The organism is Tatumella sp. JGM118 (assembly GCF_018257515.1).
Classification (GTDB): domain Bacteria; phylum Pseudomonadota; class Gammaproteobacteria; order Enterobacterales; family Enterobacteriaceae; genus Tatumella; species Tatumella terrea.
The window spans coordinates 57,370-115,040 of record NZ_JAERJR010000009.1 but is presented as its reverse complement, the minus strand read 5'-3'; the positions used below and the strand labels follow the sequence as shown (position 1 = coordinate 115,040).

Here is a 57,671-nt window from a genome sequence, read left to right as displayed (position 1 = left end):
GATCTGCTGGATGATGCTGCGCGGGCCTTTGTGGACGAACAAATGGATATCTACCGCAGGATCGGCTATCCGGTATTAATGGTATCAAGCCACGAACGTCAGGGGCTGGCCCCTCTGGAGCAGGCACTGACTGACAGGATCAGTATTTTTGCCGGCCAGTCAGGGGTGGGTAAATCCAGCCTGCTTAACCGGCTGTTAGGGCTGGATGCGGCCAGTGAAGAGGAAATTCTGACCAACGATGTGTCAGATAACTCCGGTCTGGGCCAGCACACCACCACCGCCGCCCGGTTGTATCACTTCCCGCATGGCGGAGATGTGATCGACTCCCCGGGGGTCAGGGAGTTTGGTCTCTGGCATCTGGAACCGGAACAAATTACCCGCGGATTTGTCGAATTTGCGGACTATCTTGGTCACTGTAAATTCCGCGACTGCAAACATGATAACGATCCGGGGTGTGCAATACGTCAGGCCGTAGAAGACGGCAGGATTGACGAAGTACGTTTCGAAAGTTACCACCGTATTCTGGAAAGCATGGCACAGGTCAAAGTCCGGAAAAACTTTTCTGTCAGTGAGGACTAACTGACATACTGGCGGGATCGCCAATTTACCAGGGTCGCCTGAGTTGCGCCCGTTTTTTATCTCTATCTCGTGATAATGCCAGGAGGCAACATGCTCGAAAAATTCAAACTTGGCATCAATGCAGTTTTACCGAAAAAAGCGTTAACAGAACTGGCGGGCTGGGCTGCCAGCCGTCGCGGGGGCTGGCTGACCCGCTCGGTGATAGATCTGTTTGTCTGGTACTACAAAGTGGATATGTCTGAAGCGGTGAAGAAAGAAACGTCGGCCTACCCGACTTTTAACGACTTCTTCGTTCGTCCGTTAAAAGAGGGTGCCCGCCCGATAGATAATGATCCTAATCTGCTGATTCAGCCCGCAGACGGGGCCGTGAGTCAGGCCGGACGTATCGAAGAAAATCAGATCTTTCAGGCCAAAGGTCACCAGTACACCCTGGAGGCGTTACTCGCCGGGGATGAGCGCCGTGCCGCAGACTTTTACAACGGACAGTTTGTAACCACTTACCTGGCTCCGCGTGATTATCACCGTGTGCATATGCCGTGTAATGGTATCCTGCGCGAAATGGTCTACGTGCCGGGAGACCTGTACTCAGTGAATCCGCTGACTGCGCGTAATATCCCCAACCTGTTTGCCCGTAACGAACGCGTAATCTGCTACTTTGATACCGATTTCGGACCGATGGTCCAGATACTGGTCGGAGCGACCATTGTCGGCAGTATCGAAACGGTCTGGGCCGGCACCATTACGCCACCTCGCGAAGGGGTGATCAAGCGCTGGCACTACCCTGCCGCTGAGACGGATGGTGCAGTGGTACTGCTGAAAGGTGACGAAATGGGCCGTTTCAAACTCGGTTCCACGGTCATAAACCTGTTTGCAAAAAATAAAGTCATGCTGAGTGAATCTCTGGAAGCTGAAGCAAAAACCCGTCTGGGTCAGCCTCTGGCCAGTATCTTCTCTGACACTCCGTCAGTCAGTCCTGTCACTGAGTAAGCCCGGAGAACGATGACGTGCGCGTGATTGTGGCTTTACTGCTGAGCCTCGGGCTCAGCTTCTCACTGTATGCGGCCACGCCTCCGGATGCCGCACAGATAAAACAGGCGCTGGAAACGGCTAAGAGCAGTAAAGCCAGCCCGGCGCAGGCAGAACTGGTTCAGACGTTACAGACTGCCCTGGATTTTATCGATCAGCGTAACGCATCGATCGAACAGGCACGTCAGTATCAGTCTGTTATCGATAATTTCCCGAAATTATCCCGGGAATTACAGCAGCAAATTGTGTCGGTGGCGGATACCCCGAAAACGGTCAATCCGTCACTGAGCAGCAATGAGCTGGAGCAGGAGATTTTACGGGTCAGCAGTCAGTTACTGGAAGAAGGCCGTCAGGCCCAGCAGGAACAGGACAGGGTCCGTGAAATCAGTGATTCCATCACGCAATTACCCCAGCAGCAAACCGAGGCCAGACGGGCACTGACTGACAGCGATCGCCGTCTGCAAAGTCTTTCCGCCTCCGCCACCGCCCGTGGACAGGCCAGTGCCTGGGCACGGGAAACCGGCAACGCCGCCAGCAAGGCCCGCGTCAATGAACTGGAACTGGCTCAGCTGTCCGCGAGCAACCGCCAGGAACTGGCGCGCTTACGGGCTGAGTTACACCAGAAGACCATGACTCAGCTGGACAATTATCTGCAGGCACTGAGAAACCAGCTCAACACCCTGCGTCAGCAGGAAGCGCAACAGGCTCTGGAGCGTACCGAGCAACTGGCTGAAAACAGTGGCGAACTCCCGCCCGGTATCAGTGAACAGTTCCGTATCAACCGCGATCTTTCCAACGATTTGAATCAGCAGGCTCAGCGGATGGATCTGGTGGCTTCCCAGCAACGGCTTGCCGCCGGACAGACCTTGCAGGTCAGACAGGCGCTCAGCACACTGCGTGAGCAATCCCAATGGCTTGGTGAATCTAATCTGCTGGGAGAAGCACTACGTGCTCAGGTTGCCCGCCTGCCGGAAGTGCCGAAACAGCAGCAGATTGACAGTGAAATGGGTGAACTGCGGGTGCAGCGACTGCATTATGAAGATCTGCTGAGCAGACAAGGCAGTTTGCACTCACTGACTCAGGAGGATGGCACTCCCCTGACCGCCAGTCAGATACGTATTCTGGATGCGCAGCTACGTACTCAGCGTGAATTACTCGGTTCGCTGATCTCCGGCTGTGATTCGCTGATTCTGGAGATCACCAAACTTAAAGTGGCTAATACCCAGCTGCAGGATGCGCTGGATGACGTAAAAGATGCCACCCACCGCTATCTGTTCTGGACGGCGGATGTTGGCCCAATCACCTTCCATTACCCGCTACAGGTCGTCCAGGATCTGTCACGCCTGATTTCTCTGGATACCTTCGGACAGCTGGGTAAAGCCAGTATTATGATGTTTACCAGCAGAGAGACGATTATCCCGATCCTGGGGGCATTCTTCCTGGTCGTCATCAGTATCAGTTCACGCCGTCACTACCAGGCTTTCCTCGAGCGTTCGGCCGGCAAGGTCGGCAAAGTGACCCTGGATAAGTTCAGCCTTACCGTGCGCACCGTCTTCTGGTCGATTCTGGTGGCCCTTCCTCTGCCGGTGTTATGGGCGGCCCTCGGCTATGGGTTGCAGAATGCCTGGCCCTATCCTATCGCCGTGGCGATTGGCGACGGAGTCACCGCGACCCTGCCGGTATTATGGGCATTTATGATCAGTGCCGCCTTTGCCAGACCGCATGGGCTGTTTATTACGCACTTCCGCTGGCCGCAGGCCAGTGTCGCCAAAGCGATGCGCTACTACTCCCTGACGGTGGGAGTCATTGTGCCGCTTATTATGGTATTGATTACCTTTGATAACCTTGAAGACCGACAGTTTTCTGCATCGCTGGGCAGACTGTGCTTCATTCTTATCTGTATCTCTCTGACCGTCGTGACAAATGCCCTGAAACGGGCCGGCCTGCCGTTATATTTCGATCGTCAGGGCAACAGTAACAACATGACCAATACCATTCTCTGGGATGTGATGATGGCAATCCCTCTGATTGCTGCGCTTGCGTCCTGTATCGGCTATCTGGCGACGGCGCAGGCCCTGCTGGCACGCCTGGAGAGCTCGCTGGCCATCTGGTTTGTGCTGTTAGTGATTTATCATATTATACGTCGCTGGATGCTTATCCAGCGACGCAGAATTGAGTTTGACCGCGCACGTCAGAAACGCGCAGATATGCTTGCCAGCCGGGCCCGTAGCGGTGAAGAGGAAAAAGAACATAGCGGCTTCAGTACCGAGTCTTATGAAGTTGAAGAGCCCGTCATCGACCTCGATACCATCAGTGCCCAGTCTCTGCGGCTGGTGCGCTCCTTACTGACGCTGGTTGCTTTGGTATCACTGATCTTACTGTGGTCAGAGCTGCATTCTGCCTTCGCATTTCTGGAAAATATTCCGTTATGGGATGCCTCTTCGACGAGCGGGGAAAATATCCAGCCGGTAACTCTCGGCGCGGTGCTGATCGCTATTCTGGTACTGATTATCACCCTGCAACTGGTCAGAAATATGCCTGCCCTGCTGGAACTGGCCTTATTACAGCATCTGAGTCTGGCACCAGGCACAGGATATGCGATAACCACCTTAACCAAATATGTCCTGATGATTATCGGGGTAATGACGGCCTTCTCAATGCTGGGCATTGACTGGGCTAAACTGCAATGGCTGGTCGCCGCACTGGGCGTCGGATTGGGCTTCGGGTTACAGGAGATCTTCGCAAACTTTATTTCCGGCCTGATCATTCTGTTCGAAAAACCGATACGTATCGGGGATACGGTGACTATTCGTGAGCTGACCGGCACGATTTCAAAAATCAATACCCGCGCCACCACCATTACAGACTGGGACCGTAAAGAAATTATTGTGCCAAATAAGGCGTTTATCACCGAACAGTTTGTTAACTGGTCACTTTCTGATGCTGTCACCCGTGTCGTACTGACCATCCCGGCCCCGGCACATATCAACAGTGAACTGGTCACCGGGGTCCTGAAGCAAGCGGCAGATCGCTGCAGCTACGTGCTGAAAACCCCGCTGCCTGAAGCTTTCCTGGTGGATCTGCAGCAAGGTATTCAGCTCTTCGAATTACGGATTTACGCCGCAGAAATGGGCCATCGGATGCCGCTACGTCATGAGCTCCATCAGCTGATACTGAAAGGCTTCAAAGATAATAATATCGAAATGCCTTTCCCGCCTTTCCAGGTCCGTATGGAGAAAGTCAGCACGCCATTACCGGGCGCGCAGGGTACGCCGCAGGCGAAAGTTTATAAGTCCGGAGGGCTGTAAGAAAGGTGGCTCTGTGCGGCCCTGTACCGCACAGGGCCGGGCAGGATCAGCAGCGTTCGACAGGGAAAGCAATCACATCACTCAGAGAGTCGGCTTTTAACGCCAGCATAATCAGACGATCGATGCCTAACGCGACCCCGGAGCAATCAGGCAGACCATGCTCCAGTGCTGCCAGCAGTAACTGATCGATAGGCTGTTCAGGTAATCCTTTTTCTGCACGACGACGATTATCCTGTTCAAAGCGCTGACGCTGCTCTCTGGCATCGGTCAGTTCACGGAAGCCATTCGCGAGCTCAATTCCGCGGTAGTAAACCTCAAAGCGCTCCGCAACCCGATGATCTTCGGTGCTGATTTCTGCCAGCGAAGCCTGAGACGCTGGGAAGTGATAGACAAAAGCAGGTCTCTCCTGACCAATTTTAGGCTCCACACCCAGCATAAACAGCAGTTGCAGCAAAGTGTCGCGATCATCCTCGGATGCGGCTAAATCCCCCACCCCCAGTGTCGCGGCCACGGCAACCAGTGCCTCTTTTTCTGCGGTCAGGGGGTCGATATTCAGGCAACGTAAAAATGCCTGCTGATAAGATAATGTCTCCGCTTCACCACATTCCAGGATCTGTTGCAGCAGATCATCAACTTCGTTGATTAACCGGTACATATCATAATGCGGCCGGTACCATTCCAGCATGGTGAACTCAGGATTATGGTGTCGTCCTGCTTCTTCATTACGGAAACTGCGATTCATCTGGTAAATCGGACCGCTACCGGCAGCGAGCAGGCGTTTCATATGATACTCAGGGCTGGTCATTAACCATAAATCCAGCCCCTGAGACGCGCCCGGCCCGACAAACCGTGTTTTGAACGGCACAAGATGGATATCGGTGACGGTTGCCTGGCTCATCGCAGGAGTATCTACTTCAAGGACACCACGATCTGCAAAAAAACGCCGGATATCTGCCACTATCGCCGCACGTTTCAGTAGATTGGCAATCGGTGCACTCGGCTGCCAGTGTGTGGTTTCGTTCATTGTCGTACTCCCAGGATGACAAAAGTGGTGCAGTCTACATGCAACATCACCGACAAACAATGACGTCATGCAGGGACAATACTGTCCTTAAGGCAGAGGATAATTTTTGTTGTCCGTGTCGGTTACCCTGTCCGGCAGAAAAAGATACGAAGTTTCAACGGGGAAGCAGGCATGGCGGGCCAGGAGAATACAGGACAGGGAGACAGCCAACAGACTCATCCCCCTGAATAAAGGCGAGTGGCAGGTTACTGTGCTGTACGCTGAATGGCCTTCCCTCCAGCCTCAACATCTTCACCGACACCGCGGGTGGTATTACAGGCTGTCAGAACGGTAGAAAGCACAATTATCGGGATAAGAGCTAACACGCTTTTATATCGCATAGGGAGGTCCTCATCAAAGTCACGGCACCAGGGAGACAACACTGTAAGCATAGTCGTTTATTTGATAGTGCAGCAGGCCGGACAGTGAAGAAGCTCACATAATTAACTGATTAGCTTGCCACGCAGGAGAGGACATGGCCGGGGTGCGAAATATCGTCGCCAAAACCACGACAGGCATTACATCCGCCAGGAAGTGACGTGACCGCGCACGGGATAAAGACGGGGAGCAGACGGTTTTGCACCATCACACTCTTTGAGGGCACCCCCCGGGGAAGGAGGTGCCTGATATCACTTACTTCACGCGTGAAACGTATTCACCGGAACGGGTATCAACTTTGATGACTTCGCCAATCTGAACGAACAACGGAACTTTAACCACAGCGCCAGTGCTCAGAGTTGCTGGTTTACCACCGGTACCGGCGGTATCACCTTTCAGACCCGGGTCAGTTTCGGTGATTTCAGCTTCAATGAAGTTTGGAGGAGTGATCGCAATCGGGTTACCGTTCCATAAAGTGACGATACATTCCGCCTGGTCCTGCAGCCATTTCGCAGTATCACCGACCGCCTTCTCGTCAGCCGCCAGCTGTTCAAAGGTGTTGTTATTCATGAAATGCCAGAACTCACCGTCGTTGTACAGGTAAGTCAGAGTCACATCAACAACATCCGCACCTTCAGCAGAGTCGGTAGACTTGAAGGTCTTCTCGATCAGCTTGCCGGTCAGCAGGCGACGCATTTTAACGCGTGCGAATGCCTGCCCTTTTCCTGGTTTTACGAACTCACTGGCTTCAATGGCGTAAGGCTCGCCATCAATCATAATTTTAAGACCGTTACGAAAATCGTTGCTAGAATATGTTGCCATGAAGGCCCTCGACAAATATGGATACTGGACAAAGCCAAAAAAATGGCAAACATTGTAACCCTAAATACCCCCTCCAGAGAAGATTGGTTGCAACAACTTACGGAAGTTGTCACCGAACCTGATGAATTACTGAAGCTTTTAGATCTGGAGCATCTGCCGGCATTACAGGCCGGAGCCGGCGCACGCCGGTTATTTGCCCTGCGCGTCCCGCGGGCATTTATCCGTAAAATGGAAAAAGGCAATCCACAGGACCCGCTGCTGCTGCAGGTGATCACCCAACAGGAAGAGTTTATTTCCACGCCAGGCTACAGTACCGACCCGCTGGAAGAACAGCAAAGTGCTGTGCCGGGGTTGCTGCATAAGTACCGTAACCGTGCGTTATTACTGGTAAAAGGAGGCTGTGCGGTGAACTGTCGCTATTGCTTCCGCCGGCATTTCCCTTACCAGGATAATCAGGGAAATAAACGGAACTGGCAGGCCGCCCTCGACTATATTCGCCAGCATCCCGAACTGGATGAAATTATCTTTTCCGGCGGGGATCCGTTGATGGCAAAAGACCATGAACTGGACTGGCTGATCAGTGAGCTTGAGGCTATCCCTCATATTCTCCGGTTGCGTATCCATAGCCGGTTACCGGTCGTGATCCCGGACAGGATCACTCCGGGATTATGTCAGCGGTTATCCCTGTCGCGGTTACAGGTCATTATGGTAACTCACATCAACCACGCCAATGAGATTGACGCGGACTTAACGGAAGCGATGGCCAGGCTGAAACGTGCCGGGGTTCTGCTGCTCAATCAGGGGGTGCTGCTGAAAGGGATTAATGATAACGCAGCCACCCTTGCCGCCCTTAGTAATGCACTGTTTAACGCAGGGATCCTGCCCTATTATTTGCATGTGCTGGATAAAGTGCAGGGAGCGGCTCATTTCTACGTGTCTGATGAGGAAGCCCGAAAAATTATGCGCGAGCTGCTGGCGATGATCTCCGGCTATCTGGTACCGAAACTGGCCCGCGAAATTGGCGGTGAGCCCAGTAAGACCCCCCTCGATTTACAGCTCCGGCAGGACTGAGATAATCACTCGCTGATCAGGTTCAGCATGACTGGCAGTGAAAGGATTCAGGATACTGCCCGGCACGCCACATGGGGAGTGCGTGTACTGCGTGTTTCAGCAGTCCAGCCCCCCGGAGGCGTACCGGGCATTCAGGGTAGCTTTCTATGAGTCATCCGGGCACAGCCCGATCTACAAGGAGCTTTTATGAAAAGAGTCATGACCGTACTGAGCCTGTCAGTTCTCTCATTACTGACAATGAATGCGTTAGCCGCTGAAACCTGTAACGACAAACGCGTTGCGATTGAAAAAGAGATAGGATACGCGCGCCAGCACAATAATCCCGGCAAACTGGCGGGATTAGAAAAGGCATTAGATCAGGTGAATCGCCATTGCTCTCCGGAATCGGTTCGCCAGGATATCCATGCACAGATCGAAAAGCTGCAGAAAAAGCAGTCTGAAAAGCAGGATGATCTCAAACAGGCAGAACAGAAATTACAGCAGGCGATCAGCCGGGGTAATAAAGATAAGATCAGGAAATATCAGGATAAAGTGGCTGAGAAAAAACAGGATCTCCGCACCCTTAACCGCCAGCTGGACCAAAGCCGTACTGACTTATCGGCACTGAAATAAGCCTTCTCCCGCAGGCAGAGCCTGATAGCTCTGCCTGATCCTTTGGCTTCTGTCCGGAGACCTCAGGAAGGGATTAAGGGCATTTGTAGATCTGACCCGACATTTTCGTCGCCAGAGGGACAAAATTAGAGATCACTGAAAGGCCCGGTGTGCTGGCACCATAGATAACGTTACCGCCCATTGCCGCCGCTCTGTTACGGAGATCGTTCGCGGCACCCCGCATAGAACTCCCTCCTTCCGTTCCCTGATTCGATAACCAGTTACTTTGTTCACCGGTTAAGGTGCCCAGGAACTGACACTGCGCGGCAGGTTGTTCATCAACAAACCGCACATCCTGGCCGCCTGATGTCAATTGATTACCGGCAGTACTGCATCCCGTCAGTATTGCAGCCGCAAAAAAGAGTGCCGCAGAGATTTGTAAACGCATTATTCTTCCTCATTATTATTCATCATGCCAGTCACCGCTCAGGTGGCAACTATCTGTCCGAAGAGAGTGAAATATAATCTGCAAAGACATATTACACCATAGCATCGGCTAAATTAAAAAACCTGGCGGCAGATGCGCTCTGCCGGAAGTGTTTCCATCCCCAGGATTTCTCTTCGTATTTACTGTCTGCAGACTAAAAAAAAACCCGGCTCCTTAGAGCCGGGTCTGCAGACTACGAGCAAACGGCAGAGGTTAATCCTGCCGTCCGGGGGAATTACATCATTCCGCCCATTCCGCCCATGCCACCCATACCGCCGGCAGCACCTAAGTCAGCTTTTTCTTCTTTTGGCAGGTCAGTCACCATACATTCGGTGGTGATCATCAGACCAGCAACAGATGCAGCGAACTGCAGCGCTGAACGGGTGACTTTGGTTGGGTCCAGGATACCGAAGTCGATCATGTTGCCGTATTCTTCAGTCGCAGCGTTGTAACCAAAGTTACCTTCACCGTGTTTCACTTTATCAGCGATAACTGATGGCTCTTCACCGGCGTTGGCGACGATCTGACGCAGAGGAGCTTCCATCGCACGCAGTGCAACACGGATACCTACGTTCTGGTCTTCGTTCTGCCCGGTCAGGTCAGCGATCTGTGCAGCTACACGTACCAGAGCCACACCACCACCAGCAACAACGCCTTCTTCTACAGCAGCACGGGTCGCGTGCAGCGCATCTTCAACGCGTGCTTTTTTCTCTTTCATTTCAACTTCAGTCGCGGCTCCGACTTTCAGTACGGCAACACCGCCTGCCAGTTTAGCCACACGTTCCTGAAGTTTTTCTTTATCGTAGTCAGAAGTGGCTTCTTCGATCTGCTGACGGATCTGGGAAACACGACCGCCGATAGCGGTTTCTTCGCCTACACCATCGATAATGGTGGTGGTATCTTTATTGATAACAACACGCTTAGCCTGACCCATGTCTTCCAGGACAGCTTTTTCCAGTTCCATACCGATTTCTTCGGAGATAACAGTACCTCCGGTCAGGATAGCGATATCCTGCAGCATGGCTTTACGACGGTCACCAAAACCAGGGGCTTTAACCGCAGCCACTTTCACGATACCACGCATGGTGTTAACCACCAGCGTTGCCAGTGCTTCACCTTCGACATCTTCAGCGATGATCAGCAGAGGCTTACCGGCTTTAGCAACGGCTTCCAGTACCGGCAGCAGTTCACGGATGTTAGAGATTTTCTTATCAGCTAACAGGATGAACGGGCTTTCCAGTTCAACGGCACCGGTTTCCGGCTTGTTGATGAAGTAAGGAGACAGGTAACCACGGTCGAACTGCATACCTTCAACCACGTCCAGTTCGTCCTGCAGACCGGTACCTTCTTCAACGGTGATAACGCCTTCTTTACCCACTTTTTCCATCGCCTGTGCGATCAGGGTACCGACGCTTTCATCAGAGTTTGCAGAGATAGTCCCTACCTGAGCAACCGCTTTAGAATCTGAACAAGGCACAGACAGCGCTTTCAGTTTTTCGACGGCAGAGATAACTGCTTTATCGATACCGCGCTTCAGGTCCATCGGGTTCATACCCGCGGCAACAGCTTTCAGACCTTCATTAACGATAGCCTGAGCCAGAACGGTCGCAGTGGTTGTGCCATCACCGGCAGCATCGTTTGCTTTAGAGGCAACTTCTTTTACCATCTGCGCACCCATGTTCTCGAACTTATCTTCCAGTTCGATTTCGCGGGCAACAGAAACACCGTCTTTAGTGATAGTCGGTGCACCAAAAGATTTATCCAGGACCACGTTACGGCCTTTCGGGCCCAGGGTAACTTTTACTGCATCTGCCAGTACGTTAACACCGCGCAGCATTTTTACGCGCGCGTCATTACCAAATTTTACGTCTTTAGCTGCCATTTGAGATTTCCCTTAAATTTATTTAAGTTAGTGGAATGGGTTGCCCGGTTACTCAGTAACAACGGCCAGGATATCGTTTTCTGAAATGATCAGGACTTCCTGATTATCAATCTTCTCAGTTTTAGCGCCGTAGCCTTCGTTAAAAATGACAACATCACCCACTTTCACATCCAAAGGTTTCACTTCACCGCTTTCAAGGATGCGGCCATTGCCTACGGCCAGAACTTCACCACGCGTAGATTTACCCGCAGCAGAACCGGTCAGAACGATGCCGCCAGCAGATTTAGCTTCTACTTCTTTACGCTTGACGATAACGCGATCATGCAATGGACGAATAGTCATTTGATAGCTCTCCTTCGAAATGCTCAGTCACAGGTTGTTTAGGGTTGAATACCGGCCCGGGGGCATCGGCTTCGTGCATTCAGAGATAAGGCCTTAAAGGAGGGCTTTCAAGTGGTAAAAAAAAATATTTTTTATTTTGTCGGCAGTCGCCACATTCCGGGTGTACAGCAGCAGGATATCCGGATTTTCAGCCAGTTACATAAAACAAAACACTGAGCAGAGGGCGGAAAACGAAAGAAGATGTAAGGGGGTGGATACGGGGGCTATTCAGACACACAGCCCCCTGCTTTCCGGGACTTAACGGGGGTGAGAGGATGAATCGTCTTTATGTTCGATAACGTCGTACTCTTTACGCTCAAATTCCCCTTCCATGGTAAAGCCATTCGGTTCAGCAGTTCCGCCACGTCTGACCTTCAGGTAAGGCATTAGCTTCAGGGTCAGATGCTTTTGTACCGGAGGCAATAACAGCAGCAGACCGAGGAAGTCAGTAAAAAAGCCAGGCAGAACTAACAGGATACCGGCAATCAGCAACGAAACACTTTTCGTCATTTCAGCCGCCGGATTTTCCTGCCGCAACATTTTTTCCTGTAATAGTCTGAAATTCTTCATCCCCTGATGCTTCACCAGCGAAATACCGATAGCGGAAGTAAAAATCACCAGTACCATGGTCATTAACACGCCCACCACGTGAGCGACCTGAATAAATAATGAAATTTCAATCCAGGCGAGTAAGAAAAAAGCAATAAACGGTAACCAGCGCACGGCGGTCTCCTGTCAGTTGGCCTCCTGCTCCCGGGCAGGACGACGAAAATAGATAACATCACAAAGATGGAATAATGAAGATGGGTATAATAAAAAGTGATTTCAACCAGCAGGCAGAAATTCGTTATAACTAACCCCTGATTCTGCCGGAACGTCATTAACGTTAAAGTTTGCGTCTAATGCAGAACATTTTTTTGCCACCATGTAAAAAATAAGTGACCTGTGTTGCTTATTTATAACATAAACCGGATATGATCGTGCAGCACGGATCATATACGGATAAAATTCCGGGACCAGGCACTCTTAACACACACGATCACGTCACCTGTGTTCATTGCCTCCGGCAAGACAGTCACTCTAAGAAGGTTACCATGGTTAACAACATTCGTATCGAAGAAGACCTGCTCGGCATGCGTGAAGTTCCTGCGGATGCTTATTACGGAATTCATACGCTACGGGCGATAGAAAATTTTTATATCAGCAGCAGTAAAATCAGTGACATCCCCGAGTTTGTTCGCGGAATGGTGATGGTGAAAAAAGCCGCGGCCCTGGCCAACAAAGAGCTGCAAACCATTCCACGCCACATTGCCGACCACATTATCCAGGCCTGTGATGAGGTCCTGAATAACGGAACCTGTATGGATCAGTTCCCTGTCGATGTCTATCAGGGAGGGGCCGGGACCTCGGTGAATATGAATACGAATGAGGTACTGGCGAATATCGGCCTTGAGCTGATGGGGCATAATAAAGGGGAATATCAGTATCTTAACCCTAATGACCACGTCAATATGTGTCAGTCAACCAACGATGCCTATCCGACCGGATTTCGTATTGCCGTCTACAACTCTGTGCTGAAACTGGTCGATGCCATTAACGCACTGGCTGACGGCTTTCAACGTAAAGCGATTGAATTTAAAAGTATCCTGAAAATGGGGCGCACGCAGCTTCAGGATGCCGTTCCGATGACCCTCGGTCAGGAATTTAATGCCTTCAGTATTCTGCTGAAAGAAGAAACCCGCAGCATTCTGCGTACCGCTGAACTGCTGCTTGAGGTTAACCTCGGGGCGACCGCTATCGGGACCCGGCTGAATACCCCGGACGGCTATCAGCCGCTGGCAGTAAAGTATCTGGCCCAGGTCAGTCGCCTGCCGGTCGTTGCCGCTGAAGATCTGATTGAAGCGACCTCCGACTGTGGCGCTTACGTGATGGTACATTCCTCCCTTAAGCGGCTGGCGGTTAAAATGTCGAAGATCTGTAATGATCTGCGTCTGCTCTCTTCCGGCCCCCGCGCGGGATTAAACGAAATTAACCTGCCACAGCTTCAGGCCGGTTCTTCCATTATGCCCGCCAAGGTCAACCCGGTAGTCCCTGAAGTCGTCAACCAGGTCTGTTTTAAAGTCATTGGTAATGATATTACCGTCACGATGGCGGCAGAAGCCGGGCAATTGCAGCTCAACGTGATGGAACCGGTGATTGGACAGGCACTGTTTGAATCGGTCTCTATCCTCAGTAATGCCTGCTTTAATCTGCTGGAAAAATGTGTCGGCGGGATCACCGCAAACCAGCAAATTTGTGAATCCTATGTCTTTAACTCTATCGGGATCGTGACCTACCTGAACCCGTATATCGGCCACCATAATGGCGATATCGTCGGTAAAATCTGTGCTGAAACGGGTAAAAGTGTCCGGGAAGTCGTTCTGGAACGGGGACTGCTCAGCGAAGCCCAGCTGGATGATATTTTCTCGGTTGAAAACCTGATGCATCCGGTTTACAAAGCAAAACGCTATACCGAAGATAGCGAGTAATACTATCAGGGCCTGCACAGGCCCTGTCTTTTCCCTGCCCGTGCCATTCTGTGGCTACGCGGTTCTGTACTGATGAAAAATAGTGCTATCATGCCTGACCGTTTCAGGAGTGAGTCATGAAAACATCAGACGCTGTCATTGTGTTATGCACCACACCCGATAAAGCTTCCGCAACCACTCTGGCTGAATGCGCTATCCGTAGCCAGTTGGCGGCCTGCGTGAATATCCTCCCCGGGATGACATCTTATTATCTCTGGCAGGATAAGCTTGAATGCGCCGAAGAGTGCCAGCTTATCCTGAAAAGTAATACCGAACATCAACACGCCTTACTGTCACTGCTCAAACAGGCTCATCCCTATGATGTCCCTGAATTGCTGGTGATCCCTGTCCAACACGGAGAGAATGAGTACCTGTCATGGTTGCACGCATCGCTCGCCTGATTGTTCTGGCACTGACATTATTCAGTCTGCAAACTCAGGCTTCATTATTCAGTGGCCCCGCCACATCCCCCCATTTTGTGACGGTGGATCAGGCCTTCGGTTTCGACTTCAGTCAGAACGGCAATCAGTTACTGCTGAAATGGAACATCAAACCCGGGTACTATCTTTATCAGCAAAAAATCACTCTGACCGCCAGCCAGGCCGGTATCACTCATATCGCGATGCCCGCCGGTCAGCCCCACGAAGATGAATTTTTTGGTAAAAGCCAGATTTACACTCAGGATCTCCGGGTGCCGGTTTCACTGCATGATATCGGGCCTGCAGCCAGCCTGACCGTCAGTTACCAGGGATGTGCGGCGGCAGGATTCTGTTATCCTCCGGAAACCCGGAATGTCCCGCTCTCTCAGACCAGCCCTTCCGGTGCCGTCGCCACGACAGTTACGCCAGCCGTCACGGCCGGCACACTGAGTGAACCGGCCCGACAGGCAACACATCTGCCTTTTTCCCCCCTCTGGGCGCTGCTGATTGGTATCGGCGTGGCCTTTACTCCCTGTGTCCTCCCTATGTATCCGCTGATCTCGGCGATTATTCTGGGGGACCGGCGTACTATTCGCAGCTCACGTATCTTTCTGCTGGCGTTTATTTACGTCCAGGGGATGGCGCTGACCTATACGCTGATGGGCATGGTCGTGGCGGCCGCGGGTTTACGTTTTCAGGCCGCCCTGCAAAGCCCTGCAGTTTTGCTGACGCTGGCCGGGGTTTTTATCCTGCTGGCGCTCTCCATGTTCGGGGCGTTTACACTGCAATTGCCGTCCGCGTTACAAACCCGGCTCACTCTGTGGAGCAACCGGCAAAAAAGCGGCTCGCTGGCCGGGGTCTTTCTGATGGGAGCGGTGGCTGGATTAATCTGCTCCCCCTGCACCACGGCGCCGCTGAGTGCCATCCTGCTCTATATTGCCCAAAGCGGTAATCTGCTGGCCGGCGGTGGAACGCTCTATCTGTACGCTCTGGGGATGGGCCTGCCGCTTATACTGGTCACACTGTTCGGCAACCGGTTACTGCCGAAAAGTGGTCCCTGGATGCAGGCCGTCAAAGAGGGGTTCGGGTTTGTCATCCTGGCACTGCCGGTGTTTCTTATTGAACGTGTGGCTGGGGATTTATGGGGACTGCGTCTCTGGAGTCTGCTCGCTGTCGCATTTTGTGGCTGGGCCTTTAGTCTGAGCCTCAAAAGTCACAAGAAGGGTATGCGTGTCCTGCAGATAGTCTGGTTAGGGGTGGCGATAATCGCCGCACGTCCGCTTCAGGACTGGGTATTCCCTTCTGCATCGCCGGGGGCCCTGAGCGCAGACAGCCGTGAACTGCCTTTCGACGATGTCAGCACGATTGCCCGACTCGACCAGCGTCTGCAGCAGTCTCAGGGGAAGATCACTATGGTGGATCTCTATGCTGACTGGTGTGTAGCCTGTAAAGAGTTTGCCAAATATACCTTCACTGCCCCGGAGGTCGCGCAGCGCCTGACACAGTATCAACTGCTGCGGGCCAATGTGACGGCTAACAGCGCACAGGATAATGCCCTGCTCAGCCATCTGAAAGTGCTGGGGCTGCCCACATTGCTCTTTTTCGATGCCGAAGGTCAGGAAATCCCGGGCTCACGCGTCACCGGATATATGAATGGCCGGGAGTTCGCGGCGCATTTACAAAAACTTCAACCCTGATTACTCTGACGATACCGGCACAAGCCGGTATCGCTTTTTTGGAGGTTCGTGTGTCACCGGAAAACATATCTGAACAGGTATTACATTTGCTCGAACAGCAGGGCTTCGCTGCCGCAGGGACTCTGAAGCAGCAACTGAGTGAACGCGGGATAACAGTCGGGGATACCGATGAGGAGCAGCTGATGCGCGATGCCCTCGCATTCCACGGGCAGCAAATTAGCGGGTGGCGTCAGAGCATCCGCCAGGACAGTTCACTGACCACCGGCCAAAAAATACTTAAGCGTTACGATCTGTTATCAGAACACGTCCAGCGCGGTCGCTTCCCGGGATGCCTGTTTATTGCGGCTTGCAGTGCTTTTCCTGCGCCGCACCATCCTATCCATCAGGAGGCCGAAAAACAAAAACAGGCATCATGGCAGTATACGCATCAGTACCTTTTGTCCCTGGAAACCGATAACCCGACCATGGTCACCGACCAGCTGGAACTGATACTGGAGGGTTGTCTGAGCAAACTTCTGGTGAAACGAAATTTACAGGACATCGCCATCGCCCGCCGTCTGGCTGAGGATATTTTGCAGGTCGCGCTGTGCCGTAAAAACGGCGCGCTGGGATAACAGCGTAACCGGCAGAAGCTAATGGTAGCCAGCCCCTGCCCCGGCTGACGTTGATGAGATGATCTTTTCAGGCAGCTCATCGCTGAAAGACAGCAAGCGTTGACGCCGTATCAACGCGATGACCGGCCGGGCATAAATTGATAGCGGTAACGGGTGAGCAGACCCGCGACCCGGCGTAAAAAACAGCAATCCTGTGCATTTTGTCTATTAAGCAGACAGTCAGTGCCTTTTTCTGTGTTTGTCAGGTAAAAAGAGTTGACGTCTCAGGGCCATTACGGTTTAATGCGCCCCGTTGCCCGAATAGCTCAGTCGGTAGAGCAGGGGATTGAAAATCCCCGTGTCCTTGGTTCGATTCCGAGTTCGGGCACCACTCTTTCTAAGGCCTCGCTGAAAAGCGGGGCTTTTTCGTTTCTGCCCTTCGCTATGCGGGCGGATAACGCCCCTTTTGACGCCAGCTCCCTGTTGTCCTTTTCTGCGGTATCGGCCCCTGCGCCGGTGATATCGCTCTCTGCCTGATTTTCTTTGCCAGACATCTCCCTGCTGACATACCTTATCAGCAACCTCAGCGAGCATGACCCGGATCATCGCTGCCCACGCCCGGTACATTGCGTGACGACACAGCGGATAAGCCGTAATCGATGCCGGTGCCAGCCACCCTCTGTACGACGATCAGCTTATCCTCGTGAGACTGCGGCACCGCACACCTGGCGATGCCAAAACATGACCGGTAATATCCGTGACTCTTCACACCTGAATGAAATTCACATCTGAAATTCATACCCGAAATTTGTGTCTGAATGAGAAAACCCTCATGACCGGATTACGCCGGGTTAATAGTTTCATTCACTGGTGTTGCTGCAAGGCAACTTCACTGATCACGAATTCTTTGAAACGTTTAATCCCTTGCTGAATCTCTTCTCCACTCAACAGGCTCGAGGAAAGCCGCAGAGAACGTTCTCCGCCCTTTTCAAGGTAGAAGTCCTGCATCGGGGTCCATAAGATGCCAAACCTTTGCGCACTGCGCTCAAGAGCTGCAGCATTAGCCAAAAATGGCACATTCACCACCGTAAAAAATCCCCCGTCAGGCAGATTCCAGTTCACTTCACGGGAAAGGTCAGAAGCATCAGAAAAATTGTCATGCAGCGCCTTCGCTAAGGTCAAAAGATTATCACTGTAACGTTTAATGTTGCGGCGATTACGCGTCGTCAGTCTGCAATCGGATTGAAGTAACATGCCGCCGATGACTGCCTGCGCTATGGGGGGAGTGTTAACTGTCAGCATACTTTTAACGGAAGAGAATACATCGCTGATACGCTTGCCACCGGCAAAACCTTCGACGTGCTGATCTGCATATAAATAGCCGATACGGGCCCCCGGAAAACAGGTTTTAGAAAAAGACCCGACATAAATGACTCGTTTTTCACTATCCAGCGATTTCAGGGTGGCAACGGTGGCAGAGCCTTCACGGGCAAATAAACCATAGGGATTATCTTCTAAAATATATAACTTATGCTCACTGACATAGCGTAATAGTGCCAGCCTTGCTTCCAGCGACAGACAGACGCCTGAGGGGTTGGCATACCCCGGCACCAGATAAAGCAGAACCGGATTTAACCCCTCTTTTCGGGCAGACTCGCAGGCTTCTGCTACGCTCTTCACCTCCAGGGTACCATGAGTTTCTTTCACGGGGACGATAGTAATATCCAGGAGTCTGGCTGCCCCCACAATACCCACATAACAGGGTTCCGGTACCAGCACAACATCCCGCGTTGAAGTACAGAACACTCGCAGGGTAATTAACATAGCTTCCTGTGCACCTACCGTGACCACAATATCATCCGGATCCGCAATTATCCCTTCATCGTTCGCTAAATGCCGGGCAATAAGCGGTTGGATAATCCCGCTGGTTTTACCATACTGAAATAAAACGCGCGCAATTTCACGCTCGCTGTAATTCAACTTCCGGCGAAGATAATCAATATAAGTCTCAAGATACTGACTGAGTAATTCATGATTGAAATCATCCTCAAGAGGCCGCCCTGGTGCAAACGATATAGCCTCCGGGTACCTACCGCAGATCTCATTTAAAAAACTCATGGCCAGCAGTGAATCATGATGCAGTGCATCAAATAATTGATAATGCTTAATGGAGGAATCCCGCATGATTACTCCTTCCAGATTGTCGGGCAAAATTCCGGATCGGCATAATCCGGACGGCCATGACTATCTTTTGCAACGACAAAATCATGGTTGTAACTATTCAGATCCCCATCTGCGTTATAGGATTCCACCCAGTGGTTATCTCCGGGTTGTAAGTGTAATGAAATAGCCCGCCGGGGATACTCCGCCAGGTTAGCCCCGCTGCCATGATAAATTCTGCAATGGTGAAAACTCATCTGTCCTTTTTTGATATTCATAGGGATTTTTTTAATCTGAGCATGATTATGTTCGGCATTCGCCCGCAGGATCTCTTCAAGTTCAGCAATTTCCCTCTTCGCAAAATGGTTATTCACACTACTGTCATGGGGGAGTTCTTCCCATAAATGGCTACCGTCAATCATAGTGATGGTGCCATTTTCCTCAGTACAATCATGGAAAGTGATAAATGCCGTGAGCATCTCTGAAGATGAGCTTGTGCTCCAGTAATGTTTATCGAAATGCCACGGAACAATGTTACTCAGTTCCTGCGCATTAGCCGGTTTGTAGATCATCGTACTTTGATATATACGAATCTCTTTACTACCCGAAAGTTTTGCTGCAACCGCACCTATCAGTGGCTTTTTTAATATTCTGCCGATACTGTGACTTTCATAAGCAATATAGTCATGGTGACGTTGCACATCGCCATCTTTTTTCTCCCAGTAAGCCAGGTTGCCCGGGCGTGAAGGAAGCAACCTGTCCGGTCCCCGTCGATAAAAATAATCACTCGCATTTTTCAGTTGTGTGATTTCCTCTTCGGTCAATAGCGGCTTACTGATATACCATCCATGTTTTTTATAATGCTTTACCTCTTCATCCGTGGGTAATAGCGATATTTCTTCTTCAGTGAGCACATAGACATTCCGGATCATCATCTCCCTCCGACATGAGTCGCCCGACAGGCATTATTTCTTGTGATTATCTGCGGCGAGGAACCCACCTTTAGCCCAGTTTTCATGGCTCGCTTCGGAAAAAAATATTTGCACCGCCTCCGGGGGGATGTCATAGACCGAGACAAAAACCGCGGTGAGTTCTTTCGCTAATCTTCTTTTTAAATCAACTGAACGGGGTGACTGCTGAATAGTAATCACAGGCATAATATTTCCCTCCTGAATAGCGTTTAAAAAGTATCGTTATCTTCCAGCTGTTTAAATAAATCTGAGACATTTTGTTCTGAAAAACCGTCTGTCGTTTCATTTCTTTCAATAAATTCCAGCATCACGCCTGATTCCGGACAACGCTGAGTGAAGCGCTGGGTTAATCCGGGTCCTTTTATAATTTTCGTATTAAAACGTAAGCCGTTATTTTCCAGTGACTCACATACGGCTTCACAATTTTCGACTTCAATCGCGATATGCTGTGCCCCGGGACCAAATTCGTTGATAAAACGGGTTATTTGGGAGTTTTCATCGGTTCCCTGTAGCAGCACAAACTTCACCGGCCCCGCCATCATTACCGCAGAAACCATTCCGCTCTCACTTCCCTTTGTGGTCATACGTTCAGTCAGTTCAAACCCCAGGTCAGTATAAAAAATAATACTCTTCTCCAGTTCACGGACGGCAATGGCAACATGATCAATTTTACGTGCATATCCAGCGATCCCCTGTGGAATATTACCGGGAATGACATTTTCAGAGTTATTCATTGATTAAACTCTCCCTGCCTGGGGTTAAGAAAAATATGAGGTGCCAGCCACAGATAATCACGATTGATATCCTTCAGTGCCGGACATCCACAGATATGCATGGTTCGTTGTAAATCATCCATCAGCTGACTCAGAAGTTCCTGTACTCCTTGCTGACCATAAGCACTAAGTGCCCAAAGAACCGGCCGTCCGATAGCGACAGCATCAGCCCCTAAGGCCAGAGCCTTAAAAATATCCACACCCGTGGCGATACTTCCGTCGATGATTAACGGCACTCGCTGCTGAATAATTTCTGCTACTGCTGGTAAGGTGGTAAAAGGCGACAGGTGATAATCTAATTGCCGTCCGCCATGGTTTGAAAGATAGAGTGCGTCTATTCCGTATTCGAGAGCTAACGCGGCATCCTCAGGGTGTATGATACCCTTCAGCACCAAAGGTAAGGCAGTATGGTCTCTTACCCATTGAATATCGCGCCAGCATAGAGAGGGATCGAGTGTACCTGCAACAAACCCCGCAAGTTGTGAAGGCTCATCCCCGACAGAAGGATAACGATGGGGAAGAAAATTATTCTTCCTGTCACGTAATCTGTTTCCCATGACAGGCATATCGACGGTTAATACGAATGCAGAGGCACCTGAACTCTCCGCTTGCCGTATTTTTTCCAGTGTTTTCTCTCTGTCCTGCTGAATATACAGTTGTTGCCACAGGATTGCGTGTGTTTCACAGGCAACGTCAGTGACTGAAAAGTCACTCATGCTGCTAAGAATATAAGGAATAGTGAGCGCCGCACTGGCCCGTGCTGTCGCTAACTCTCCCTCAGGATGGGCCAGGGTATGATGGGCCGTGGGAGCGATAAAAATCGGCGCCGGAAGTGGGGTATGCCCGGTCAGCGCTGAGAAGGTATGACTTGAAATATCAGGTTTCTGCACCCCTCGTAATATACGTGAGATCAACTTAATTGCGCTTAAAGCGTCGGAGTTAGCTTGTTTTCCTGCTTCGTCACCTGCTGCGCCGGTGAAAAAATCGTAAACATCGGCGGTGAGTTTTCTTTGTGCAACCCCTTCCCACTCTCTGACACTCACCGGAAAGCGCATAACCCCTCCTTAAGCAACTCAAGTTTTACATACACAATACACATTGTTTACAAATGATCAATAATTAACCACAGGTAATCTTCCGGGGAATTGTTTATGTGTGTTTTTTAATTTTTTACCTGCGCCGTCCTCACTGTCACTGCTCTATACGACAGAGAGTCTATTGATCATTTTGTGATACGCCCTCTACGCCAGAAAAAATCTTCTGTGACGAATGGCAATACGTTATACGTCAGGGAGCGTTATACGCCAGGGAGCATAGACAGAGCATCCTGAATCCCCGGGGGCGCTGCGGACACCCGTGGGGTAAGTGGGGCAGGATAAGCAACCGTCCGCCCTTCACTGGTCTCTCCGCAGGAGCATGGTACTGAGGCGTTCCCCTGCCAGGCTCCTTACCCGGCCCCGTCTGTCGGCCGGATAGTGATCCGCGCGGGCCAGGCAGGCGATAAATGACCGCGTCACATACGGTTTTTCGGGCTTCCGTTTTGTACAACAGTCGTGAATTCCCCCGGTCTTATTATTCAGTAAGTAATTCTGGTATCTGTTATTAATATTTATCAATCTTCCTTCCTTTTCCGGGATATTCGCCAGTATGACGTTCAGGAAAAAATAAGACTCTCAGGTCTGAAGTTACGGTTCAACCGCCATAGCAACCTGTTATTATGCGATGTCATCACGCTCTGTCTGCTGAAAGTCCCCTATCGCCTTCGTTCTGTTATCTCCTGACCGGAACGTATTATTCTTACGATTAACCTCCGATCAATATTAAATAAAACTACATAGCCAGCTTAATATTTCCGATGACATCATTTATCTGCCATCAGATAAGAGTTGTCTTAATTTCCGGAATAAAACCGGCGGGAGGAGGGAGTGTCATGTCTTTATTTACTGTTTGAAAAAATCCGAATAAGCGACTGTTTTACAAAAGTAAAAAATTATTTCCGGATTTATAAAAACATTAAATCATCGTTTTCACCTATCAATAAAACTATTTCTAATCAGACAGCCTGCATAAAAAGAGAATATGACTGGCTTTTAATAGCCATTCACAAATAATCCGGAGACAACCTGAGCATGCCGACTTCAGGGAAAAAAGCCAGGATGGATAGTCAAATCCGATCAGCACTGCTGATGATGAAAAATAAAAAACGGGTGATTTACCTTTGCTCTTTACCGCTATTTTTCCCGCTGACCGGCCAGGCTGATAATTATGACAGGATGGTCATTCAGGCCCGGGAAGGTAATTCTACCGAACTCCTGAACTACCTGGCTGAATATTCCACACAACGGACACTGACGGCCAATGAAATTGCCGACTGGCTGCAGGTCGCCGGATGGAATAATAATGATCTTCTGGTACAACAGATACGTGATAAATATTCTTTACGCAGCGATCTCCCTGCCCGTGCCTATGCGGCTATCGCTTCGGCCGAACGTAACAGGAAACAGTGGGCGAGGGCAATTCACTACTGGGATCTCGCCCTGCGTCAATCCCCGGGTAATGCCGATTACCTTAAAGCAAAATCAATGACAGAAGCGGATGCCGGTCAGTACCGTTCAGCAGCAGAGACCGCTTCGCTGTTACGTCATCAGCCCTCTCAGATACCGTACCCGTTAGCCTTAGCGTATCTCCGGACCCGTGAACAAAAACCTTATGATGCGTTGTTCTACACAACTCAGGCAGAACAACTGGCGCCGGAGGATCCGGAGATCAAAAAAAACCTGACCGGTCTGTACTCTGCCACTCGCCTTGCGCTCCCTGCGTTACAAAATGCTGAACAACTCGCGTTACCTCCGGCTGTCCTGCGGGAGAAAGAACTCGATTATGCCGCCGGACTGGTGCGTAATGCATTAATCCCTGCCTCTGATGAAAAAAATCGTTTCCGGACTGCAGACTATGCACTGCAGTATTATCACCAACGACTGACCGCATGGCGTGACCTGCCCGCCGCGAGGGAGCAGCGATTACGGGCCAGGATCGACCGGCTGGGTGCGTTTCTGGCCCGGGAGCAATATGACGAGGTGATCCGCGACTACCGCGAAATCATCGGCCAGGGCCACACCATTCCGGATTACGCGAAGCCCTGGGTCGCTTCTGCCCTGCTTGCCCGCCAGCAACCTGCCCATGCCAGGGCCTTATATCCGCGGATATTACCGGACCCGGTCGCGGATGATCAGGTAGAAACACTGTTTTATTCGATGACAGAAAACAGCGATTATCCGGCCGCAGAACAATTACTGGCCAGGCAGTCAGCCCATACGCCATGGAAAAAAAATGTCTGGGGCCTGCCCGTGCAGGAGCCCAACGATGCCTGGCTGAGTCTGCAGGCGCTCAATATCGATTATCTGTTAGCCACCGGCGATTATCCCGCGGCTCTGAACACCAGTCGCCGCAGGGCGGAAAGTGCCCCGGGGAATCAGGATTTAGCCATCCGTTATGCCACAGTCCTCTCTGCACGCGGCCTGGATCGTCATGCCGAACAGGTGCTTAAGCGGGCTGAAAGTTTAAGCCCGGATAATCTTTCTCTGGAAACCGCGCAGGCTTACAACGCCAGCAGCCTTCAGGAGTGGTCACAGATGGAAAGCCTGACCGATGATGTCCTTTCCCGTGCCCCACGCGCCACAGCCGTCCGGCAGCTGGATCAGTATCGTCAGTTGCACCACCTCTGGGAATTGCGGGCAGAGACAGGGAAAGGTTTGCATTCTGATAACCCTGTGACCGGCAGTCATGACCTTACCGTCAGCGCACGGCTCTATACGCCGCCCATCGCCACCAACTACCGTCTCTTTACCGGCGTGCAGACGGAACAGAGCCGTTTTGAAGAAGGAAAAGGTCGCGCGCAAACCCCGCTACTGGGGCTGGAGTGGCGGGGACGGGATAATCACCTGGAGGCGGAACTAAACCATCAGACCGGAAAAGTCCCGTCGCGCACCGGCTTTCGCCTGTATGGCTGGCATGATTTTGATGATCACTGGCGTTTGTCTGCACAGGCCGCCCGTTTCTCCACCGAAGCTCCTCTGCGCGCCCGACGGAATAACGTGACTGCCAACAGTGCCGGCCTCGCCCTGCGCTGGTACCAGAATGAACGACGTGAATATCAGTTTTCACTACAGCCCTCCGAATTCTCTGACGGCAACCGTCGTCTGGAGTTTCAGCTGGCAGGGAAAGAACGGTTATGGACCGCCCCCCGTTTCAGTCTGGATTTTACGCCGGAGGTAAGCGCCAGCCGGAACAGTCAACAGGAGGTTGCCTATCACAGCCCTGATGCAGACCTGGCCGTACTTCCCGGACTGAGTTTAAACCATCAGATTTATCAGCACTACGACACCGAATGGACCCAGCAGATCGTCGCCGGGGCCGGCGTTTATCAGCAAGACCACTACGGCCGCGGAACCCTGCTCCGTCTGGGCTACGGGCAGCGTGTGCAATGGAATCAGCGTTTTGAAACAGGTGCCATGCTGACCTGGGGACGTCAGCCCTGGGACGGTCAGTATGAAAATACGCTTTCTGCACAGTTTGATATGACTCTGAGGTTTTAAGGATGATTAACGTTAAAAAGTTTTTGTTATTACTCACCGTGAGCAGTGCCCTCCTCGGCGGTAGTGCGACTGCCGCGCCGGTGCAATTTACCCCACCGTCAGAACGTAGCCATCCCGAATCACAACAGCCCTGGCCTGCCAATAGTTTTCTGACGATTGCCTACCATGATGTGGAGGATGGCGGGGCGGATCAGCGCTATCTGGCCGTCAGAACCAGCGCACTGATTGAACAGATGAACTGGTTACGCGATAACGGTTACCATCCGGTCAGTATCCGGCAGATCCTTGATGCCCATGACAATAAGCGCCCCCTTCCTCCGAAAGCTGTACTCCTGAGTTTCGATGACGGTTACCGGAGTTTCTATGATCGCGTCTGGCCACTCCTTAAGGCCTGGAACTGGCCGGCGTTATGGGCTCCGGTAGGGAGCTGGATCAGTACGCCTGCGGATAAAGCCATCGACTTTGGCGGACTGAAAACACCCCGGGAGAAATTCGCCACCTGGCAGATGGTGAAAGAAGTCAGCGACTCCGGACTGGTAGACATCGGGTCCCATACCTGGGATGCACATTTCGGGTTAACCGCCAATCCTGAAGGCAGCCTTGAGCCGGCCATGACGACCCGCCGTTATCATCCGCAAACTAAAACCTATGAAACTGAAGCTCAGTTTCAACAGCGTATCAGTCTCGATATTGATAAAGTGACCCGTAAGATTCGTCAGGTAACCGGTAAGACTCCCGAAGTTCTGGTCTGGCCTTACGGGGCTGAAAGCGGCATGAGCTTTCGTCTGGCTCAGCAGCAAGGTTATAAAATGGCTTTTACCCTGTCTGAGGGGCTGGGGAATGCTGCCAGACTGAACAGTATCCCGCGGGTGCTGATCTCCGGTAACCCTTCACTGCAAAGCTTTGTATCGGCTATCTCGGAAACCCGCAACCAGTCCGCCGTCCGGATGGTGCAGGTCGATCTTGATTATATTTATGATCCGAACCCGGCCCAGCAGCAAAAGAATATCGATCAATTGATCCAGCGGATCTACGACATGCGGGTCAGTCATGTTTTTTTGCAGGCCTTCGCCGACCCCAAAGGGGATGGTCTGGTCCGCTCCCTCTATTTCCCCAACCGCCACCTGCCGGTCCGTGCGGATTTATTTAATTTTGTCTCATGGCAGCTTCAGAACCGGGCGAATGTCAAAGTGTATGCCTGGATGCCGGTACTGTCCTTTGATTTAGATAAAACGATCCCGCGGGTCACTGCCTGGTCCGATAAAAAAGGACTGGCAAAAACGGAGGCGGATCAGTACCAGCGCCTGTCTCCGTGGAGTCCGGCCGCACGGCAACAGATCACCGAAATTTATCAGGACCTCGCTGCACATGCCTCTTTCAGCGGTATTTTATTCCACGATGATGCCCTGCTCTCAGATTATGAAGATGCCAGCCCGCCCGCACTTGCCGCCTATCAGAACGCTGGTTTTGGTCGGGATATTCCGGCCATCCGTCAGTCTCCGGTCGAATTCCAACGCTGGACTGAATATAAAAGCCGCACGCTGACCGACTTCACCTTATCTCTGCTTCAGGCCGTCAGAGCAATACGCGGGCCGCAAATTGAATCTGCCCGTAATATTTACGCGGAACCGGTACTGAATCCGCAAAGTGAAAGCTGGTATGCACAAAATTTATCTCAATTTTTAGCGGCTTATCGCTGGACGGTTCCGATGGCCATGCCGGCGATGGAAAATATTCCGGTTGACCAGCAATCACTCTGGTTGCAGCGACTGGTGGAAAAAGTCCAGTCCATTCCCGGGGCTAAAGATAAAACGATTATCGAGTTGCAAAGCGTTGACTGGCGTCAGCCTCCGCAGAAACAAACGCTCACTGATCAGACCCTGGCGGACTGGATGAAACAGCTACAGCTTTTGGGCGTAAAAAATTATGGCTATTACCCGGACAACTTTTTGCGTAATCAACCCGGGATGTCAGTGATTCGACCTTATATTTCCTCGGCCTGGTACCCTGCTCATGACTGATCGCATTATTACTTTCGTTATTCTTTGCCTGGTGCTGAGTTTTCCGCTGGGATTTGCTGCCACATTTACCGGCGAAATCATGCTGAATTTTGTTTTTCTGTGGCCGCTTTTTATGGCAGCACTCTGGATAACCGGAGGGATCTATTTCTGGCTGCATCGTGAAAGGCATTGGTCCGCGATACCGGAAGATCTCAGCAACGGTCAGGAGCCTCCGCCGCTTATCTCGATGCTGATCCCTTGCTATAACGAGGGTCCGAATGTCAGAGAAACCATTACCGCCGCCCTGCAGCAGAACTATCAGAACATTGAGGTTATCGCTATTAATGATGGTTCATCCGATGATACCGCGGAGGTGCTGGATGAACTCGCTTCTGAGTATCTGCAACTCAGGGTCATCCATCTGGCAGAAAACCAGGGAAAAGCTATCGCATTACGGACCGGCGCCGCAGCGGCAAGGAGCGACTTTCTGGTCTGTATTGACGGAGATGCGTTGCCCGCGCCCGATATGGCCGCGTTTCTGGTGGCTCCGCTTATCCGCTACCCCAGAGTCGGCGCTGTCACCGGTAACCCCAGGATCAGAACGCGTTCCACTCTGGTCGGTCGTATTCAGGTCGGTGAATTCTCTTCCATTATCGGGCTTATTAAACGGACCCAGCGGATCTATGGCCATGTCTTCACTGTTTCCGGGGTGATCACCGCATTCCGTCGTACCGCGCTGGAAGAGGTGGGTTACTGGAGTCCGGATATGATCACCGAAGATATTGATATCAGCTGGAAGTTACAGCTACAGCACTGGTCGGTGTTTTTTGAACCCCGCGCGGTATGCTGGATCCTGATGCCGGAGACGATCAAGGGCTTATGGCGACAGCGTCTGCGCTGGGCTCAGGGAGGCGCGGAAGTCTTTGTGAAAAATATGAAGCATATCTGGTCACTGGAGTATAAGCGGATGTGGGTACTCTTCGCCGAGTTTATGCTTTCCACCCTGTGGGCTTTTTCCTACGCCATGAGCGTTCTGTTGTTCCTGCTCGGGCTCCTCTTTACGTTACCGAAAAACTTACAGGTAGAAAGTATTTTTCCCCCGCACTTTACCGGACTCACACTGGCTATCGTATGCCTGATCCAGTTTATGGTCAGTGTGATGATTGAACACCGTTATGAGAAGAATATCTTTCGCTCACTTTTCTGGGTGATCTGGTTCCCGGTGATTTACTGGATGCTGAGCCTGTTTACCACGCTTGTCGCTTTCCCGAAAGTGATGCTCAGACGTCAACGCCAGCGCGCCCGCTGGAATGGATCAGATCGTGGACTGGAGAGGTCATCAAAATGAATCCACAACCTGTTATTATTACAGAACCCCGGCCGGTTCCGCGTATGATGGATGCCTTACTGACCCTGCTCGCCTGGGTAGGATTTATCTATCTGATTTATCGGGAATATTACGTCTTATTCTCGGACGTCAGTGACGGTTCATCCCCGACATCATCCGGTCCGGTGATCCTGCTGTATTACGGTTTTTTTGCGTTTCTCTATATCGCGATATTTATTCTGTGGGCGCAATATAACCAGCATTTTTTCACTAAAGAACGCCGTCAGAGAAAGAAGGTTCCGGATGAACGAACCCTGGCACAGAGTTTCAGTATTACGGTTAACGAACTTGAAATATTGAATCATCACAGGATGTTGCGGGTACACCATGATCCGCGGGGAGGGATTACCCGTATTGATAAGCTCAGTCAGGCGGCACGGCAATCAGGGTCAGCTCCTCAGGCTGAGACTCATTGCAGCCACAGTGCATCGCTTTATCATTGACGCAGAGGCCGCTGACGGTATCCGGCCACGCGGAGCCTTATCTGTGCCGCGGGCTGGCTTCCGGCAGCCATAGCGTGACACCCGTGGCACTCTGAATACAGTGAGGGCCACAAAGTACAGACTCTGTGACCGCCACGTTACTGCCTGACCCTGTCGAGGGTCAGTAGTTTTCGTTTATAGCTCACCCGGATCCCGGGGTCGGTAATAAATGAGAAATAGCTCACCCGCGCAATATGCTTTCTGAGCAATGTCAGGGTATCGGTGTCTTTAATCCGGTCGCCGTATCTGACAAGGATGTCTATCCAGTGACATATCACCAGATTTTTATAGGCTTTATAAAACAGCGTATCGAGTTTTTTTGTGGCCTCAATCAGACAGCCCAGCTTCTCTGCACTCATGGAATTAGACAGACTGTTATGATTCTTCAGGTACTGATAGAAGCCCACACGGGAATAGAGGATCTTCTCTGCATTTGCCATCACCTCCGGAAAGGTAAATGAATCCTCATAACAGGTGAAATCCGGGAAGTGGATCGCTGACAGGAGATCCCGACGGATAAACTGACCGATAAAATGGGCCTGGATTTCTTTGTGAACCAGATACTTTTTGATCAGTTTCTCTCTGCTGATCCTTTTTGGTTCGAACACAACCGGCCCGGCCGGGGGTTCATCCCCCTCATACACCTCCAGCAGGCGGGTCAGAAAGACATCCGGTGCTTCTTCTTTTAACAGCGTCAGCGCGTTAAAAAATGCCTGTCCGGAGACGATATCATCGGAATCGACCATGGTAATATAATCACCGAGACAATGGCGGACCGCAAAATTCCTGACCAGCCCGATATTGCGGAAACTGACTTCATAGTAGCGGGTGGATGCGACATTTTTAGCCGCGAACTCGCTGATAATACGGGATGTCCCATCTTCAGAGGCATCATTGATAATAACAATCTCGCAGGCGTCCTCCCCCGGAGAGATAGCCTTCACGATACTGTCCAGCGTGCGCTCTAATGTCTTTTCTGCATTGTGTGCAGTGACAACAATACTTAATACAGGGTTCATTAGTCCCCCCTCACCCGGGATATCTCTTTACCTGACATAATGACAGCACTTAGTACTATGACGACTGAAGAGAGTAAAATTATTTCATCAGCAATAAAGAGTACGTCTGTTAATCCGTAAAATATCATTGCAACCATTGGTACAGAGATACCATTCATTAAACCGAATTGTTTTCTGACCCCGAGGGTAAATACATAATAAAAATATAACAGCACCAGGAGTCCGAAAATCCCAAACACTGATAAATACTGAATCACTTCATTATGCAAATGCACATCCAGATATCTGTTCACATCCGAGTCTTCCTCTCCGGATGAGCGCAGGTAGCCGCGTATAAAATCGTTTCTTTGATGGAGTGTCTCACCAAACGGACGTTGCTCAAACGAGAGTAATCCGACTTTCCACATACTGAATCGGGCGCCGAGCGATGTACGGTCATTATCGTTTTTATAGAACTGAACATCTCTGATAGCTTCATCGGTGCGATGATCAATAATATGGTGGTTAGATGAGACAGAAATAGCCAGAAGCAGTAACGAAGCCAGACAGGACAGGGGTTCCTTCCTTACCTGGAAAAGATGAAAAGTAATCACTGCGATAAGAAAAGTATGAATCCCCATCGCCGCGCGGGTCTGGGTATGGAAAATAACGTAAGTAGAAATAATAATCGTACAGAAAAAAGTAATATTTTTTCTCAACCGGTTTTTATCATAGGCCAGCGCCATCATTAACGTCAGAGAAACAAAAGAATAGGCATAAGCACTCATTGTAGGCCGGTCAATCCCTAACAGAACTCTGTCGCTGGAGTTCAGCGCCTGATGAATACCTGACAGTGACGCTGCCAGGAAAGTTATCCATAGGGCAACTAAGGAATAACGTTGCAGTTTCTCTTTTGATAATAATGCGTTTCGGTAGGTCGATAAGATAAAGCTGATAATAAAGAAGGAAAGAATCATTCTTTTTGCCGGCGTATAAAGCAGATAATCGCCCTCGCCGGAAACAGCGCACCACAATGACCAGAGAAGAAATAAGACTCCCATGATCAGGAAAGGCAGAGAAAGATTATTAAGACTTTTCTTTATTCCCTGACTGAAAGTAAATAAGATAAACCCCGGAACAGAAACATAGCCACAAAAATAAAAAAAATACCTGCTTAACTTTCCATCAACAAAAAAAGTGACGCTGGTTAATAACAGTAATAGGAAAGCGGCTAAAGACATCTTAGTCATCACTGCTGAATTACATCTCATTTTCAATAAGTTCCTGTAGAAACATCGAGTAATCCTCACACCCCTGGTACTAAAAATAGTTATTAAGATGAGGATTTGACATCAGGTCAGAATGGAAAGTTCCCGCTCTCGTTACCGGAAACAAATACCAGGAAAAACAGAATCATAACACCCGCAGTATTACTGCGTAAAGCAAACATCCTGAATCTTCTGTTACAATAATGGGATGATTTACCCAATATCTGCAGATCACTGCAACATTATTGACCGAAAAAAGTAAACCAGCGTGCTGCGATTTTTCAATAAGATACCTTTACCAGGTAAAATAATAATCATTATCTATGACACTTCGTGTTCACCTGAGGGCGGCCCTGAAAACCAACCCCATAATGATATTATCCCTTTGACAGTAAAAAGGATCATAACACAGGGCCATTTATGTTGAGCGTGACACAGAACATCATCCTCTTTCGTAGTACCAGCAACACTGAAGGGGTTAGGGGTTAGGGGTTAGGGGTTAGGGGTTAGTCGTAAGAAGTTAGCCGTCAGAAGTTGTCTGCTCAGCCGGCGCCGGCAAAAGAAAACAGGCGGAGCCGAACATGGATCTCCCGGCGGACAGGGGTTTCCGGTATTTTCGGTTGTCGTACCGGCCTGTTCCGCAGAGGGATCCGCCCCGGCATCGTTTATCGTCAGGGCATAACGTCTGTTTTGCTACAACCCCGGCAGAAAGGTCTTAGAAGGCGCATCGGTAAAGCGGCGCCCGCAGGATAAGCTGTAAGCAGGGAGACCAGCAGATGATTTGAAGCCGGGTCCGTCCCGGCCCCCTGAGGCAGGCAGCTTATCCCCCTGCCGCACCCGCTGTAATGTCGAATCCTGTGTCTGTGGGTGGGTGTTTGGCCCTTCCCCGCATGGCATAACCGCCCGCTGAAACAGCTTACTGACAGATCACTCGTGACTACTTACCGGCAGGCCCCCGGCCTCCTGAACTTCCAGCCCCATCATCAGGACATCGACATACTGGCCGTTTCTCAGCGCAGACTTCGTTCTGACCCCTTCTTCCCGGAATCCATATTTTTTATATAACCCGATGGCCGGCTGGTTATCGGTAAAAACTTCCAGTTCAACTTTTACCGCCCCCAGCCAGTGAAAAGAATACCGGAGAGCAAATTCAATTAATGCAGAACCTACGCCTTTACCTGTATGCTTTTCATCAACAAACATGCCCAGATTCGTGGTGTGCCTGAGCCGGGGATGCTGAGGATTACGCACAGTAATAATGCCGGCTAATTCTCCGTCCGCTTCGGCAGCAAAATGATAAATCCCATCACGGCCGTTACCGGCTAATCGTTCATTCCAGTCATTCAGTGACTGACAGGGCATCGCCAGGGTATTTTCCTGAACACTTTGCTGACAAGCGATCGTCAGGTACCGCGCCGCATCTCCTGCCTCTGTACTTCTGATTTTTATATTCATAGTGATTTTGCGACGTTTTGCAGCCAAAAATACCGTCAGACGGGCCGATACGTTGCACCGTCCGCCCCGATTTACGTTGATGCTTTACACCAATATGCTATGCAACCCACTGTTTTGTAGAGCAGATACGACGAAGATGTCACGGTTTTGTCTGCCCGCAGCCCCTCTGGTAACGGGAGAAATCGCCTGACGGACAACAACTGCGGGGCGTAAGGGGAATGGCAGTAATACAGCACAGCGGGGTAAGCTCATCTGAGAGGCCAATGGCCTGTCAGATGAGAGGCAGTGACACCGTTATATCAGAGCGCCGGAGTCACCGGGATGTCAGATTCTTCATGAATACTGTATTCTCTTGAAATAGCAGCTGTTTTCTCCCACCACTCAGAGTTGCGTGTTCTGGTCTGATGACCGTCGAACGACCGCTGATCCGTATACAGCTCTTCCACCTGCCAGATCAACGGATCGTCACTTTCAACCACTTCAAACAGCAGACATCCGTCCTCTGCACGTGATAATCGTTGATGTTCCGGAAGATAACGACGAATAATCGCAGAATCCTCCGCTGTTTTCGCTATCAGCCGGCCTGTCAGTCTGATCATAAGTTCCCCGTGAGTTATTTACGTAGTGTTACTCCTGATACCACTGTAGAACAGAACGCTTATTGCAGGACAGTCTTTATTCTGTCGCTCGCGATGATATACATCGGCGCGAGTCAGGAGACAGGCAGACTCAGCCATGGGCTGTTACCATCAGTCAACCGGTGGTCTTCAGGCGCCAGGCATCATTTTACCTTGCGGTGATCGGAACGGGACCAACGTGTACCTGGCACCCTATCCTGCTGCCCGGCAGAACAAGGATGCCCTGGTCACTGAGCCAGGCATCAGCGCCAGCGGGCCAGAAACCGTACCGCGGAATCTCCGGCTTTCTGCACTCCCAGGACCATCAGCAGCAGCATAACAACCGTCCCTGCCATGATATTATGATCGAAACGCTGATACCCATACCGGATAGCAAGATCACCGAGTCCCCCGCCTCCGACAACCCCTGCCATGGCTGAAAAACCGATCAGCATCACGATGGTCAGTGTGATCCCTGCAACCAGCGCAGGCAGCGCCTCAGGCAACAGAACACGGCTGACAATATGCCAGAGATTTCCGCCCATCGATTCGACCGCTTCAACAGGCCCGGCATCGACGTCGGCTAAGGCATTTTCCACAATTCGCGCAAAAAAAGGAAAAGCCCCCAGGGTTACCGGCACGATCGCGGCAGTCGTCCCCAGAGTGGTTCCGACAATAAAGCGTGTCACCGGTATCACTGCAATAAGTAAAATAATAAACGGTAAGGCCCGGCCAATATTGACTATCCAGTTAAGCAGCAGAGAAATAAAACGATTCGCCAGCAGCCCGTGCTGACGGGTCAGAAACAGCAGGACCCCGACCGGTAAGCCGATCGCGACCGTAAACAGCGCAGCCACCATCACCATATAGACCGTTTCCCAGGTACCACTAAGCATCAGCGCCTGAAACTGCGGCCAGTCTACGCTACGCATCTCGTTTCTCCCTCACTGAGGTATCTGGCACGGAATGCCCGATCCGTTTCACCGTCCTGCAATAACAGGTGACGGAGTTTTCCGTCAGGGCGCGCCATGATCTGCGGCAGCGAACCGCTCTCCTGCAATACCCCCTGTTCCAGTAACGCCACCTCGTGACAGATGCGTTTAACGACCATTAATTCATGGGTGATCAGCACGATAGTGATATTCAGTTTTCGATGAATTTCCGCCAGCAGATCCAGTACCGAGCAGGTAGTTTCCTGATCGAGCGCACTGGTTGCCTCGTCACACAGCAGATATCCGGGGTTGGCGGCCAGCGCACGGGCAATCCCCACCCGCTGTTTTTGTCCCCCGGAAAGACGCGCAGGCCAGCTGCCGGCAAAGTCTTCCAACCCTACCAGTTGCAATAACTCTGTGACCCGCTGTTTCCGCCTCACCTTATCCATCCCGGCAATCTTCAGAGCCAGTTCAATATTCTGACTGACCGTACGAGAATGAAGCAGATTAAAATGCTGAAACACCATCCCCGTCTGCTGCCGATACTGCCGCAGGGCGGCCGGGCTGAACGCCGCAATATCCTGCCCGTCAATCAGCACACGTCCCGAGCCGGGAGATTCCAGGCGATTGATACACCGCAATAGTGTGCTTTTACCGGCACCACTGCGTCCGAGAATGCCAAAAATCGTCCCCTTGCCGATCTCCAGCGACACATTATTCAGCGCAGGCTGGTCTGCACCGGGATAGTGTTTGGTGACCTGTTGAAAACTAATCATGCGATGGACCCGCCACCGGGATCACCGATCCCTGGTACGTTTTTCTGATAAATTCGGCGACCTGAGGTGAGGTCAGATCTTTTGCCAGTTCCTGAATTCGCGGGTCATTCACCAGTTCCGGACGGGTGACCAGCAGATTGGCATAGGGATTATTTTTCGCCGATTCCAATCCCAGCGCATCCCGGGCAGGTACAAGCCCGGCTTCCAGCGCATAATTACCATTGATGACCGCCGCATCCACGTCATCCAGTGAGCGAGGGATCTGCGGTGAGTCTACCGGGATAATTTTAATTTTCTTCGTGTTATCAATAATATCGGCCTGTGTCAGCAGGGTTGATGTGCTGTCACCGGTGGCGTTAAGTTTCAGCACTCCCTTATCCTGCAACAACCGCAGCGCACGGCTGAGGTTAGAAGCGTTATCAGGAACAGCGATGGTGGCGCCGACCGGAAGTTCCGCCAGGGATTTATACTTATGAGAGTAGATCCCCAGCGGTTCGATATGAACAGCCGCCACCACCGCAAATTTTTTCCCCAGTGCTTTTTCCTGATCTTTCAGATAAGGAAGGTGCTGAAAATAGTTAGCATCCACATCGCCGGAGGCCAGTAATTCATTCGGGTTAATCCCTCCGCCACTCATCTGAACAATGCTCAGATCTAATTTCGGATCAATTTTTTTCACATAAGCCAGTATTTCGGCGTGAGGAACCGGATCCGCAGCCACCCGTAAAGGCGCGGCGTACAGGTTTTGGGACAGCAGTAAAGCTAACCCGGCAAGCGTGATACTGGTTTTTTTGATCATTGTTGGCACTCTCCTGACAGACAAAAGTTATTCAGTGTTAAATTCGGGATAAAAGCGTTTAGCGACTTCCGGATGTGAGCGCAGACGACCTTTCAGGTAATTCCAGCCGACATCCCGTAACAGTGGGTTCAGAGGGTCACTGGCAGCTCCCCTGGCCTGTTGTGCCAGCGCATCGGGAAGCGGGTAAACCGGTACCGTGGTATCCAGTTGTGCTCCCAGGAAAAAGGCGACCGACAACCTTTCCCGGGCCTCTGCGGGTGAAACAACACGATGTACGGTGGCACGCAGATAACCGTTAGTGGCCAGTTCGAGTAATTCGCCGATATTGACCACAAAGGTCCCGGCCATAGGGGTGACGTCCGTCCAGGCCCCCGGAGAGACTTCAACCTGTAATCCCCCCTGCTGATCCTGTAACAATAAGGTCAGAAATCCGGAATCCTTGTGTGCGCCCACTCCCTGTCCGGAAGCGGTTACCGGCTGTCCGGGGTAACGGATGAGCTTAATATGCTCGTTCGGCAGGGAACCGTACAACGCATCAAATGCCTGCTCCGGCAGCGATAACGACACGGCCAGAGCGCGTAATAATTTCAGGGCGACTGCGGTCATTTCATGCTGCCAGCGGGTCAGCACATCTCTTAAGGCCGGTAACATCACCGGCCACTGGTTTGGCCCCTGCAGTCGCTGCCATGCCGGTCCGTCGGGAGTATTTACGGCAACCCGTTCAGCGCCGATATCAAATTGTTCACGGTAATCGGGGTGTCCACGGGTGATTTCTACTCCGGCACGGTTATATCCGCGAAAATGAGGGGAATTCGCCATCCTGACCGTCAGTTTATCGGCTTCAGGTAACTCAAAAAAACGCCGTGCTATTTGCTGTACAGTCCGGATAAGTTCGTCAGAAATTCCGTGTCCGCGGAGATAGAAGAAACCGATGTCCCGTGCTGCTTTTCGTAATTGCTCAGACAACTGTTTCTGCTGGCAGGGGTCACCCTGCAGCAGAGAGAGATCGATCACCGGTAACCGTATTTTGTCTGTAGATGTCATAAGCCTGGCCTGCCACTGGGAACTCAGAGCATCATGCCATTGCCAATCTACTGGCTCTACCAACTAATATTTCTGACCATATGCAAAAAAGATAATAAGTCTGTGCCCGGCCGCTGGTACCCTTTTGCCATATCATGTCCACAGCAGAAGAATAAACGTCAGAACATATTAAACAGAGACTATTGATTTACACGCTGCCATTACCTGTGAGTCGTCCGGAAATATAACACCCCGGCATCAGCACTGCTGATTAGCCTCACCACCCCCCATCCAATAATAATGATGCCACGCTTAATGTTAAGATATTCTCAAGCACTGATGATCACGTGATTTATTATATTTTTCGGGTTATACGAATATTCTTAATGATAACGAAAAACTCCCTGCTACGCTTAATAGTGAATCATTATTCATCATTAAAACAGAGGTGCATCAATGAGTGATCATCAGGTTCAGAAAACACAGGTGGAATTTCTGCAGGACGTTACGTCACAGCTAAAAGAAATGCGTCATTATGCACAGACAAACAGTGAAACCTTGTCAGCACAATGGCTGGCCTTCGATGCCGGTGAGTATAAGAATAAGCAATTTGCACAACGTATTGACACGTTATTAAACCAGCAAGGAAAACTGCTTGATGAACTGGAATCAGTTATTCAGGATATTGAAATCTCCGTGAATCATACTGAGCAGGAAAGTTAATTTTCAAAACAGGATGTTTATTCTGTAATTTAATGACCTATTCTAAAGAGCTACGATAATTCAGGTAAAGCCCGTAATTCTCCTCCGGGCTTTGCTTTAATAATATGCAGACGACAGCATCATAAAAAATAAAATAATTATTTAAACGTTCACGGTATCAACGCAGCTTCGGACGACTTCCTTAATTTTTTATTCCTGTGATCCCCCCGCCCTGACCTGTTAAAAATCATATATCATTTTACTGAGTTTTCCCGGATGAATCCGGTGCAGGTCGACTGACGAAGCATCCTGGTAAAGATTATTTTTCCTTCCTGAATTATCAGGCACATACGTTTCTGACAACCAAAACAGAAGGAAAAATTACGGATCACACTTCACATACTATACTCCCATATAGTATATTTGTGCCGGTAATCTCAGTGAGAGTATTCAACATGCCATCCACTCCGGAAGCAAAAAAGAAGACCCTGACCCGGGTCCGGCGTATCCGCGGGCAAATCGATGCCCTGGAAAGAGCACTGGATGAAGGGGAAGAGTGTCGGGCTATTCTGCAGCAAATCGCCGCCGTGCGGGGCGCAGTCAATGGACTGATGGCCGAAGTGCTGGAAAGCCATATCAGAGAAACCTTTGACGGTACTGAGACCGATAGCCGGTCACTCAATACGTCAGTTAACGATACCATCGGGCTGGTTCGCGCTTACCTTAAATAGCCGTATCTGCCCTCAGTCACAGGAATAATGTTATGAAATCACGTGCTGCCGTCGCCTTTGGCCCGGGCAAACCCCTGGAAATTGTAGAAATCGATGTCGCTCCCCCCAAAAAAGGTGAAGTGCTGATTAAAATTACCCATAGCGGTGTCTGCCATACCGATGCATTTACCCTGTCCGGTAATGACCCTGAAGGGCTGTTCCCTGTGGTACTGGGCCATGAAGGGGCGGGTGTGGTCGTCGAACTGGGAGAAGGTGTGACCAGTGTCGAGGTGGGTGACCATGTGATCCCACTGTACACGGCGGAATGCGGGGAGTGTGACTTCTGTAAGTCCGGCAAAACTAACCTGTGCGTCGCTGTCCGTGAAACACAGGGGAAAGGCGTCATGCCGGACGGCACATCCCGTTTTTCCTATCAGGGACAGCCTCTCTACCACTATATGGGCTGCTCAACCTTCAGTGAATACACGGTAGTATCAGAAGTCTCACTGGCAAAAATTAACCCGGAAGCGAACCCTGAACAGGTCTGTCTGTTAGGCTGCGGTGTGACTACCGGTATCGGTGCCGTTCATAACACAGCAAAAGTTCAGCCTGGCGATTCTGTCGCCGTTTTCGGACTGGGAGGTATTGGTCTTGCAGTGGTTCAGGGGGCCCGTCAGGCAAAAGCCGGCCGCATCTTTGCCATTGATACCAACCCGGAAAAATTCGAACTGGCTAAACAGTTTGGTGCGACGGATTTCCTGAACCCGAACGACTACGATAAACCTATCCAGCAGGTCATCGTTGAACTGACCAAATGGGGTGTTGATCACACCTTTGAATGTATCGGTAATGTCAATGTGATGCGCGCTGCGCTGGAAAGTGCGCACCGTGGCTGGGGTCAGTCGGTCATTATCGGGGTTGCCGGAGCCGGTCAGGAAATTTCTACCCGTCCGTTCCAGCTGGTGACCGGTCGCGTCTGGAAAGGCTCAGCGTTCGGTGGCGTGAAAGGCCGCTCTCAGTTACCGGGTATGGTAGAAGACGCGATGAAAGGTGATATTGAACTGGCACCGTTTGTCACTCATACCATGGGGCTGAACAAGATTAATGAAGCCTTTGACCTGATGCACGAAGGCAAATCTATCCGTACGGTTATTCATTACTAATCCCTCTGCCCCCTCGTCCGGAGGGGGTGTTTTTTCGTCAGTGTCGTGCTTTCTCCGGGCACTTTCCCCCGGGCCGCCCTGTCAACAGAGTCTCCCCCGCAGTCTGAGCACGATACTCCCCTGCCTGACTCACCCGCCACTGCCAGCCAGACCGCCAAGTGCATAGCATAACGCTCTGAAGGATTTCCCTTCGATACTGCCGCAAGGGTTTTCCTGCCGCTGACCGTCACAGATTTTCCTCTGGCAAATTTACATTCAGCAGAAGCAATATTTCTGTACTGCGGTCAGTCATCGGCCTGATCGCTTTCTCCTGTCCGTCAGAACGGCGATTTCCGTTTCCCCTCATGCACTGCGGCGTAAAGTTACCACGGTGGTTGCACAAAAAAGGGTCATCCGGCGGAGGATCCTGAGACAATCGTTCCAGAGTCCCGTGGGCATCCTGTTACCTTCCGGTTCAGCCTCTGCGGGTTAATTCCCTTTAATTTCTATATGTTAAAAGGGATCCCCTGAGCGGAGAGGCTCACTCCCCCGTGATATGGCCTGAATATTGCTTGAGAAATAAAACTTTTGTTTCTTCCCGGAGTGCACCCGATGAATGATAAGCATGATACCGAGCTGTTGTATGGCCTGAATGAGAAGATCCCGGCAGTGCCTGCACTGTTTGCTGCCATCCAGCATATGCTGGCCAGCATTGTGGGTGTCATTACTCCGCCATTGATCATCGGGTCCACACTCGGGCTGAATTCATACCTGCCCTGGCTTATCAGTATGTCGCTCTTCGCCTCAGGCCTGGGCACCCTGGTGCAGGCAGGTCGCTTTTTCTCGATAGGTGCCGGTATGATCTGCCTGCAGGGCACCAGCTTTGCCTTTCTGGGGGTCATTATCTCTGGCGGATTAATGCTCAAGGGCCAGGGGGCCAGCCCTGAACAGATGTTAGCGATGATCTTTGGCTGCAATCTGGCGGCAGCGATCATCCCGCTGATTGTCAGCCGGTTTATTCATACGTTTTCACGTTTACTGACCCCGCTGGTCACCGGCAGTGTCATTGTCCTGATCGGTATCAGTCTGATTAACGTCAGTATCAGTGACTGGGGCGGCGGTTTCGGTGCGGCCGACTTTGGTGCCCCCGCAAACCTGGGGCTCGGTGCCCTGACGGTGCTGGTGATTGTACTGATGAATTGCAGCCGCTTCCCCTGGCTGCGGCTTTCCGGCATTGTTACCGGTATTGTGGCCGGCAGTCTGGTAGCCTGGCTTACCGGCACTTTTCACCCGCAATTCAGCACTCCGGGATCACTGATGACCCTGCCGATCCCTTTCCGGTTCGGTCTGGACTTTACACCGTCTCTGTTTATCCCGGTGGCTCTGGTCTCGCTTATCTCTATTATCGAGGCCGTCGGGGATCTGACGGCGAACTGTATGTTGTCAAAACAACCGGTTGAAGGTCCGGAATTCGAAAAACGTATTCAAGGCGGCATCCTGGGGGATGGCGTGAGCTGTCTGCTGGCGGCGACATTTTCATCGTTTCCGAACACCACCTTTGCCCAGAACAACGGTGTCATCCAGATGACCCAGGTCGCCAGTCGCTATGCCGGTTTCTGGATTGGCGGTATTTTTGTGCTGCTGGGGCTCTTTCCTATGTTCAGCCATGTACTGGAGCAGTTACCCAAACCTGTCCTCGGCGGTGCCACACTGGTCATGTTCGGCAATGTCGTTGCTGCCGGGATCCGGATCATGACCCGTGAACCGATTGATAGCCGGGGCATGTTAATTATTGCCATTGCTTTTGGCGTCGGGCTGGGGATTGAATCGCAACCGGAAGTGCTGAAGGCCTTCCCTGCGATGATACGCAATATGTTCCAGAGTGCGGTTACCAGCGGAGGTATGCTGGCGATCCTGCTTAACCTGATCCTGCCCCGCCGGACCCGCCCCGTCGCTGCGCCTGCGCCGACGGACGAAAGCGCGGCTTATTCAGGAGAATCCCATATCTGATTCGTTTTGCCAGCAGAAAATAGCCGGGGACCGCTGCGGATAAATCCACCGCGCCTCTGTTTTTCCGAAGGCGGCAGCGATACCCCGCGCGGACGGTGAGTCATTGAAAGTGAGGTGATCAGCGAGGTTCCGGCGGCTGCCTGAGTAAGCGAGTTATCTGCTGCCACCATTTTGCAGGACAGAGCACATTGATTGCCCGTTATCCTCAGCGGCAGGAAGGGTAAAGAGTCGGCCAGCCCTGGACCCTGTTTTCTGTCACAACCGGGATGATGGAGGCCGCGGCACGCCAAAGCCGCTGGCTCTGTGTCTGACGATACCTGAAATATAATGTACGACGCCCGTCAGACGGTTTATCTGCAACGTTTACGCCAGAGGGCAGGGAACTCCGGGAAAGCGTCACGGACCAGACCAGACAGTGCGTCCCCCGCTACCGGGACATCAGGTTATCGGGAGGATCTCAGCCGGAGGCAGGACAGGGATGCCCCTAATGACTTTTCGTGCAATGCAAGTGCTAAAATAATGTAAATTAAAAGGAATAATAATTAACATGCCTGCGGAAAAGTTATTACAATAGCGCGAATGGTCAATGATGGATGACTTCTTTTGGCATTTATTATCCGCTTCTCACAGGCTAAATCTCCTGCAGTGATTGCCTTACTGGCAATACTGATGATGTTTATTGCGCCCGATCTGTCCCGTCATCTGCAGTCTCAGCCAGCTCATCTGCCGCCCGCCCTCGCCAGCGGAAATATGCACACGATGCCGGACGGAGATATCACTTCCGCTACGGCAGCCACGGTAACGCCTCATACACAGGGCGACGGAATGGAGACCGCCGTTTGTGGGTATTGCGCTCTGCTTGTGCACATGCCACTGCTGTTAGTCGTTCAGCTCAGTCTCTGCGGGTTAGCCTTGTTACGACCACCGGCCAGAGTGCGCCGGACGTTACCGATGCCTGCCGGTCTTTTTTTTGCCGGTGAACTGCAGCCACGGGCGCCTCCTTCTTGTCAGTAGCAGGCTGATACGCCATCCCCCGAAAAATCTCCGGGGCCGGTCACCGTTAAGGCCCGGTTCCGGCGTCGGGGGAAGTGTTTTCCTGCCGGAACCCCCTTCACAGCCAGATGCCCTGCGCTTGTTCAGGGACTACCGGCAGACCAGGGATTTTCCCTGCAAAAGCAGCATACGGGTTCCGGAGTCACCCCTTTGATGTCGCTCCCGTCATCAGGCTCCGGAACACGCTGACATTATTACAAGGAAATTAACCATGTCTTTTTCAGTAAAAACGTTGACCGTCGCAGCAACCCTGCTTGTCTCTGCGTTGACCAGCACGGGCGTACTGGCCCATGCGCACCTGACTTCCGCCGAACCGGCACCACAGAGCCAGATCACCGTCGCACCTGCACAGTTAACCCTGCATTTTTCGGAAGATCTGGAGCCGTCCTTCAGTGGCGCCACTTTGACACATCAGGGCGATAAAACGGTCAGTACCGGTAAGGCTTCACTCAGCAGCCAGGGGAAAAATACGCTGGTGCTCCCGCTTGATACGCCGCTGTCCGCGGGAAAATATCAGGTAGCCTGGCATGCACTGTCTGTCGATGGTCACAGAACTACCGGGTCTTATACCTTTACCCTGAAGTGATTTTACAGCCCCCGTTACCGGGGGCTGTTTCAGGTGAATTTACGTCCCCACGCCTTATGCCCGTGAAGCATTTCTCTCCCTTTTCCCTTCTCTGATAAAAATTTTCACCGCAATCTGATTTTTTTTTCCAGATCTCACTGTCGCCCCTCGTTTTATTTCATCTTTTCCCCCCGAAGCGGGAGGGAAATGATCTCCGGACGGATGCCGGCAGAGGAAAAGCAATAACATTCAGTATTTCAGCAAGATATTTGCCTGCAGTGCTATGCCCTGCAAGTTGTAAAAATATTTAGCAACATATGTTAAAAACTTAACGTTCATCCACAGTTAAAAGTAAACGCATCTTTAACTATCAAAGAACATTTATCCATTACCTCCATCTATCAATGAAGAACATCTGAAGTGATATATTTTTTTCACGGAGATGCTCCCTGATGTGTTTGCCCTCAAGGCTGGTTATCAGAATGGCAGAGCCTTTATCGGTTCTCTGAGGAACTCCGCCTTACATTTCATAATTATTTTTAATCAGTCATGGGGTAGTAAAATGAAAAAAGTTCTGTTACCAATTGCAGCTCTGACCTTAACTCTGGCATCAGTTCAGACATTTGCTGCGGATGGAACCGTTTCCTTTACCGGAAACATCACGCAGTCAGGTTGTTCTGTGACTAACGCCACAAACAAAACGATTACCGTTGCCATGGGGAACTACTCAAGTTCAGCGCTTTCCACGGCTAACCAGGAAGCAGGTCCACGTCCTTTTGAAATCGACCTGACCAAGTGTGCGACCGGTTCAATCAAAGTCCGTTTTGATGGTACCGCCGTCTCTGGCTTCCCTACCTTACTGAAACTGACTCCGACCGGTACCACTACCGATCCATCGTCTTCTGTAGGTATTAAAATTACAGATTTAGCAAGCGGCGCAGCTTATACTATCGGTGATACCAGTAGCGCAGTCCCATTCCAGGCAACTGACTCTACCGGCGCATTAAATATTAAACTGGCGGCCAGATACCATGCATTCGCCACCGCAACGCCAAGCGGTGCAGCTAACGCGACCACTGACTTCTCTATTGAATATCAGTAATCGCCAAGACTCTGGTGGCAAAACAGGAAGTAATGATGAAGAAATTTATCTTTTTTGCACTGATCCAGCTGTTTTCAGTCTCATCGTTTGCAGCAATACAACTGGAAGCTACCAGAGTCATTTATAATTCAGACAGCAGTTCTGCTTCGCTCTCTTTGAAAAACGAGAGCGACCAGAATTACATGTTGCAAAGCTGGCTGGAAAATGAAGATCGTAGCAGTACCGCAACGATTCCGATGCAGGTGATCCCACCCATCATGCGTATCGATGCGGGTAAAGAAGCGACACTCCGCTTTATTTATGCCGGTCATGGATTACCGGCAGACCGCGAGTCATTATTCTGGATTAATCTTCAGGAAATTCCTCCCGCGGCAAAAGAAGCAAATACCTTGCAAATTGCAGTCCACAGTCGTTTAAAACTTTTTTATCGCCCACAGGGGCTGAATACGACGCTGGATAAGGAAGTCCTGAAACTGGTGTGGAAACAAACCGGGAATAAATTAGTGGTGACCAATAAAGGTCCGATGTATATCTCATTGAACCGCCTGCACCTGAAAAAGGGTAGCGCTCAGGATATTTATCTGGATATGGTATCGCCATTTTCTGACAGAACGTTCACTCTTCCGGCAAATACTCAGATCGGATCTACCGTCTCATTCAGTTACGTCAATGATTTTGGTGGTACCTCTGAAGTGAATGACTTTCCGGTAAAATAAATAGACTTCGGAAACGGCTTACCATGAAAAAAAAGACAAATTACACTCTGACGCTTGTCGTTGCATTACCGGGTCTGCTGGCAGTGTCAGGCGCAAGCGCTGAAGAGTTTAATATGCAATTTGTTCATGGTGCGGCCAACCTCAATTCTGCACGCGAGGTATCGGTCGGTGACAGTATTCAGCCTGGCACCTATCCGTTTGATATTTACCTTAATTCACAGAAAGTCGATAGCCTGCCGGTGACCTTTATTCGTTCACCGGACGGTGTCCGTCCCTGTTTCAGTACTGAGCAACTATACGGCTATGGCATTATTCTGCCGGCCCCCCTGGCGGGTCAGCAATGCGTCGACCTCAGGAAATATATCCCCGACGGTAAGGTTGACCCGGATATTACCCAACAGCGTATCGATCTGACCGTCCCGCAAACCCATCTGAAAACCGTGCCGTTAGGAACCATCCCGACCCGTATCTGGGATCAGGGGGTGAATGCCGGTTTTATTAATTACACAGCGAACTATGATAAAAATAATTATCATGGAAACTACTCCTCTGAAGACAGTGAGTACAGTTTCTTGTCGCTGAATAACGGAATTAACCTGGGACGCTGGCGTTTACGTCAGAACGGTAACTATACCCACGATAATGTCAGCGGTTCCCACTGGAATAATATCTCCAGCTGGGCAGAGACCGATATTATCGCCATGCGTAGCCGGTTGCTGATAGGGCAGTCCTCCACCAGCAACAGTGTTTTTGATAGCATCCAGTTTCGCGGCGTAAAACTCAGTAGTGTTGATGACATGCTTCCGGACAGTATGCGTAACTACGCGCCTGTCGTCCGTGGGGTGGCCTCCTCCAATGCGCGGGTGACTATCCGTCAGAACGGTTATCTGGTCTACAGTACAACGGTGCCGCCAGGCCCGTTTGCAATCCATGATCTCTACCCGAATACCAGCGGTACGTTGTATGTCACCGTGACGGAAGCCGACGGGACACAGAAAAACTTTACCGTGGCCTATTCGTCTGTCACCAATATGTTGCGTGACGGACTGTGGAATTATGAAGTCACCGCCGGTCGCTATCACGATGGCATCAGTGGATATCAGCCGCAATTTATTCAGGGCACCGTGGCCCGCGGGATCAGCCATAACCTGACCCCTTACGGTGGCGTCATCGTCGCTGATAACTATCAGTCGGCCGTGATGGGCATGGGAACCGGCCTCGGAAACCTGGGGGCCGTCTCCCTGGATGGCAGTTATGCCAAAACCAATCTGGCCTCTGGTGATACTAAACAAGGTCAAAGCTATCGTATTCTGTATGCTAAATCACTGGATAGCATGGGGACCGATTTCAGGCTGGCCGGTTACCGGTATTCGACCTCCGGATATTATGATTTCAGTGATGCCGTGCAGGAACGACGCGACTGGAGAGACGGACAGTACGAAAGCGACTATATCGACCCGAATGATACGGCTATCGGTACCCCCGGCTGGGCTCAGACTAATAACGCTACCTATTACTCGAACATCTATGCCAACAAACGTGAGCGCATGGAACTGTCGATTAACCAGAACCTTAAAGGTTATGGCAGTGTCTACGTCAACGCTAACCAGCAACGTTACTGGGGCACCAGCGAGAAAACCCGCACCGTGCAATTGGGGTACTCAAACTCCTGGAAGGGTGTCAGCTATGGTGTCTACTGGCAATCGACCCGATCCCAGTACGGTTATTCGGACAACAGCGTCAACATGACGCTTTCTATCCCGCTGGTCTGGAACAACCATAACAACGTGATTGTCTCTACCACTCAGCTGGCCCATGATCAGAAATCGGGTGACAGTTATAACACCGGCGTTTCCGGAACCTTGCTGGATGATAACCGTCTGAGCTACGGCGTCAGCACCGGACATACCGAATCCGGCGGACAAAACAGCGGCGCTAACATGGGTTATCAGGGCAGTATGGGTAATCTTAACGGTAGCTATAGCTACAGTAACAATTATACCCAGACTTCATTGGGTGCCAGTGGCGGGGTTGTGGTTCACTCCGGCGGCGTCACGCTGTCGCAGCCGCTGGGAGATACCTTTGCTATTGTCAAAGCGAAAAACGCTGAAGGCGTCGGCATTCTGAATGCGCCGGGCGTTAAAATTGACCGTTTTGGTTACGCCATTATCAATAACGTGACACCGTACAGATACAATACTATCGCACTGAATACCGAAGATATGCGCCCGGGACTGGATATCCCGCAATCGATCATCCAGACCGTCCCGACGCAGAAAGCCATTGTACGGGTTAACTTTAATACCTTCTATGGCCACAGCCTGTTGATCCACTCTTCCCTGCCGGATCACAGCTATCCGCAGATTGGTGCCGGAGTCTTTAACGCTCAGGGACGCAATAGTGGTACGGTGGGTACGAATGGTGATCTCTTTGTTTCCGGTGTTGCCTCCGGAGAGAAACTGACCGTCAAATGGGGTGAAGGCCCGACAGATAAATGTTCATTACTCATTCCCGATAATCTGGCTAAACAGACCAAAACGATCGGATATCAGGAAATTACACTGACCTGCCAACGCCCCTGAGGAGCCAGGCAATGACATTGCACACCCTAAAAAAACTATTGGGCTCTCTGCTGGTGCTCTGCGCGATCTTCGTCAGCCAGCAAAGCTACGCGCTTTCCTGCCGTCAGGGCAGTAATGCCGGAACGCCTTCACCGACCGGCTCTATTTCACAAAACTTTCCCATTGGTTCGGTCTCGTTCGCTAAATCCGACTTCACCGCTGGCAGAGTACTGTGGCGTTCCTCCACCTATACCGCCACTTTTACCTGCTGGGATATGCAAAGCCATCCCCAGGGGGAGGATGCCTGGCTCTACTGGAACCCTCAGGGCGACCTGAGTAAAGTAAACTCATCCCTGAGTGTCGGGGTGACAATTAACGGTAAAGATTATGATTCGATCAATACCGCGGTCGCCTCCAAAGCACTGGATGTCGGGCGGGGAACGGTGGCTGATTCTCAGTATTACAGTCGTTACGGGCAAGCCAGACCGCTGACCATCAGTTTTACCTTCTCTATTTATCTGAAAGCGACCGGGGTTGCCCCGCCGACCAGCTTTACTGATATCGGTACGGCCAGAGTTTTCCAGGTGGATGGTGAGTTAGGCATTAACAGCACCCCCAACAGTAACTATGTCGCCAACCTGACCAACTTCAATAATATCAATGTAATACAGTGTACTCCGACCGTCACCATTTCGCCGTCGAATATTAATTTTGGTAGCGTAATGCGTGAAACCTCTGCGGTCGGAAAAATAGCCAAAACCATACCCTTTACGGTTACCGCGAATGTCGCTGGCGGTGGCTGTGTCGGTCAGCAGCTGGTGGCCAGTTTCAGCAGTAATGATGTGAGTACCAGTGATTCCACACTGCTTATCCCGTCCACCAAACCCGGCATCGGCATTTATCTGACGACTCAGAGTAATACCAGTACACCGATTGTCTTTGGTCAGGTGAATCCCTTTACCACCACCGCCATTACCAGCAGCTCTACGACAACCATCCCGGTGGGTTACAACGCATATCTGAAATGGCTTACCAATACGCCAACGGTAGGCACCTTCAGTACCACTGCCACCGTCAATATTACGTTCAAATAAGCCTTTCCGCGGCCCCGTAACGGGGCCGTTCGCAGCCTGTCATCTGAGACAGGAACCACGCGGAATATCGTGAATCAGCAGGGTGTAAGAGTACCGAAGAAAACGCCGGCCACAGGAAGGAAGTCAGGGCAGTGTTATCGCTTACGCTTGAAGTTAACTTCAAACGCATACGCAATTTTCTGGAAGTTACGCTGATTTATCAGTGACAGATTGGTAAACCTGACCGACATACGTTGCTGATATCCCGGATATTCCGGCAGTTCTTCTTCCAGTTCGTTGAGCGCGATGATCTCTATATTGGCTTTAAATTCACCGTATTCACCCAGTGACAATAATGCTTTCTTAAATACCGACCCGACTTTGATTTTTTGTGACAACGGATTCGGGGTATAGACGCCTAATCCGCCCACCGAAAAGTCATAGATGATGAACGGTTGGGGGGCACTGAATCCTGATAACGGCAACGTCAGGGTAAAATTCTTCCAGAGTGGCAGTGGCACCCGCAGATTAATGCGCCGTTGAAAATAATTAAACTCATCACCGAGGTCACCGGTCAGTATCGTCCCCGCGGCGGTCTGTTCCTCACGCACGGCATTCAGGGTAAAAATAATTTTTGCTTCACGCCCTTCTGCACTGAGCTCAAGTGTTGCGGGTAACGTAAAGTCAGCCTGCGGCAGGCTCAGATAAACACGGCTGGATTCAACACGTAACAATTCGAAATCGTGTCCCTCTTCCGAACTGAGGCTCAAACGATGTTTTTCTTTCAGCAGAGTACGCAGGATAGCGACCAGTTCAAAACGATCATTTCTGAGCGTCCGCAGATCAGTATTAACACCAGCCATAGCAGATAAGCCTTCTTACTTAAGAGAACCTGTAAAATAACATATAAAAATAGGGAAATGTTCACAAGGCTTGCTCTCTTTATGGCATAGCAGACAGGGCTCCACCGCCTGTGGCGCCACAGACGTCATAACGCTGCGGTATCAGGCGGCACAGCACAACTCTTCAATGGTCAGCTCCTTCCAGAGCTTCCCTTGTAACGCATAATAAGGCATTTCAGACAGCCATTTTTCATGCTGATCGGTTTCGATACCTTCGACGACAACATTACAATTATTTAATGAAAAGAAGTTCAGTAACGCTCCCATCAACTGGCTTCCGCCAGGCTTACTCATAAAGTTCCAGAACAAAAATCGGTCTATTTTGATATAGCGAAATTGATTATCGAAAAAAGCTGAGAATCCGGAAAGCCCGGAACCAAAATCATCCAGCCAGAATGTCCGCTGCTTATGGAATACCGGAGTATGGTTTGGCTCAGGCACCAGACTGTCTGAAGACTCATTGACTTCAAAATGGATGAAACCGGCAAAGGAGTGACCTTCTGACAGGTAATGTGCATTCACAAAGTCCAGTGACTTATCATCGATATTCACCGTCACAATCACATTGTGGCGGATAAACCAGTCACGGTAAGACTCAATTAAAGCAATCTGTGCTTTAAGTATGTCAATGCTCATCGCAGGTGTGACGTTCTGGAAAAAAAATTCCGGAGAGATTGCTGTCCCCTGGTGGTTGGCGGTGATCCTCGATAAACATTCAACCGCTAACAACTCTCCGGTTTTACCAAACATCGGCTGGAAAACAAAATTGATTGAAAAATTAGCAAGCTGTAAAGGGGACATAACACACCTGAGATGAAAATGGTTAGCGGTCAGAATCTCCAGCACGGCATGCCAGGCATAGATGAAAGACTCAACTCTTTGTTTACTCAGGAAAGTATAACGCTGAATTGGCCGGGTCCTCGCCCTTTATTCGAGGAATAAACTATCAAAAACATCATTCGGATAGGTAAAAACAATTAAATTTTTTCATCTTCTTCAGACAGAAACTTTCGCCCCCGACGTCCGGTATCGTCACGCCTGGCCCTGACGCCCTGCATAAAAAAACGAAGGAAAAATCAGCGGAATTTTATTCTGGTTATTTACCAATAGCCGTCGCTGGCAAGGGCTTTTTGAACATCAGACCGGATTTAATGCATAAATAATCAGATTTAACAGTTGTTAGTTTTACAGAAAGATGGCATTTTTTTACAATCCTGACAAAACTCCAATGCATCGCGACGACGGTGCCGGTCAGAGATTTACACAACATCCGCATAATAAGGGGAAAGCGTTGAACGCTTCAGTCAAAACCACACCGGAGAAAATCAGTGGCTCAGCCATTCTGTTTTTCATCCAGACCTTTTCCACACTCGGCTTTGCCGTGCTTTATTCCACACTGGTACTGTACGCCACCAAAAAACTGGGCTTCAGCGAAGATTCAGCGAATGCCATCATGGGCGTATTTGGCGCGTTTAACTATGGGCTCCACCTGTTTGGCGGATACCTGGGCGGGCGCTATCTGAGTAACCGTAACCTGTTTGTGCTCGGGATGGTGTTGCAGGTTATCGGTTGTTACCTGATTGCCAGCGCCGGAGTCACCGGGCTCTATTGGGGACTCGCCATGTTCCTGACCGGAAGCGGGCTGAATGTTACCTGCCTCAATATGATGCTGACTCAGCGTTTCGCACCGGAAGATGACCGCCGTGAAAGCGCTTTCCTGTGGAATTATGCCGGGATGAACCTGGGCTTTTTTATCGGGTTTACTGTCGCGGGCTATTACCAGCTTAGCGAAAATTATAAAGCTCTGTTTATGTTTGCTTCTCTGGGCAACATCATCGCTATCATCGCAGCGTTCATGTTCTGGGGTCACCTGAAAGATAAAAACACGCCGCTGACTCAGGTCAGCCCCTCGACCTACCGTCAGCGTCTGGTGGCCGGGATTGCAATCCTGCTTGTGTTGCTACCGATCATTCGTGTGATGCTGACCTATGCCGCCATCAGTAGCTATTTTGTTATCGCTATCGGTAGCCTGATCTTTATCCTGCTGTGCCTGATGACACTGAAACACCCGGTGGCAGATGAACGTTCACGTATGGGTGCCTACCTGATCCTGATGCTGGGTTCTCTGGTCTTCTGGTCACTCTATCAGCTGGCACCTATGGGTCTGATGCTGTTCTCCGAACATAATATCGACCTGAATGTGTATGGCTGGCAGGTTGCCCCGCAGTGGATCCAGAATATTAATACCATCGTCATTGTGATCGGTGGTCCGTTAATGGCGATGTACTTTAACCACCTGCGTAAAAAAGGTTACCGGATTGATATTCCGATGCAGTTCGCCTCTTCACTGGTGTTTATCGGTCTCGGCATGCTGGTCTTACCGGTAGGGATCTCACTGGCGGGCAGTAATGGTCTGATGGCCTTCAAATGGATAGTCATCAGTTATATTCTGCAGAGTATCGGTGAACTGCTGATCTCGCCGATTGGCTATGCCATGATCGGGAAACTGGCGCCGAAACAGCATCAGGGATTGATGATGGGTAGCTGGATGATGGTGACCGGAGTGGCCTCGGTACTGGCAGACTATTTCTCTGGCATGATGCCGGATAACAGTAACACAACGCCTGTCGCCACCAACCCGGGCTACAGCCATATCTTTAATCTGCTGGGCTGGGGTTCGGTGATTACCGCTGTCGTGATCGCCGTGCTTATCCCGTTATTGCGCCGCATGATCACCCCGCAGGTCCGTGCTGAGGCCTGAGTGTTTCCGGCCCCGGCGTCCGCCGGGGTCTTCTTTTATGCCATTTTCCTGTACCAGACCCGGTTGATCCCTGCGGCTGACAGCATGATTATCGCCGTGCCAAGGAAAACTGCCGGCATCCCGGCCTGACCAGCCACCACTCCGCCAAACAGCGGTCCGCAAACCTGCCCGATATATTGTGCCGAGGTGGAATACCCGAGTAAGTGACCGGTGTGTCCGGCCGGTGCATGATGCCGGATAATCGCCGTGATACAGGGTAACATCCCGCCTAACGCCAGCCCCATCAGGAAACGTAATACCAGCAACTGCCAGACCGCGGTTACAAAGGCCTGCGGGATCAGTAAAACACCACAGACCAGTAAACCGACGCACAGCACACGCCAGTGGCCTGTCCGGTCAGCCAGTGCGCCGATACGCGGAGCGGAGATAATGCTGCCTAAGGCTGTGGATGCCATGATAACGCCGGTAAACAACGTCGCCTGCGTCAGATCAGACATCAGGCTGGCAACATACAGGGTAATAATCGGTTCCACAGACATCGTGGCGAAAATCAGTAACATCGCAGAGACCCACATCACCTTCACCGCGACAGGGGCCGGTTGTCGTACCGCAGACGACGACGGGGAATGTCTGGCCGGCTGGCGTTCCTCTTTAAGAAAGAACAGCGTGCCCAGAAAAGCCAGAAAAATAATCCCCCCGGTCAGCAGGAAGGTTTCGCGGATCCCGATAAGACCGGGAAGCACGCCTCCGGCCAGCGGACCGACAATATTGCCGGCCATGATCCCGCCGGACAGGATACCGATGGCATACCCTGTTTTCTTTTTCGGGGTTTGTGCTGCCACCAGAATCATTGAACCGGAAGCATAACCCCCCAGTAAGCCGGCCAGTAAGCGTAAAGCGACCAGCTGCCACGGCGCTGTTGCCATCCCCATCAGTGACATGGCAATAGCCATCCCCAGACTGGCCCTGATCAGCATCAGTTTACGGCCATAGGTATCTGCCAGCCGTCCCCATAACGGTGCCGTCAGGGCCGCCGTCAGAAAGGTTGCCCCGTAGGCCACGGCAGACCAGTGGGCAATACTGCTCGTGCCTTTAACACCTAAGGACTGCAGATAAAGGGGAAGAAAAGGCAGCAGCAGACTCATGGCAATCAATGTGCTGAATGACCCCAGGGTACAAACCCAGAGATTACGTTGCCAGTGGGGGTTTTCTTCTGAAATATTCCCGGAGTTGTCTGCCATTTCAATCACCTGCTTTGCTAAGAGAAAAAGAAAGCGTAATGCCTGGCCGCGGGAAAACATAGCAGCCGGAAGATATTTACCGGCTGCTCCCTGATTATTACGCAGGTGTAATAATCAGGCGTCTCTGAGTTTTTCTGTCAGTAAATCACATAACCGTGTAACCGGCGAAGAGAGCGTATCCTGCATCTTACGCAGCAGATAGCTGCGATAGCCGGGTAGCTGCCAGTCAGGTAATACCGGACGTAAGGTGCCCTCTGCCAGGGCCTGATGGACCATATAGGAAGGCAGACAGGCAATGCCCGCCCCGGCGCAGGCCGCGGTAAGTAAGGCCATGCTGTTATTGGCACGAAACCGGCTGACCGCATTCACTTCTATGCGTTTTTTTTCTTTCCGGAAACTGAGGGCCGCCTGATGGGCCGGTCCGTGGAAGGTGAGTAGCTGGTGACGACCAAGCTGTTCCGGTGACGTCAGCCCGGGGTGCCTGTCCAGATAACTCTCCGCGGCATACAGTCCCCAATGGATCACCGAGAGCGGCTGCGATATCCCCTGATCCGGGGGCCGCTGACGAACCACGATCGCCACATCAATATCATCATGCATCATGTCCGGTTCTCTGTCGCTCAGATCAAGATCGACACGCACATGAATATTTTGCTGCATAAAGGGTTGCAGTAGCGGGACGATGCATTGACACCCGTAAGTGACCGGAGCCACCAGCCTGACCTGCCCCGCCGGCTGACTGTGCATGCGGTGAATAAAATCGTCCGCCGCTGACACCTGCCGGCTAAGGCTTTCACAATAGCGGTAATAAAGCAGGCCGCATTCGGTGACGGTTACCTTGCGGGTGGTGCGGTGTAATAATTTCATCGCCAGGCGGTTTTCCAGTGCGGCGATTTCACGGCTGACGGTAGCGGTGGATACGCCCAGTAACCCTGCGGCCAGACTGAAACTTTGTTGTTCCACCACCCGGGCAAAAATATACATCGCCTGCAGGTTTTCACCCTGTTGCATTCGTTATCCTGTTACCGGTCGTCCGGAGCTATAAGAAATTATCCGCCGCTGGTCACAAATTCCGGCCGGCATTCCACCGGGAAATTAACCGAATTTGCGATAAAACAGGCATCATGCGCGTTGTGATGGAGGGCCGTGGCCCGATCCCTGTCATGATCATTCTGCAGGCGGATACGCGGCTTAAGTATGATGCCGGTAAAATAGCCTTTCACCCCTTCCACCATCGTCCCTTCGGCCTCATCCTGATACTCTTCCACCACGATACCGGCATCTGCACATAAATGCAGATACCATAATTTATGGCAGGCAGAGACCGATGCCAGCAGGAGCTGTTCAGGATTCCAGCGGGTATTGTCGCCCCGGAAAGCGGGGTCTGCACTCAGTGCAATCGGCTGTCGCCCTTCAGCCTGCAACTCCCCTTCACGCCCATAGGCCTGATAAGACGATGTTCCTTCGCCACGGTTTCCCGTCCAGCGAACTGTCACACGATAATGATGCTGTCTTGCGGCCATAATCTTCCCCGTAGGTTTTATTTCCGGCGACAACCTCTGATCGACGCTGCCAGGAGTAAATCATCATACTTTGTTATGTATTTTTCCGGGTAGTCATTTCTCCGTGTTCACTTTTAAGGCATTCCCGGGAGGCTTTCCCGCCGCTCCGTCTCCGGCTCCCGCCCGCGGCAAATAGCGTTTTCTGGCAAACTATTCCCGCAGGCCACCTCATCAGACTTAAGAAAAATGATACTAATGTGATCTGGATCACATTAGTTTTGCTAAAAAATGAAACAGATTATAACAATTGTGAGGATTCTCCCTTTCCTGTCGTATGATATCCGGCATGATCATTCCGGATACCCAACGGTTTATCTGTCTTATGCATCTGGTTTGACTCCATTTTCTTTGCGTCTGTCTTCAGATGCGCTCTTTCAGTTTTCAGCAAATGGTGGCTATAAAATGAAATATAAAATAATGATGGCAGCAACACTTCTGGCAGGCTCTGTGGCGGGCCATACCTATGCGGCAGACTCCTCCCCGGAGTATGTCTCTGACTGGTGGCATCAGAGTGTGAATGTCGTTGGCAGTTATCACACCCGTTTCGGACCTCAGTTAAATAATGATCTCTACCTGGAATATGAAGCCTTTGCTCATAAAGACTGGTTTGATTTTTATGGGTACCTCGATTTACCGAAATTCTTCGGGACCGGCAACGGGAATGACAACGGGATCTGGGACAGACACAAAGGTTCACCCATGTTTATGGAAATTGAACCCCGCTTCTCGATTGATAAGCTGACCGGCACTGACCTGGGCTTTGGTCCTTTTAAAGAATGGTATTTTGCCAATAACTATATTTACGATATGGGCCCGAATAATGCTAACCGCCAGAACACCTGGTATATGGGGCTGGGGACCGATATTGATACCGGCACAAAACTGGCATTATCCATGAACGTTTACGCTAAATATCAATGGCAGAACTACGGTGCCGCCAATGAAAATAGCTGGGACGGTTACCGTTTTAAAATTAAATATATGTTACCACTGACCACCCTGTGGGGCGGTAACCTCGCCTATATTGGTTTTACTAACGTAGACTGGGATTCTGATCTGGGTGAGAAAGCTGGCCCTGTGCGTACCGGTAACTCTATCGCCTCCAGCCATATCCTGTCTCTGTCCTATGATCACTGGCATTACTCTCTGGTCGCCCGTTACTTCCATAACGGCGGACAGTGGGCCGATGGATCAACCCTTAACTTTGGTCAGGGTGATTTTTCTACCCGAAATACCGGATGGGGCTACTATGCGGTGGTCGGATATAGTTTCTGATTAATTCCGCTCTCCGTTATTATTATTAACGGTATTGTTCCGCGGGAAAATATTTCGCGGAACATCCCCCCGCTATTATTACGGTTAATGACTAAAAATTTACCCTCGTCTTTTTTATTTCCTTCGACTATTCTGCATTCTCGTTCACTGCTTATCTTACCTTTCCAATAAAAATTGTGGATCAGCAGAATTGCAAATACAGTAAGCCCGGGGTTAAGTTATTTATGTCATCGTCTTGTATTACAGCAGAGATATCTGCTACTCCCAATCGAAATAATACGACAATCGCCGGACGCATTGATGCATTACCGGCAAGTAAAAGCCTCTGGTGTTTTATTTCTCTGTTAGCCCTCGGCGGATTTTTTGAACTCTACGATCTCTTTGAAACAGGATATATTAGTTCAGGTTTACTGGCAGCTAAGATATTTCATACGGGGAATAAAGGTGTTTTTGGCATTTCTGATCAGGCAGCTTTCGCTTCGGTCACCTTCCTCGGTTTATTTTTCGGTGCCAGTTTACTGGCCAAATATGCAGACAGATTTGGCCGCCGGCTGACCTTTATGTGTGCACTTGCCTGGTACGGGGTGTTTTCTCTGCTGATGGCCTTTCAGAACAGTGCAGAAGGCATCATTCTTTGCCGTTTTCTGGTCGGGGTGGGTCTGGGGGTCGAACTGGTCACGATTGATACCTATCTCTCGGAATGGATGCCGGCACATTTACGCAGCCGGGCTTTTGCTTTCTCTTTCTTTATCCAGTTTCTTTCTGTCCCTGTCGTGGCCATCATGTCCTGGTGGCTTATTCCGCAAACTCTTCTGACACTGGAAGGCTGGCGGTGGGTCATCATTGCCGGGGCCGTCTGTTCGCTGATTATCTGGAGCATCCGGCGTAACCTGCCGGAATCGGCCCGCTGGCTGGCACAGCAGGGACGCTATCAGGAGGCTCATCAGGTACTCAGTGACATGGAAAAACGTTGCGGAATGACTCCGGTCACCGACTTCCGGGTGGACACTTCCGGCGTAAAAGCCCCGGTTCAGGGGAAATTCCGCGAGATCTGGGCCCCGCAATGGCGTAAAAGGACCCTGATGCTGGTGGTGATGAACTTCTTCCAGTCGATTGGCTTCTTCGGTTTCGGCAACTGGCTACCGGCCCTGCTTTCCGGCAAAGGCACTACGCTGACCCATAGCCTGCTTTACTCT

51 protein-coding genes and 1 tRNA gene (2 of these 52 only partly in view) are annotated in these 57,671 nt (G+C 50.9%); 27 read left to right on the top strand and 25 right to left on the bottom strand.

The genetic code is table 11. The features are described from left to right. The 3 genes from rsgA to mscM all read left to right on the top strand — a co-directional run. Positions 1–579, top strand: partial view of a small ribosomal subunit biogenesis GTPase RsgA gene (gene rsgA, locus JK223_RS10605; protein ID WP_212714159.1) — the 3' portion only. 474 nt of this gene lie to the left of the window's left edge; the window shows 579 of its 1,053 coding nt (coding positions 475–1,053); the start codon falls outside the window, past its left edge; it ends in the stop codon at positions 577–579. 90 nt (positions 580–669) lie between these two features. Beyond that, on the top strand, positions 670–1,566 hold the full coding sequence (gene asd, locus JK223_RS10600) for an archaetidylserine decarboxylase (protein WP_212714158.1): 897 nt from the start codon (positions 670–672) through the stop codon (positions 1,564–1,566). A 17-nt stretch (positions 1,567–1,583) separates the two neighbouring features. Beyond that, positions 1,584–4,913 carry a miniconductance mechanosensitive channel MscM gene (gene mscM, locus JK223_RS10595; protein WP_212714157.1) on the top strand — a complete coding sequence of 1,110 codons (3,330 nt, stop codon included), beginning with the start codon at positions 1,584–1,586 and terminating at the stop codon, positions 4,911–4,913. A gap of 46 nt (positions 4,914–4,959) precedes the next feature. Here mscM and epmA read toward each other — a convergent pair whose 3' ends face one another. The 3 genes from epmA to efp all read right to left on the bottom strand — a co-directional run bounded on the left by epmA (position 4,960) and on the right by efp (position 7,176). Continuing rightward, the gene (epmA, locus tag JK223_RS10590) at positions 4,960–5,937 is read right to left on the bottom strand and encodes an elongation factor P--(R)-beta-lysine ligase (RefSeq protein WP_212714156.1); all 978 of its coding nucleotides are present in this window, start codon (positions 5,935–5,937) and stop codon (positions 4,960–4,962) included. Between the two features lie 245 nt (positions 5,938–6,182). Further along, positions 6,183–6,317: an entericidin A/B family lipoprotein gene (locus JK223_RS10585; protein WP_212714155.1), complete on the bottom strand. Its 135-nt coding sequence runs from the start codon at positions 6,315–6,317 to the stop codon at positions 6,183–6,185. 292 nt (positions 6,318–6,609) lie between these two features. After that, a complete protein-coding gene (gene efp, locus JK223_RS10580) occupies positions 6,610–7,176 on the bottom strand; it encodes an elongation factor P (RefSeq protein ID WP_212714154.1) in 567 nt (188 codons plus the stop codon). Between the two features lie 42 nt (positions 7,177–7,218). On the opposite strand from efp, the gene epmB reads away from it, so the two are divergent. Together epmB and JK223_RS10570 are read left to right on the top strand one after the other, a co-directional pair. Continuing rightward, entirely contained in the window at positions 7,219–8,247 is a 1,029-nt protein-coding gene (gene epmB / locus JK223_RS10575; RefSeq protein WP_212714153.1) for an EF-P beta-lysylation protein EpmB, read from the top strand. Between the two features lie 186 nt (positions 8,248–8,433). Further along, the gene (locus JK223_RS10570) at positions 8,434–8,859 is read left to right on the top strand and encodes a DUF1090 domain-containing protein (RefSeq protein WP_212714152.1); all 426 of its coding nucleotides are present in this window, start codon (positions 8,434–8,436) and stop codon (positions 8,857–8,859) included. A gap of 73 nt (positions 8,860–8,932) precedes the next feature. Here the strand turns inward: JK223_RS10570 and JK223_RS10565 are convergent, their stop codons facing one another. The 4 genes from JK223_RS10565 to JK223_RS10550 all read right to left on the bottom strand — a co-directional run bounded on the left by JK223_RS10565 (position 8,933) and on the right by JK223_RS10550 (position 12,311). Then, positions 8,933–9,286, bottom strand: a complete 354-nt coding sequence (locus JK223_RS10565; protein WP_212714151.1) for a DUF4156 domain-containing protein — start codon at positions 9,284–9,286, stop codon at positions 8,933–8,935. A gap of 274 nt (positions 9,287–9,560) precedes the next feature. Next, positions 9,561–11,207, bottom strand: a complete 1,647-nt coding sequence (gene groL / locus JK223_RS10560) for a chaperonin GroEL (protein WP_212714150.1) — start codon at positions 11,205–11,207, stop codon at positions 9,561–9,563. 48 nt (positions 11,208–11,255) lie between these two features. Continuing rightward, entirely contained in the window at positions 11,256–11,549 is a 294-nt protein-coding gene (locus JK223_RS10555) for a co-chaperone GroES (protein ID WP_025901066.1), read from the bottom strand. A 297-nt stretch (positions 11,550–11,846) separates the two neighbouring features. After that, positions 11,847–12,311 (bottom strand): FxsA family protein, encoded by a 465-nt coding sequence (locus JK223_RS10550; protein ID WP_212714149.1) that lies wholly within the window; start codon positions 12,309–12,311, stop codon positions 11,847–11,849. Between the two features lie 371 nt (positions 12,312–12,682). Between JK223_RS10550 and aspA the strand changes: the two genes are divergently transcribed. The 5 genes from aspA (at position 12,683) to JK223_RS10525 (ending at position 17,255) form a co-directional block, all read left to right on the top strand. Beyond that, the gene (gene aspA, locus JK223_RS10545) at positions 12,683–14,116 is read left to right on the top strand and encodes an aspartate ammonia-lyase (RefSeq protein WP_212714148.1); all 1,434 of its coding nucleotides are present in this window, start codon (positions 12,683–12,685) and stop codon (positions 14,114–14,116) included. A gap of 116 nt (positions 14,117–14,232) precedes the next feature. After that, entirely contained in the window at positions 14,233–14,556 is a 324-nt protein-coding gene (gene cutA, locus JK223_RS10540) for a divalent cation tolerance protein CutA (RefSeq protein ID WP_212714147.1), read from the top strand. Beyond that, entirely contained in the window at positions 14,532–16,271 is a 1,740-nt protein-coding gene (locus JK223_RS10535) for a protein-disulfide reductase DsbD (RefSeq protein ID WP_212714146.1), read from the top strand. The genes cutA and JK223_RS10535 overlap by 25 nt, the downstream gene beginning before the upstream one ends. Before the next feature lie 50 nt (positions 16,272–16,321). Then, the gene (locus JK223_RS10530; RefSeq protein WP_212714145.1) at positions 16,322–16,885 is read left to right on the top strand and encodes a transcriptional regulator; all 564 of its coding nucleotides are present in this window, start codon (positions 16,322–16,324) and stop codon (positions 16,883–16,885) included. Between the two features lie 294 nt (positions 16,886–17,179). Then, positions 17,180–17,255: transfer RNA gene (locus tag JK223_RS10525), tRNA-Phe, on the top strand. A gap of 473 nt (positions 17,256–17,728) precedes the next feature. Here JK223_RS10525 and JK223_RS10520 read toward each other — a convergent pair. Genes JK223_RS10520 through JK223_RS10500 form a run of 5 tightly spaced genes read right to left on the bottom strand, consistent with a single transcriptional unit; the run spans position 17,729 to position 21,823 of the window. After that, on the bottom strand, positions 17,729–19,048 hold the full coding sequence (locus JK223_RS10520) for a PLP-dependent aminotransferase family protein (RefSeq protein WP_212714144.1): 1,320 nt from the start codon (positions 19,046–19,048) through the stop codon (positions 17,729–17,731). Positions 19,049–19,050: 2 nt separating this feature from the next. Next, positions 19,051–19,959: a phytanoyl-CoA dioxygenase family protein gene (locus JK223_RS10515; RefSeq protein ID WP_212714143.1), complete on the bottom strand. Its 909-nt coding sequence runs from the start codon at positions 19,957–19,959 to the stop codon at positions 19,051–19,053. A gap of 30 nt (positions 19,960–19,989) precedes the next feature. Continuing rightward, positions 19,990–20,181, bottom strand: a complete 192-nt coding sequence (locus JK223_RS10510; RefSeq protein ID WP_212714142.1) for a tautomerase family protein — start codon at positions 20,179–20,181, stop codon at positions 19,990–19,992. Between the two features lie 23 nt (positions 20,182–20,204). Next, positions 20,205–20,729, bottom strand: coding sequence for a VOC family protein (locus tag JK223_RS10505; protein WP_212714141.1), 525 nt, complete (start codon positions 20,727–20,729; stop codon positions 20,205–20,207). Continuing rightward, complete coding sequence (locus JK223_RS10500; RefSeq protein WP_212714140.1) at positions 20,726–21,823, bottom strand: alpha-hydroxy acid oxidase; 1,098 nt, start codon at positions 21,821–21,823, stop codon at positions 20,726–20,728. Before JK223_RS10500 ends, JK223_RS10505 begins: the two co-directional genes overlap by 4 nt. Positions 21,824–22,924: 1,101 nt before the next feature. Here JK223_RS10500 and pgaA point away from each other — a divergent pair. The 4 genes from pgaA to pgaD are packed head-to-tail and all read left to right on the top strand — an operon-like array spanning position 22,925 to position 29,193. Further along, positions 22,925–25,363 carry a poly-beta-1,6 N-acetyl-D-glucosamine export porin PgaA gene (pgaA, locus tag JK223_RS10495; RefSeq protein WP_212714139.1) on the top strand — a complete coding sequence of 813 codons (2,439 nt, stop codon included), beginning with the start codon at positions 22,925–22,927 and terminating at the stop codon, positions 25,361–25,363. A gap of 2 nt (positions 25,364–25,365) precedes the next feature. Further along, on the top strand, positions 25,366–27,384 hold the full coding sequence (pgaB, locus tag JK223_RS10490) for a poly-beta-1,6-N-acetyl-D-glucosamine N-deacetylase PgaB (RefSeq protein ID WP_212714138.1): 2,019 nt from the start codon (positions 25,366–25,368) through the stop codon (positions 27,382–27,384). Further along, positions 27,377–28,711 (top strand): poly-beta-1,6-N-acetyl-D-glucosamine synthase, encoded by a 1,335-nt coding sequence (pgaC, locus tag JK223_RS10485; protein ID WP_212714137.1) that lies wholly within the window; start codon positions 27,377–27,379, stop codon positions 28,709–28,711. Before pgaB ends, pgaC begins: the two co-directional genes overlap by 8 nt. Further along, positions 28,708–29,193: a poly-beta-1,6-N-acetyl-D-glucosamine biosynthesis protein PgaD gene (gene pgaD, locus JK223_RS10480; RefSeq protein ID WP_212714136.1), complete on the top strand. Its 486-nt coding sequence runs from the start codon at positions 28,708–28,710 to the stop codon at positions 29,191–29,193. The genes pgaC and pgaD overlap by 4 nt, the downstream gene beginning before the upstream one ends. A gap of 137 nt (positions 29,194–29,330) precedes the next feature. On the opposite strand, the gene JK223_RS10475 is transcribed toward pgaD, so the two are convergent. The 8 genes from JK223_RS10475 to JK223_RS10440 all read right to left on the bottom strand — a co-directional run bounded on the left by JK223_RS10475 (position 29,331) and on the right by JK223_RS10440 (position 37,121). Next, entirely contained in the window at positions 29,331–30,251 is a 921-nt protein-coding gene (locus tag JK223_RS10475; protein WP_212714135.1) for a glycosyltransferase family 2 protein, read from the bottom strand. Further along, the gene (locus tag JK223_RS17160; protein ID WP_212714134.1) at positions 30,251–31,540 is read right to left on the bottom strand and encodes an O-antigen ligase family protein; all 1,290 of its coding nucleotides are present in this window, start codon (positions 31,538–31,540) and stop codon (positions 30,251–30,253) included. Before JK223_RS17160 ends, JK223_RS10475 begins: the two co-directional genes overlap by 1 nt. An 885-nt stretch (positions 31,541–32,425) precedes the next feature. Next, the gene (locus JK223_RS10465; protein WP_212714133.1) at positions 32,426–32,953 is read right to left on the bottom strand and encodes a GNAT family N-acetyltransferase; all 528 of its coding nucleotides are present in this window, start codon (positions 32,951–32,953) and stop codon (positions 32,426–32,428) included. Positions 32,954–33,252: 299 nt separating this feature from the next. Beyond that, the gene (locus JK223_RS10460) at positions 33,253–33,552 is read right to left on the bottom strand and encodes a putative quinol monooxygenase (RefSeq protein ID WP_212714132.1); all 300 of its coding nucleotides are present in this window, start codon (positions 33,550–33,552) and stop codon (positions 33,253–33,255) included. Between the two features lie 281 nt (positions 33,553–33,833). Continuing rightward, positions 33,834–34,502: a methionine ABC transporter permease gene (locus JK223_RS10455; RefSeq protein WP_212714131.1), complete on the bottom strand. Its 669-nt coding sequence runs from the start codon at positions 34,500–34,502 to the stop codon at positions 33,834–33,836. Further along, on the bottom strand, positions 34,490–35,278 hold the full coding sequence (locus JK223_RS10450) for a methionine ABC transporter ATP-binding protein (protein ID WP_212714130.1): 789 nt from the start codon (positions 35,276–35,278) through the stop codon (positions 34,490–34,492). Before JK223_RS10450 ends, JK223_RS10455 begins: the two co-directional genes overlap by 13 nt. Further along, a complete protein-coding gene (locus tag JK223_RS10445) occupies positions 35,271–36,077 on the bottom strand; it encodes a MetQ/NlpA family ABC transporter substrate-binding protein (protein ID WP_212714129.1) in 807 nt (268 codons plus the stop codon). The genes JK223_RS10450 and JK223_RS10445 overlap by 8 nt, the downstream gene beginning before the upstream one ends. A 27-nt stretch (positions 36,078–36,104) precedes the next feature. Further along, on the bottom strand, positions 36,105–37,121 hold the full coding sequence (locus tag JK223_RS10440; protein WP_212714128.1) for an isopenicillin N synthase family oxygenase: 1,017 nt from the start codon (positions 37,119–37,121) through the stop codon (positions 36,105–36,107). A gap of 435 nt (positions 37,122–37,556) precedes the next feature. Between JK223_RS10440 and JK223_RS10435 the strand changes: the two genes are divergently transcribed. The 10 genes from JK223_RS10435 (at position 37,557) to JK223_RS10390 (ending at position 48,755) form a co-directional block, all read left to right on the top strand. Continuing rightward, complete coding sequence (locus tag JK223_RS10435; protein ID WP_212714127.1) at positions 37,557–37,823, top strand: hypothetical protein; 267 nt, start codon at positions 37,557–37,559, stop codon at positions 37,821–37,823. 434 nt (positions 37,824–38,257) lie between these two features. Continuing rightward, positions 38,258–38,533, top strand: a complete 276-nt coding sequence (frmR, locus tag JK223_RS10430) for a formaldehyde-responsive transcriptional repressor FrmR (protein WP_212714163.1) — start codon at positions 38,258–38,260, stop codon at positions 38,531–38,533. A 32-nt stretch (positions 38,534–38,565) separates the two neighbouring features. Next, positions 38,566–39,675, top strand: coding sequence for an S-(hydroxymethyl)glutathione dehydrogenase/class III alcohol dehydrogenase (locus JK223_RS10425; protein ID WP_212714126.1), 1,110 nt, complete (start codon positions 38,566–38,568; stop codon positions 39,673–39,675). 591 nt (positions 39,676–40,266) lie between these two features. Then, the gene (locus JK223_RS10420) at positions 40,267–41,664 is read left to right on the top strand and encodes a uracil-xanthine permease family protein (protein ID WP_212714125.1); all 1,398 of its coding nucleotides are present in this window, start codon (positions 40,267–40,269) and stop codon (positions 41,662–41,664) included. Positions 41,665–42,267: 603 nt separating this feature from the next. Then, positions 42,268–42,678 carry a DUF2946 domain-containing protein gene (locus JK223_RS10415; RefSeq protein WP_212714124.1) on the top strand — a complete coding sequence of 137 codons (411 nt, stop codon included), beginning with the start codon at positions 42,268–42,270 and terminating at the stop codon, positions 42,676–42,678. A gap of 250 nt (positions 42,679–42,928) precedes the next feature. Next, positions 42,929–43,303 carry a copper homeostasis periplasmic binding protein CopC gene (gene copC / locus JK223_RS10410; RefSeq protein ID WP_212714123.1) on the top strand — a complete coding sequence of 125 codons (375 nt, stop codon included), beginning with the start codon at positions 42,929–42,931 and terminating at the stop codon, positions 43,301–43,303. Positions 43,304–43,724: 421 nt separating this feature from the next. Beyond that, positions 43,725–44,384 carry a fimbrial protein gene (locus JK223_RS10405; RefSeq protein ID WP_371813107.1) on the top strand — a complete coding sequence of 220 codons (660 nt, stop codon included), beginning with the start codon at positions 43,725–43,727 and terminating at the stop codon, positions 44,382–44,384. Between the two features lie 32 nt (positions 44,385–44,416). Then, positions 44,417–45,100, top strand: a complete 684-nt coding sequence (locus tag JK223_RS10400) for a molecular chaperone (RefSeq protein ID WP_249213572.1) — start codon at positions 44,417–44,419, stop codon at positions 45,098–45,100. A gap of 23 nt (positions 45,101–45,123) precedes the next feature. Continuing rightward, positions 45,124–47,682: a fimbria/pilus outer membrane usher protein gene (locus tag JK223_RS10395; protein ID WP_212714121.1), complete on the top strand. Its 2,559-nt coding sequence runs from the start codon at positions 45,124–45,126 to the stop codon at positions 47,680–47,682. Between the two features lie 11 nt (positions 47,683–47,693). Beyond that, positions 47,694–48,755, top strand: a complete 1,062-nt coding sequence (locus JK223_RS10390; protein ID WP_212714120.1) for a fimbrial protein — start codon at positions 47,694–47,696, stop codon at positions 48,753–48,755. Between the two features lie 134 nt (positions 48,756–48,889). Here the strand turns inward: JK223_RS10390 and JK223_RS10385 are convergent, their stop codons facing one another. Both JK223_RS10385 and JK223_RS10380 read right to left on the bottom strand, forming a co-directional pair. After that, on the bottom strand, positions 48,890–49,597 hold the full coding sequence (locus JK223_RS10385) for a hypothetical protein (protein ID WP_212714119.1): 708 nt from the start codon (positions 49,595–49,597) through the stop codon (positions 48,890–48,892). A gap of 141 nt (positions 49,598–49,738) precedes the next feature. Continuing rightward, positions 49,739–50,437: an EAL domain-containing protein gene (locus JK223_RS10380; RefSeq protein WP_212714118.1), complete on the bottom strand. Its 699-nt coding sequence runs from the start codon at positions 50,435–50,437 to the stop codon at positions 49,739–49,741. A 427-nt stretch (positions 50,438–50,864) separates the two neighbouring features. On the opposite strand from JK223_RS10380, the gene JK223_RS10375 reads away from it, so the two are divergent. Beyond that, positions 50,865–52,397, top strand: a complete 1,533-nt coding sequence (locus JK223_RS10375) for an oligopeptide:H+ symporter (RefSeq protein ID WP_212714117.1) — start codon at positions 50,865–50,867, stop codon at positions 52,395–52,397. A 35-nt stretch (positions 52,398–52,432) separates the two neighbouring features. On the opposite strand, the gene JK223_RS10370 is transcribed toward JK223_RS10375, so the two are convergent. The 3 genes from JK223_RS10370 to JK223_RS10360 form a co-directional block, all read right to left on the bottom strand. Continuing rightward, on the bottom strand, positions 52,433–53,638 hold the full coding sequence (locus JK223_RS10370; RefSeq protein WP_212714116.1) for an MFS transporter: 1,206 nt from the start codon (positions 53,636–53,638) through the stop codon (positions 52,433–52,435). A 114-nt stretch (positions 53,639–53,752) separates the two neighbouring features. After that, the gene (locus JK223_RS10365; protein WP_212714115.1) at positions 53,753–54,649 is read right to left on the bottom strand and encodes a LysR family transcriptional regulator; all 897 of its coding nucleotides are present in this window, start codon (positions 54,647–54,649) and stop codon (positions 53,753–53,755) included. 38 nt (positions 54,650–54,687) lie between these two features. After that, positions 54,688–55,161, bottom strand: coding sequence for an OsmC family protein (locus tag JK223_RS10360; protein WP_212714114.1), 474 nt, complete (start codon positions 55,159–55,161; stop codon positions 54,688–54,690). Between the two features lie 441 nt (positions 55,162–55,602). Here JK223_RS10360 and JK223_RS10355 point away from each other — a divergent pair, with 441 nt between their 5' ends. Continuing rightward, positions 55,603–56,475: a nucleoside-specific channel-forming protein Tsx gene (locus JK223_RS10355; RefSeq protein ID WP_212714113.1), complete on the top strand. Its 873-nt coding sequence runs from the start codon at positions 55,603–55,605 to the stop codon at positions 56,473–56,475. 224 nt (positions 56,476–56,699) lie between these two features. Then, positions 56,700–57,671, top strand: the 5' portion of a protein-coding gene (locus JK223_RS10350) for an MFS transporter (RefSeq protein ID WP_212714112.1). The gene runs 438 nt beyond the window's last position; the window shows 972 of its 1,410 coding nt (coding positions 1–972); it begins with the start codon at positions 56,700–56,702; its stop codon lies beyond the right edge, outside the window.

Coding starts and splice junctions, on each gene's coding strand:
- JK223_RS10365 (WP_212714115.1), bottom strand. CDS start 54,649: ATGCAACAGGGTGAAAACCTGCAGGCGATGTATATTTTTGCCCGGGTG.
- JK223_RS10510 (WP_212714142.1), bottom strand. CDS start 20,181: ATGCCTGTGATTACTATTCAGCAGTCACCCCGTTCAGTTGATTTAAAA.
- JK223_RS10450 (WP_212714130.1), bottom strand. CDS start 35,278: ATGATTAGTTTTCAACAGGTCACCAAACACTATCCCGGTGCAGACCAG.
- copC (WP_212714123.1), top strand. CDS start 42,929: ATGTCTTTTTCAGTAAAAACGTTGACCGTCGCAGCAACCCTGCTTGTC.
- JK223_RS10565 (WP_212714151.1), bottom strand. CDS start 9,286: ATGCGTTTACAAATCTCTGCGGCACTCTTTTTTGCGGCTGCAATACTG.
- JK223_RS10360 (WP_212714114.1), bottom strand. CDS start 55,161: ATGGCCGCAAGACAGCATCATTATCGTGTGACAGTTCGCTGGACGGGA.
- JK223_RS10505 (WP_212714141.1), bottom strand. CDS start 20,729: ATGAATAACTCTGAAAATGTCATTCCCGGTAATATTCCACAGGGGATC.
- groL (WP_212714150.1), bottom strand. CDS start 11,207: ATGGCAGCTAAAGACGTAAAATTTGGTAATGACGCGCGCGTAAAAATG.
- JK223_RS10570 (WP_212714152.1), top strand. CDS start 8,434: ATGAAAAGAGTCATGACCGTACTGAGCCTGTCAGTTCTCTCATTACTG.
- aspA (WP_212714148.1), top strand. CDS start 12,683: ATGGTTAACAACATTCGTATCGAAGAAGACCTGCTCGGCATGCGTGAA.
- JK223_RS10405 (WP_371813107.1), top strand. CDS start 43,725: ATGCTCCCTGATGTGTTTGCCCTCAAGGCTGGTTATCAGAATGGCAGA.
- JK223_RS10520 (WP_212714144.1), bottom strand. CDS start 19,048: ATGCGGGATTCCTCCATTAAGCATTATCAATTATTTGATGCACTGCAT.
- JK223_RS10390 (WP_212714120.1), top strand. CDS start 47,694: ATGACATTGCACACCCTAAAAAAACTATTGGGCTCTCTGCTGGTGCTC.
- pgaA (WP_212714139.1), top strand. CDS start 22,925: ATGGATAGTCAAATCCGATCAGCACTGCTGATGATGAAAAATAAAAAA.
- JK223_RS10535 (WP_212714146.1), top strand. CDS start 14,532: ATGGTTGCACGCATCGCTCGCCTGATTGTTCTGGCACTGACATTATTC.
- JK223_RS10515 (WP_212714143.1), bottom strand. CDS start 19,959: ATGATGATCCGGAATGTCTATGTGCTCACTGAAGAAGAAATATCGCTA.
- JK223_RS10435 (WP_212714127.1), top strand. CDS start 37,557: ATGAGTGATCATCAGGTTCAGAAAACACAGGTGGAATTTCTGCAGGAC.
- JK223_RS10500 (WP_212714140.1), bottom strand. CDS start 21,823: ATGCGCTTTCCGGTGAGTGTCAGAGAGTGGGAAGGGGTTGCACAAAGA.
- JK223_RS10385 (WP_212714119.1), bottom strand. CDS start 49,597: ATGGCTGGTGTTAATACTGATCTGCGGACGCTCAGAAATGATCGTTTT.
- epmA (WP_212714156.1), bottom strand. CDS start 5,937: ATGAACGAAACCACACACTGGCAGCCGAGTGCACCGATTGCCAATCTA.
- JK223_RS10395 (WP_212714121.1), top strand. CDS start 45,124: ATGAAAAAAAAGACAAATTACACTCTGACGCTTGTCGTTGCATTACCG.
- JK223_RS10380 (WP_212714118.1), bottom strand. CDS start 50,437: ATGTCCCCTTTACAGCTTGCTAATTTTTCAATCAATTTTGTTTTCCAG.
- JK223_RS10445 (WP_212714129.1), bottom strand. CDS start 36,077: ATGATCAAAAAAACCAGTATCACGCTTGCCGGGTTAGCTTTACTGCTG.
- JK223_RS10370 (WP_212714116.1), bottom strand. CDS start 53,638: ATGGCAGACAACTCCGGGAATATTTCAGAAGAAAACCCCCACTGGCAA.
- cutA (WP_212714147.1), top strand. CDS start 14,233: ATGAAAACATCAGACGCTGTCATTGTGTTATGCACCACACCCGATAAA.
- efp (WP_212714154.1), bottom strand. CDS start 7,176: ATGGCAACATATTCTAGCAACGATTTTCGTAACGGTCTTAAAATTATG.
- JK223_RS10475 (WP_212714135.1), bottom strand. CDS start 30,251: ATGAACCCTGTATTAAGTATTGTTGTCACTGCACACAATGCAGAAAAG.
- JK223_RS10440 (WP_212714128.1), bottom strand. CDS start 37,121: ATGACATCTACAGACAAAATACGGTTACCGGTGATCGATCTCTCTCTG.
- pgaD (WP_212714136.1), top strand. CDS start 28,708: ATGAATCCACAACCTGTTATTATTACAGAACCCCGGCCGGTTCCGCGT.
- JK223_RS10425 (WP_212714126.1), top strand. CDS start 38,566: ATGAAATCACGTGCTGCCGTCGCCTTTGGCCCGGGCAAACCCCTGGAA.
- JK223_RS10375 (WP_212714117.1), top strand. CDS start 50,865: ATGCATCGCGACGACGGTGCCGGTCAGAGATTTACACAACATCCGCAT.
- pgaB (WP_212714138.1), top strand. CDS start 25,366: ATGATTAACGTTAAAAAGTTTTTGTTATTACTCACCGTGAGCAGTGCC.
- JK223_RS10455 (WP_212714131.1), bottom strand. CDS start 34,502: ATGCGTAGCGTAGACTGGCCGCAGTTTCAGGCGCTGATGCTTAGTGGT.
- epmB (WP_212714153.1), top strand. CDS start 7,219: ATGGCAAACATTGTAACCCTAAATACCCCCTCCAGAGAAGATTGGTTG.
- JK223_RS10465 (WP_212714133.1), bottom strand. CDS start 32,953: ATGAATATAAAAATCAGAAGTACAGAGGCAGGAGATGCGGCGCGGTAC.
- JK223_RS10585 (WP_212714155.1), bottom strand. CDS start 6,317: ATGCGATATAAAAGCGTGTTAGCTCTTATCCCGATAATTGTGCTTTCT.
- JK223_RS10420 (WP_212714125.1), top strand. CDS start 40,267: ATGAATGATAAGCATGATACCGAGCTGTTGTATGGCCTGAATGAGAAG.
- JK223_RS10355 (WP_212714113.1), top strand. CDS start 55,603: ATGAAATATAAAATAATGATGGCAGCAACACTTCTGGCAGGCTCTGTG.
- JK223_RS10555 (WP_025901066.1), bottom strand. CDS start 11,549: ATGACTATTCGTCCATTGCATGATCGCGTTATCGTCAAGCGTAAAGAA.
- JK223_RS10460 (WP_212714132.1), bottom strand. CDS start 33,552: ATGATCAGACTGACAGGCCGGCTGATAGCGAAAACAGCGGAGGATTCT.
- frmR (WP_212714163.1), top strand. CDS start 38,258: ATGCCATCCACTCCGGAAGCAAAAAAGAAGACCCTGACCCGGGTCCGG.
- asd (WP_212714158.1), top strand. CDS start 670: ATGCTCGAAAAATTCAAACTTGGCATCAATGCAGTTTTACCGAAAAAA.
- pgaC (WP_212714137.1), top strand. CDS start 27,377: ATGACTGATCGCATTATTACTTTCGTTATTCTTTGCCTGGTGCTGAGT.
- JK223_RS10400 (WP_249213572.1), top strand. CDS start 44,417: ATGATGAAGAAATTTATCTTTTTTGCACTGATCCAGCTGTTTTCAGTC.